Origin of the sequence: Mesorhizobium sp. M1423 (assembly GCF_040317575.1) — a bacterium.
In the GTDB taxonomy this organism is placed as follows: Bacteria; Pseudomonadota; Alphaproteobacteria; order Rhizobiales; family Rhizobiaceae; genus Mesorhizobium.
The window spans coordinates 1-57,671 of sequence record NZ_JAMYKU010000002.1; the positions used below are offsets into that span (position 1 = coordinate 1).

The following is a 57,671-nucleotide window of genomic DNA, read 5'->3' on the forward strand; positions in this document are numbered from 1 at the left end:
CACTCGTCATCTTTCACACAGCCGTCCTCGACTATGTTTCCGACCTTGGTGACAGAGAAGCTTTCGCCGAGCAGGCGATGCGTCTCTCGCCTTATTGGGTATCGAACGAGTTCCCTCGCGTCTTCCCGTCCATCGCCACACGCGCCGGAACAAGCTGGCCGCCAGGCCGCTTCCTCCTATCTGTGAACGGCTCCCCTGTCGCTTGGACCGACCCGCATGGCGCCTCGCTCGAATGGATCGCGGACGAGGCGTAGGCGGCTGGCAATCACAACGTCTCCAAACCGCTCGCCAAAGGTCAGATATAGGTCCGACTCGAGCCGTTGCGCGAAGGGCAGCTTTGAGGAGCGCCATGAAGGTCGCCTTATGGCGCAACTAGGATGTCCAGGGTAATCGCCTGCAGCGTCCGCTATCCGGCAATCGCAAAAATCGCCTCAAGGGCGGACATTGGGCGCAGGCTGACCGGGATTCTATGGGGCCGAGATCGGTCCGGCAGCTTCTGAACTCTAGAAATCGATAGCAGACATCCGATCAGTTTGGATCCAACTGACCCATGGCTGCGGTTCAGTCTCGCGATCTTGAGGGTCCGGAAAGCGTTGCGAGCCGACATTCGCTCAGGCCACCTTGGGTGTGTGTTTGCTCCGAAAGCGAAGACATGAATCGTAGAGTGTTGCTGTCCGGCGCGCGACGATCGTGATAGGCTTCCGGGCAGCGAGGTTAGCATCATGCCGGACATCGCCTCTTGGCTGGCCCGCCTCGGGCTCGACAAGTACATTGAGGCGTTCACCGCGAACGAAGTTGATTTCGATGCGCTTCGGCATCTCACAGAAAATGACCTAAGGGAGCTGGGCCTACCCGTCGGCCCGCGTCGCAAGGTTCTGGCGGCGATTGCCGTATTGGACGACGACACCATGTCGCCCGCGAGTTCCGTGTCCGCTCCGGTGTCAGCCGCGCTTGTACGTGAGGCCGAGCGGCGGCAGCTGACCGTGACATTCATCGACCTCGTGGGGTCGACCGAGCTGTCACAGCGGCTCGATCCGGAGGAAATGCGCGACGTCATCCGTGCCTACCAGAGTGCGGTGTCAGCGGAGATTGCACGCTACGAGGGTTATGTTGCCAAGCTCATGGGCGATGGTGTGCTCACCTATTTCGGTTGGCCCAGGGCGCATGAAGACGATGCCGAACGGGCAGTGCGCGCGAGTCTGGCGGCAGCAGCGGCAACCGCTAGCCTGACGACGCCATCGGGCGAACCCCTTGCTGCCCGTGTTGGCATTGCCACCGGTCTCGTCGTGGTCGGCGACCTGGTTGGCGAAGGATCAGCGCAGGAAGAGGCCGTCGTCGGCGAAACGCCCAACCTTGCGGCTCGCTTGCAGGCCCTGGCCGAGCCGAACACCGTCGTGATTGCCGGCGGCACGCACAGGCTGGTCGTCGGATTGTTTGACATGATCGATCTCGGCCACCAGCAACTTAAAGGCTTCGCAACTCCCGTTCCCGCCTGGCGCATCACCGGCGAGGCAGATGCGGAAGGGCGCTTTGATGCGCTGCATGGCGTTGCAACACCGTTGGTGGGACGATCCGAGGAACTCGAATTCCTGCTTCAACGCTGGCAGCAGGCTCGGGCAGGAAAGGGCCAAGCTATATTGTTGTCGGGTGAGCCGGGGATCGGCAAGTCGCGGCTGACTGCCGCGCTGGAGGAGCGACTGAGCGCCGAGCCGCACGCCCGGTTGCGCTACTTCTGTTCCATCTACTATGCAAACAGTGCACTCTATCCCGTCACGAAGCAACTCGAGCGCGCTGCGGGACTGGGGCACAGCGACACTTCGGATACGAAGCTCGATAAGCTCGAAACTCTGTTGCGACAGGCTGTCTCCGATATTGCCGAAACGGTACCATTGTTGGCGGAGCTGCTGTCAATCGACACCGCTGGCCGCTATGCGCCCCTGAAGCTGACGCCGCAGGCGCAAAAGTCACGAACGCTGAGAGCCCTGATCCAATTGCTCGAAGGATTTGCGGCGCGACAACCTGTCGTGATGATCATTGAAGATGCCCACTGGATCGACCCGACGACCAGCGAATGGCTCGACATGCTGATCGACGGTTTGCAGAACCTGCCTGTGCTTCTGATCATCACCTTCCGCCCTGAGTTCAAGCCACGGTGGACCCTGTTCTCGTATGTCACTGCGTTATCGCTTAGCCGCCTCGATCGTGACCAAGGATCAGCGATCATCGACCGCGTGACTGGCGGCAAGTCGCTGCCAGCCGACGTCAGAAACCAGATCCTCGCCAAGACGGAAGGCGTGCCCCTGTTCGTCGAGGAACTGACGAAGACTGTTCTCGAGTCCGGCCTCCTCATCGATGAAGGCGATCACTATGTCCTGTCGGGCCACTTGCCCTCGCTAGCGATCCCGTCAACGCTGCACGATTCGCTGATGGCCCGCCTCGACCGGCTTGCCCCGGTCAAGGAGGTGGCACAGATCGGCGCCTGCATCGGCCGTGTCTTCCAGCATCGTCTGCTGGCTGCCGTGACCGGTTACGATGATGCCCGGCTGGGGGACCTCCTGCAGCAACTTGAAAAGTCCGAACTCGTTTTTCGGCGCGGCGTCCCGCCCGAGGCGACCTACACGTTCAAGCATGCGCTCGTGCAGGACACCGCGTATCAGAGCCTGCTGAAAAGCCGGCGGCAACACATCCACGCCAGCATCGCGTCAGAGCTGGACGCGCAGTTCCGCGAGATCGTCGAGACCGAACCTGAGACGCTTGCGTACCACTACGCTGCCGGCGGCCTTCCTCAGCAAGCCGTCGACTTTTGGCTAAAGGCTGGCCAACAAGCCCTGAAACGATCGGCCCATCCTGAGGCGATTGCCAACTTAGGCAAGGGAATCGAACTGGTTGCGTCCTTGCCGGACTCAGAGAGTCGCCTGCGACAGGAGATTCATCTCCAGACGGCATTGGGCGTGACCATGATGGCAACCAGGGGCTTTGCAGCGCCGGAGGTCTTGCAGGCCTTCTCCGAAGCCCGTACGCTTTCCGAGAAACTGGGTGACACGGACCAGTTGTTCGTCGCGCTCTGTGGTGAAGCCTCGTACCACATGATTTCCGGCAATTTGCCCGCCGCTGACGAACTCGGCCTTCAGTGTCTGGATCTCGCGCGGGCATCCGGCGACCAGGCCCTACTCCTCGAGGCACATCATCGGCAATGGGCCACCAAATACTACATCGGAGACTACACTGCCGCCGAACACCATTTAGATTATGGTATCGCGACCTACGATCCCGATCGGGATCATTGCTTGACTTACATCTATACCGGACACGACCCGGGCGTCTGCTGTAGGAACTTTTCTGCGCTGATGCTTTGGCTTCGCGGTTATCCTGACCAAGCCCTTGTCCGTTGCCAAGAAGCCGTAACCTTGGCCGAACGAGTATCTCATCCCTTCACGATGGCGATGGCGCAGGCGAACTTCACCGACCTTCATCTCTTGCGGCGCGAACCCGACGAAGGGCGCCGCTGTCTAGACAAATCAATCGCGCTGTCAAAGGAATTCGGCCTGCGGCGCGAGATGTTCGAGGGCAGATTCCAACTCGGCTGGGCGCTCGCTGAAGAGGGGCATTTGGCGGAAGGCATCCGGGAGATGCGCGAGGGACTTGCAGCTATCACAGCGATGGGTGTGGGAGCCGGCTTGCAACACAACCTCTGTGTCCTGGCGCGGGCCTGCGGCGAGTGTGGTGGGGCAAGCGAAGGGCTGCCTCTATTGGATAGGGCGTTGACTATCGTCGCAGAGTTCGGTTCGAAACATCTTGTGCCTGAGCTGTTCCGCACCAAGGGTGAACTCCTGCTGCAACAAAATCCCCCAGATGATACCGCCGAGAGCTGGTTCCGAAAGGCCCTGATCCTGGCTCGCGACCAAGGTACGAAATCGCTGGAGTTGCGGGCGGCTCTTAGCCTCGCGCGGCTGTGCCACGCTCGGGACCGAGACGGAGAGGCTCGCGACCTGCTGACTCCTGTATATGCCTGGTTTACCGAAGGTCTCGATACGCGCGACCTCGTCGAAGCAAAGGAACTACTCGATCAATTTAGATAGATGCACTCTCAGTAGGCCATCAAGATCAAACTGAGCACGCCTCGCTCTTTGTATTGTTTCGACGACAAGTCGGCGTCACCGAGGCCGCCATGTTCGCCACCGCAGTCCGTCGAAAGCTGGTGCGTGAAATCTCCATGAGCATGGGTCAGGTGATCTACGCCGCCTACACCGCGCGTTCAGACCGCAAGGTCGATTGCAACGTGATCGGTCAGTTGCCGGGCCGGTAACGATAGGCGATGGGGGTGACCGCGATGTGGAGGGGGCTTGCGGACCCCAAGGAGCCATTGCACGAGGCGGACCTGGCCCGCAGGTGGGTGATCCTTCTTGCGAGGGGCCGAAGAGGCGTTCAGCGTTGTCGTGTTTGCCCATCCTAGTCCTATCGCCGGGACCCTCATTTTCCAACTGTCTCATAATTTAGCCTGAACTCCGAACCGAACTGCTGCCATCGAATCACTGGCTCCGTCACCACAGCTTGCCGCCGCGATGCATGGGGACGCAAATCCATGGCAAGCCAGCGGGTCCGGAGCGCCATCACACGCCCGCGGGCATTCCAGATCTTTCGCGTACGCCGACCTGGCCGATTTCGATAGGCGCAGCTTCGACTGGCCCACCATTGCGACACTGGGGACGTGGGCGATGCATGAGATCCGACCGTAGTTGACAAACGATCGTGAAAACGCTGACGGTCATCCTTGTCTAAGAATGCCTTCGGGGGGCGGCTTTGGTTTTCTTTCGCTGTTTGTGGCGCGCTGCGCTCTTGATCTTGCCTGCGACCTGTTTTGTAGCACTGCAAATGCTGCCAGCACTGGCATGGGCCCCCGATACAGTCATGAGCTTCCAAGTCATCCGGAACTCGGACCCGGCATGTGAACCAATCTGCCCAGAGTGGATCTACGCTGCAGGCTCGATCGAAACCTCCTCGCCGCCAGCTTTGCGTAAGCTGCTGAAGAGCCTCGGCGCAGTTCACCTACCGATTGTGTTGACATCCAACGGTGGTGACCGTCAGTCCGCCCAGGAACTCGGCAGGATCGCCAGAAAGAACAAGCTGACGATCGCTATTGGTACTTCACCCGTGGTTTGCAAGAACAAGCCCTCGGTGTGTCGCACGATGTCAGGGATTGATGGCACAGCCCGATTTGAAGAGGCCAACTGCCTGTCTGCCTGCCCGTTCTTTCTTGCTGGTGGCGTAAAAAGGCTCAATAGCGACCGCAACCTTATTCGGGTCCACAAGGGACAAGCCGTCCTGTACACAAACGGCGACAGGAGCTTCACTGAGATAAAATCGGCCAAAAGGGTCGCCAAGGTTCTAGCCAATGCTCACCTGGAAAAGAAACGATATCTCCGAGAGATGGGTGTAGCCGTCGCTCTGGAGGATGAAGCTTTCAAGTACAGCGGCGACGATTTTTATGAGATTTCGATGGATAAGCAGCGCAGTTGGGGCCTGGTCACCGGCTCAGTCGAAGGGCTGGATTTCTCCGATCCCCGATTCTGCAAAAGACAGCCGCTGCCCGAGAATTGCGTCCGGAAATAAAATAGACTGCCACGACGGGAGAATGGCTGCATGCCGCGCGGCCACTCGACCGGAAGACCGGAAGAGACATCAGCTCACAGAGTCGAGCCCCGCCGTCGCGAAGCGAACCGGCCCTTGAGCCGGTTCGTATAGCCGCACTGCTTACCTCAAGGCGCCGCCCAGGACGACTGCACCGCCGCTGCGATGGTGCCGATCTGGGCTGGATCGCCAAGTCGGGGATCACCGGGCTGGATGCCCGTCCCGCCGGGAGATGTTGCCGGATCGAATCCGGCCATAGCGGCGACGAGTGTTGCCACGTCGGAATGGTTGAGCACCTTTCCGTCGCCCGATTTGATAGTTTCGACGACGTTTCCAGGCCCGGCAAACCAGTTGCTGACCGTCACCTTGTCGGTCGTGCCCAGAACCGAGATGACTAGGTCGTTGCCCTGCTGGCTGAACCAGAGTTCGTTCGCGTCGAGCCCCGTGCCAAAGTCCAGTTCGTCATTGTCGCTATAGGTGCCGGATTCGACGATGGTGTCGGCGCCACCTCCCGCGCTGAAATGATAGCTGTCGTTGCCTGTGCCGCCCGACAGTGTGTCACTGCCGGCACCGCCATAAAGCGCATCGTCACCGGCATTGCCGTTGAGCACCTCGTTGCCGGAAAGGCCGAAGATGATGTCGGCGTCCACGCTGCCGTTCACGGTGGCACCGGCAGCGGTGGCCACGGTAAGGTTCATCGTGCCCATGCCGTCGAGCGTCAGCTTCTCAACGTGACCTGCGAGCCCCTGCTGATAGAGCAGCAGGCTGTCACCGGCCGGCCCACCAGCAATGTTGATCAGCAGATTGTCGTTGCCTGCTCCCGTCCAGGAGAAGGACAGGTCATCGGCAGAAACCCCTTCAAGCGCCAAAGTGTCCGTTCCGGCCTCCTGCCGCTTGAGAAGCTGGTTGGTGCTGGTCTGCCAATAATAGCCGCCAACCCACGTGTTGACGGTTCCTCCGGCATAGACGCCTTTTGCGGTTGCCGCGGTAATATCTGCTGAAGCCGTCGTTACGATCGAGGTATTGTCGTCGATCGCGTCAGCGCCATCGCCTCGGCGATAGACGAAGCGATCGTCGCCGACGGCCCCATTGGAATAATCGGTTCCGGCGCCGCCGTATATGGCGTCGTTGCCGATCCCGCCGTTGATCGTGTCATTGCCGGCACCGCCATAGATGATGTCGTTGCCATCATTGCCATTCAGGGCTTCGTTGCCGGCAAGCCCGAACATGATATCCGCCGCCGTGCTGCCGGTCACCGTCGCCCCTGACGCTGTTGCGACCAGGAAGTTCATCGTGCCGACACCGTCCAGCGTCAGCTTTTCTATGCGCGCTGCCGCGGTTTTCTGCTGGTAGAGCACAATGCTGTCGCCTGCAGGACCACCGGCTATTGTGACGACAAGATTGTCGCTATCGGCGCCAATCCACGAGAACGAAAGATCCTCGGCTTTGATGCCGCTTTCCAGTGCCAGTGTGTCGACATTGCCCTCTGTCGCTTTCTGCAGACCGTTCGTGCTGGTGTTCCAATAGTAACCGCCGACCCAGGTGTTGACGATGCCCGTGGCGGAGACGCCCTTTGCTTGCGCCGCAGTGATGTCGGCGCTTGCGGTGGTGGTGACGATGTTGAAGTCCTTGATGCTGTCGGTGCCGTCGCCGCGACGGAAGACGTACCGGTCATCACCGCCAGCGCCATTCAGGCTATCGTTCCCAATATTACCATAGACCGTGTCGGTGCCAGACCCGCCATAGATGGCATCGTTACCGGCTCCGCCGTAAAAGATGTCGTTGCCGCCATTGCCGTTGATCGTCTCATTGCCGCCGACGCCAAAGAGGATTTCTGGATTTGTCGTGCCATTAAGCGTCGCCCCGGCAGCGCTCGCGACTGCGAAGTTCATCGTCCCGAGGCCATCGAGAGTCAGTTTCTCAATTTTCGCGGCAGCCAAGGCTTGTTGATTGATTGTGATGCTATCCCCGGCCGGGCCACCGGCAATGCTGACAAGGAGATTATCCTGACCGACACCCGTCCACGCAAAGGAGAGATTGTCCGCAGTTATGCCGCCGGTGAGAGTGAGAGAGTCTTTGCCGCCATCTGCCAGCTTCAACAGCGAATTCGTGCTGGTTTGCCAATAATAGCCACCGATCCAGGTATTGACCGTTCCGCTCGCCGAAACGCCCAAAGCTTGCGCGGCGTTGATGTCGGCGGATGCGGTGGTCGTCACCGCTACGACGTCTTCAAGAGTATCGCTACCGTCGCCGCGCTGGAACACGTAGACGTCGTCACTGTCCTGCCCATTCAGGTAGTCGTTGCCGATGCCGCCAACGAGGGTGTCGTTGTCCTTACCGCCCGTGAGCGAGTCGGTGCCGGCGCCGCCGTAAAGACTGTCGCTGCCGCCGCTGCCGCTGAGCGAATTGGCGGCGGAATTGCCGGTCAGAACATTGTCCGAAGAATTGCCTGTCGCATTAATGGCCGAAGTTCCGCTCAGCGTCAGGTTTTCAACATCCACATCGGATATCGTGTAGGTCACGGAACTCAGCACGGTGTCGATGCTATTCCCGCCCCCGATGATCTCCGGGTCCTCGATAACCTGGTCTGCAGCATTGTCGACAATATAGGTATCGTTGCCGGCATTTCCTCTCAGTTCGTCCGCACCGGTGCCGCCGTCGATGACGTCGTCACCGGCACCGCCATTGATCTTGTCGACGCCAGCACCGCCCTGGATGTGATCGTCGCCGGCGCTGCCGGAAATCGTGTCGTTAGTGGTTCCCGTAGCGATGAATTCGACTCCGACGCCGGTTGTGGTGCCGGTGCCAGCCGCGTCTTTTACGATCACCACAGACGTCGATTTGCCATCGGCGCTGACGTCGGTGGTCACGGTTTTTGTCGCCACTCCGCTTGCATCATAATCCGTTACAACCTTCCGGATCGATCCGTCGATCCGGGTGACAGCCGTCTCGGTGTGCTCATAAGTGCCGTTGTTGTCGGCGTCCTTCAGCAAAGTCGTGGTCTGTCCGTCGGCACTGGTCGTCATCGTGCCTTTGGCGACAACAACGCCGCTGTTGTTCTTTTCCGTGAACGTAGTAACGACAGAGCCATCGATCTGGGCTTGAGAAAGCGCGACAACCTCGAAGTTGGTCGTGCTCGGGTTCGAAGTCGGATTGCTGGTCGGATCCGTGGCGTTCCCGTCGAAGTCGAAATATGTCGTCGTCGTCAGGCCGTCCGCGCTGGTTTTTACGATGACGTTTTCCGCAACAAGCCCGTCGGCGCCGGTATTTAGGAAATCGTTTTCCGCAACATCGTTCTTCCAATAAATCAGGCCCGGAATGAGCAGAGCGGCATTATGATAGCCGTTGTGGAAGTTTTCCGTGACCGAGCCATCCGCCGCAACAATGGCCGCACGGATGTTGTCCACACCGCCATTGTCGATGTCCGTCGCGGTATAGACGGTGCGGCCGTCATTGCTGGTGACCGTGTTCCATGCTCTCGCGAAAGACTCGGACGGAAAGCCGAACTGGCTGACCGAGACGTACTTGTCCCTTGCTTGGGTTTCTACCGAACCATCTCCCAGGTACGTTTTCGTCGCCGTGCGTCTTTGATCGACCGTTCCGTCGCCGTCGAGATCCCATTCCGAAATCGTGCTCAGGCCGTCCGCGCTGGTCGTTATGGTGACCTCGGCCGATTTATGGTTGGCCGCGCTGAAATCGGTGATCACCGTCTTGACCGAGCCATCGACTGCTTTCGTCGTCACTTCGGTCTGATCGACGGTGCCATCGCCGTCGACATCGCGGACAATCGAAACTGTCCGCCTGTCGCCGCTCGTCGTAACGGTCGCGCTGTCCAGCAGCACACCACCCGTGGTCGATTTCTTGATGGTTTCAACGGTCGCGCCATCGGCCAAAGTAAGTACGTTGTCACTCGTGGTCCGGTCGAAACCGACGACGCCATCGATGTCTTCCTGAGTGGTCGTCGTCCTGCCGTCGGCGCTTGTCACCGTGACGAACTTCGACAGTTGCGAGCCATCGGCCTTCAGGTTGGTGACGGTTTGCGTCGATGACCCGTCGGCATTGATCGTCGTTACATCGGTCGTGTCCTGGCTGAAGGGGATGGTTCCAAAGACATCCCAGTTCGTCGTGATCGACAGGCCGTTGGCGCTGGTTGTCGTGACAAAAGTGCTTTTCAGGACGGCGCCTTCGAATTTGCTGATGGTGCGCACCGTCGAGCCATTGGCATTCAGCACCGTTACGTCGGTTTCCTTGCTGTCGTAGCTCCCATCACCATTCACGTCCCATTCTTTGGTGGTGGAAAAACCGTCGCCGGCTTTGGTGATCCTGATCTGATCGGCCAGGAAAAGTGTCGGAGTCGACGTCGTCGTCAGTTGGTAATCTTTGACGATTGTCACGGTCGAACCGTCGACGCCGATCGTTGTGTCGCTGGTCGTCTTGGCGGTCATCGTCGGCATTTTCGTGATCGACGTCGGCCCGTACAGCGTTACGCTGTGCAGGCCGTCGGCACTGACCGTCGTCGTTTTTGTGGTAGTCGAAGCCGATGACCAATTGTCGCTGTTGGCCCCAGACATAGTCGAGGTCACGCTGCCGTCGGCGTTTTTCACATTGGTAGTAGTGATATCGACCGAACCGTTGCCGTCGACGTCCCTGGTGGTCGTGGTGGTGAGCTTATCGGCGCTGATCGTCGTGACGATCTTGCTCTCCAGCGAGCCGTCCGAATTCTTATAGCTAACAGTCTCGGTCGTGCTGCCATTGGCGTTGAGCACGACGGTGTCGGTCATCGAGCGGCTGGTGGTCGTGCCAACCGCGGCCCAGGTCACCGTTTTGGTCAGGCCGTTGGCACTGGTGACGATCGTCGTCTTGTCCTTGACCGCGCCGGCAGCATCGAGATCGGTGATGGTCGCGGTCTTGCTGCCATCGGCGTTGAGCACGATCACGTCGGTGGTCGACTGATCGACAGTGCCGTTGCCGTCCAGATCGGTGGCAAGCGTGTCCGACAGGCCGTTCGCGCTGATGGTATGCGTTGCCTTCGAGGTCAGCGCGCCTCCGGCACCATAGGTGCTGGCCGTTTCGGTGGTCGTGCCATCGCTTTTCAGAACGGTTGTCACGTTTTCGTCGGTGGTTCCGTTGCCGTCCAGGTCATTTGTGGTCGTGACATTATGTCCGTCGCTGCTGGCGACCGTCTGCGTACGGAAGATCTGGACGTTGCTGCCATTCTTCACCGTGATCGTGTCAGTCTTGGAACCGTCGGCCGCCAGAACCGTCGTTGCGGTCGTGGTCCGGTCGATGGTTCCGTTGCCGTCGACATCGGCCTGAAGCGTCGACGTCAGGCCGTTGGCGCTTGTCGTGGCAATCGTTTTGCCGACCAGAGCGCCGGTGCCGGCGAGCACCGAAACCGTTCTGGTTGTGGACCCGTCAGCATTGAGGACGGTACCATCGCTGGATTTCGCCTCGATAACACCGTCGCCAACCGCATCGAACTGGGCCTCAATGGTCAATCCGTTGGCCGACACCGCAGCAATCGTTTTTGACAGCAGCGTGCCGTTGCTCGATGTCTGCGAGGTGGTCGTGGTGCGGACGCCGGTGGCGGCAATGACCGTCACCGCCTGCGTGGTTACATCGTAGACGCCGTCGCCATTCACGTCCTGCTTGTCGGTTCTGGTCAGGCCGTTGGCGGACAGCGTGGTTTCCGATTTGGCGTGCAGCGTGCCATTGATGTCGGTGTCCGATACTGTGACGACCTGACTGCCATCTGCATTGACGACAGCGACCTGCGTCCGATCGATCTTGGTGTCGCCGTTGGCGTCGATCGTAGTGGTGGTCGTCTTGCGATCGCCGCTGGTCTTGACTTCCGTCATGGCCAGCACCGCGCCGCTGGTGCTGGTCGTCGTCGTGGTTACGGTGCGGCTGCCGTCGCCGCCGAGCACTGTCGCCTGGACCGTCGTCCGGTCCACGATGCCGTCCGCGTTGATGTCGTCCTTTACGGTCTGGATCAGGCTGTCCGCGCTTGTGGTGATGGCGCTGCTGCCGATCAGCGCACCACTGGCGCTGGTGGTCGTCACCGTACGCGTGCGGTTGCTGGAGGCATCCGTGGTCGTCACGTCGGTGACGACGGCGTCGTAGATGCCATCGCTGTTCAGATCGGCCTTGCTCGTCACCGACAGGCCGTTCGCGGAGGTCTGGTCGAAGGTTTTGCCCACGATCGAACCATCGGGATTGTACAGAATCCCGGTCGTGGTCGTCACGCCGGCGCCGTCGACGATGATCGCCTTGACGGCATCGGTATGGCCGTCGCCATCGGCATCCGTCGAAATCGAGATAGTCTTGCGGTCGCCGCTGGTGTTGGTTGTGGAGCTGCCCAGCAGCGAACCATCTCGGCTTTTTAGCTGCTGGGTCTCAGTCAGGCTGCCGCCGGTGCCGACCACCGTCACATCAGAGGAAATGACGTCGAACAGTCCGTCCCCGTCCAGGTCGGTGGAAGTTGTCTTCGTCAAGCCATCGTCGCTGGTGGTGGCGACAGTTTTGCCGATGAGTGCGTTGGTAGAGCTGTAGGAGGACACAGTGGTGACCGAAACACCATTGGCGCCATTGGTGATGGCGGTTACATCGCGTGTTTCGTAGGTGCCATTACCGTCCTGATCATGCGAGACGGTGCGGGTGCGGCCATCAGCGCTGGTGACGGTCTGTTCCTTTTCGATCAAGGTGCCGCCGCTGCTGGTTTCGGCCACCGTCTTGGTGCGGGTGCCATCGCCGGCGACAGCCGTGGTTTCGGTGCTGGTCAGGTCGTAGAGGCCGCTGCCGGTCGAGTCGACCTGCACGGTCTTCGACAGGCCGTTGGCCAATGCTGTGGTCGCAATTTTCCGAAGCAACGTGCCGCTGACGCTGGTTTCTGAAACCGTGGTCGTGGTCGAACCGTCGGCATTCCTAGCGAACACCTGCGTCTGATCCACTGCGCCGTCGCCATCCTGGTCAAGCGTGGTCGTCACGGTGTTCTTGTCGGCGCTGGTCGTTGTAGTGGTGCGCTCGGCGAGCGAGCCGTCGGTGTTAAAATCGCTGACCACGCGCTTGCGCACGCCGGCGGTGATCGTCGTCACGTCGCTCTGCGAGCGTTCATAGGTGCCGTTGCCGTCATCGTCGAACTGCGTCGTCGTGGACAGGCCGTCGGCGCTGACAGTGATGCGGTTCTGGAACGCCAACGTTCCATCCTTGCCATAGCCGGCAAGACCTGTGGTCTTGGAGCCGTCGCCATTTGTGACCGTAGTGCTCTTGATGATGTAGCCATTGGCGTCAGAGACAAGCACGGCATCGCCGACTGTGCCGGCGGTGCCGTCGGTCCGGGTGAACTGCGATGTCGCGGTAATCGCCGAACCATCGGTGAAATTCTGGCCGCTGCCGGTTGGCGTCAGGCCGATGGAGGCGATGCCAAGCGAAGCCAGCGAAACAAGCTGGCCGTCGACCATCACCTTGAATTCGGACCAGCGTTCGTCGCCGGCGTCGAGCAGGCCGTTGTGATTGGTATCGAATACGCTCTTGAGCGCCTCGAGATCGCCCGTCGCCGTCTGGTCCCATTCCGTGAAGACGAATTCGCTGGAGCGACTGATCTTGCCGTCGCCATCGGCATCGAGAACCAGCACGCCAGTGCCGGCGTCCGCCCATGCGGTGCGATGCTGATAACCGTCGCCGTCAAGATCGAGGAATTGCGAGGACGAGGAGAGGGGATTGATGGAAAGCCCGTTGCCGGACAGGTCGAGCAGAACAGGGTGCCCATTCCAGCCATTGTCTTTGTTGCCCGATACGCCATTGGGATGGCCGGCGTGATCGCCTACTGGCGTCGAAATGAGGCCTCCGTTCCCAAATGGACTCGATCCCGAACCAGCGCGGTCGCCGCCACTGCCGCTGTTCATAAAGTGACCGATGTCCATAAAGTGACCGACCTCTGGCAGATTTATCTTAACCCCATAGTTTGGCTCCAATGCCGGATCTCCATACCAGCTCCAGAATCCAGATGAATTGACATAGTATCCTGGTGGACGGGGCTGGGACGCCGTCGGAGCCGCAAGGGGCGCCCTAGTCACCGCACCTGGGGCATAATTACTCTCATTGGACACGTCTGGGCGAGAAGTTGGCGTTGGCGCCGTTGATGGAGTGGAGATATCACCGGCCCGCGACGGACCGACCTTGCCGGGCGTTGAGCTACGGTCTGGAGCCCGAGCGTCAGTCGGCGATTGTGAGGGGCTGGCAGCTGGGGATGATCTGGGACCGGTGCTTGGGCTGCCACGAACATTACCACCCCGCTCGCTACCTCCAGGTTGCGAACCTCCTCCAGGTTGCGAACTTCCTCCAAATTCGCTGCCTCCGCGGCCGGCGACACCGCCTGCCGAGGATCGATTTACAGATCCGGCTCCGGATGCGGCTGGTCCGGTAGGCCTCGGGGTCGGTACTGGCACAGTTGTGGCGAATGGTATAATCGCTTCGTATGGGCCCGTTGGCAGCCCTAACTGAGTTGCTTTATAAAAATCCTCCACAATCCTTGCTTGCTGCTCAAGATTAAGCTTATTAAAATTCGCGTTGTTGATGTCATAATTATAGGCTTGATTGTAATTAGTGCCATACTCCGCTATTAACCCAACTATCTTAGATCTAAAAGAAAATTTACCCATCGTTTGAACCTGAAGGACATGCATCATTTCATGAACAAAGTTGGCTCTCTTGTCGATATTTTGGTCGATAGAGAAGTCATCCGCATAGTATCCTGGATCAAAATATGAATTATTACTTGGGGTAAAGGCAGCGGGATTGGCAAAAGTCCGCGCATACGCAGGGATTGCCGAAAAGACTCTAACCTTCGAGGTGTCAATAAGGCCACGATAGACACTATTTACCAAAGAAACTTCGCCTGGCGTTAACTGTCTACCGCCGGAATTGCCAAATAGTCCAGACATGACGACACTCTCCTTATTCCTGTTGCTTGGTTGCGGCGCATTCAATACGTAGATCAGTTGGAAGCTTTCCAGTGATGTCCGAATTGATACCGACGTTAGGCATTCTCTCAATCATACGCCCAAAGCATATACCAAACTTATCCTCGGCTTCCGAACCGACCGACTGCATGCAGGTCGCAAAAGAAGGGTCGTAGTACTTTCCCCCTTTCGTACCTGAGAGGCGCCTAACAAGACCCTCAACTATCGAAAGTGGCAGAAACAGCGAGTCACTCTTGTAGTCATCTAACTTATCTAAGCTCGTTATCTGACTATTTTGAATCGCGGAAATTGCAAAGGCAAAGGCGATTTGATCGTTTTTTTCATTTGTTTTCGGCAACCAAGGATGCTCTCCCACCGCAGCAAGAGCCGACAGCATCAAATAACCATATACTCCTGGTGCGTTGCGGTTTTCCCACAACAACATCCACGCACTCTTACAATCTCCGTTGTCATTATATTCTGAAAGTTTGTCATTTATGGTGTCCCATGTCTCATCTGCTCGAGCTTCATGAAGTGGCCAAAATACCATAAAAAATACTGCAAATGAGATTGAGGTGAATTTTGACATATCTATCCCAATGTTTTGCGACAGGTGAACGCGATCTTTAGCGCTCCGCAGGAGTGCAGAAGAATAGTATACAGCGTAACTTCTTTTGTCTCATCTTTCATGAAAAGCCTCATCCGTCATCTCCATCAGCGGATCAAGCAGGAACTCGATCACCCGCCGGTTCCCGGTCCTGATCTCCGCCGTTACCGACATGCCTGGCGTCAGAACAACGTCATTGCCCTCCACCCGGATCGACGTCTCATTGAGCGCGATCCTGACCGGGAACACCAGCGGCCCGGCGGCGTCCCGCGCGGTTTCCCCCTTCGCCGGAGCACCCGGCTGCGGCGCGCCGGCCGGGATGGCGTCGTTGGAGACAGTGAGCACCTTGCCGTTCAGCGTGCCGTAGCGGGTGAATGGAAAGGCCTCGAGCTTGACACGCGCCTCCTGCCCTTCATGCACAAAACCCTTGTCGCGGTTGAGCAGCATCGCCTCGATCTCGAGCGCCGTGCCATCCGGCACGATGACCATCAGCTTTTGTCCAGTCTGCACCACTTCGCCCAGCGTGTTGACCTCCAGCTGCTGCACGCGGCCGGCGACGGGCGACTTCAGCAGGCTGGCGCGCTCGAACAGTTCGGCCTTGGCCAGGTCCTGCCGCAAGACGCCGATCGAACGGTCGACCTCGATCAGTTCTGTCGCGACCTTGTCGAGATAGGCTTCGCGGCGCGCGCGTTTCTGCGCGGCAAGCGTCCGTGTCGTCGCTTCGAGCTCGGCGATGTGGCCCTCGTCGGACACCGCCGCCATCAACTGGTCCTGCTCGCTCTGGCGCGCGTCGATGGTGCTGGTCTTGATGCCGACTTGCCGCTTCTCCAGCTCCTCGAAGACATCGAGCCTGTCGCCGGCCAGGCTGACCAGCTTGCGGCGTTCGACCAGTGTCCTGTTGCCGCGCTCGATCTCTATGCGCTTCTGGGCGATCTCGGCTTCGAGGCTCTCCTGTTCAGCCAGGTATGCGGCAAGAGACTGGCGCATCTGCAGGCGCTGCAGCTCGACCAGCGGCGCCGGCGCGTCGGCCGGAACCACGAATCTTGCCTCGGCCGACGGCGTGCCTTCAGCGACCGCATCGACCAGCGCCTCGAGCCGGGCTTTCGACACCTCGGCGGCGGCAAGGTTGCCGGCGTTCTTCCGCCGCTCGGCGGCGTATTCGGCCGGCTCCAGCTCAACGAGCACGTCGCCAGCCGCGATATGGTCGCCGGCCCTGACGTGAAGCGCCTTGACCGTGCCGGTGATCAGCGGCTCGATGACCTGCACCTTGCCGATCGGGATCAGCTTGCCCTGGATGGTGGCATAGGTGTCGATGCGGCCGAACCACGACCAGGCCAGCGTGCCGACGGCAAACAGCATGATCAGCGCCGAGAAAATGCGGGCGGCCGGCGAGGCCGGCGTCTCGAGGATCTCGATGGCGGCGGCCTGGAAGGCGCGCTCGTCGCGGTTGAGCGTCGGGCGCTTGCTGCCGGTCTCGCGCGCCACGCCTTCCCTGATTGCTTGCCAATAGCGCCCCATCGCCTACTCCGCCGCCTCGGCTGGCATTGGTGGGGCGGTCGGGCGTTGTTGTGCCTGCAGCCGGTAGAGCTGGGCGTAGCGGCCGTTGAGCTTAAGTAGCTCGTCATGCGAGCCCTGTTCGGTGATGCGGCCGGCCTCGATGGTGATGATGCGGGTGGCGTCGCGAAGCGCGGCCAGCCGGTGCGCGATGATGAACACGGTACGGCCCTTGGCCATCAGCCGCATGTTCTGCTGGATGACATATTCCGATTCGTAATCGAGCGCGCTGGTCGCCTCGTCGAAGATCAGGATGCGCGGATTGGTGACCAGCGCCCGGGCGATGGCGATGCGCTGGCGCTGGCCGCCGGAGAGGTTTGAGCCGCGCTCCTCCAGCACCGTGTCGTAGCCGGATTTGAGCTGCAGGATGAACTCGTGCGCGCCCGACAGCTTGGCCGCCTCGATCACCCGTTCCAGCGGCAGCGCCGGGTCGGCCAGCGCAATGTTTTCGCGCACAGTGCGACGAAACAGGATGTTCTCCTGCAAGACGACGCCGATCTGGCGGCGTAGGCTTCGCGGGTCGATCAGCGCCAGGTCGACACCATCGACCAGCACCCGGCCGCGCTCCGGCACGTGCAACCGCTGCAACAGCTTGGCGACGGTGCTCTTGCCGGAACCGGAAGGCCCGACAATACCGACGATCTCGCCAGGCTCGGTCTTGAACGACACGTCGCTCAGGATCTCGCGCTCGCCCGGCCGGTAGCGGAAGGTGACGTGATCGAAGGCGGCATGGCCCGATATCTTGCGCAGCGAGCCCTGCCCGCCCCCGCCCGATATTTCGATCGGCGCATTGAGGATGTCGCCCAGCCGGTCGACGGAAATACGCACCTGCTGCAGATCCTGCCAGAGCTGCGCCAGCCGCAGCACCGGCCCGGAGACGCGCCCGGCCATGATGTTGAAGGCAACCAGCTGGCCAACGGTCATGTCGCCGGCGACCACCGCCTTGGCGCCGAACCACATGGTGGCGACGATCACTGCCTTGGAGATGAACTGGGCGGTGTTGCTGGCGAAGTTGGCGAGCCTGGCGGTGCGGAAACCGGCAGCGACATAGCCGGCGAGCTGGTCCTCCCAGCGCCGCTGCATCTGCGGCTCGACCGCCATCGCCTTCAAGGTTTCGACGCCGACGATGGATTCGACCAGAAATGTCTGGTTCTCGGCGCCACGGTTGAACTTCTCCTCGATGCGGCGCCGGAACTCCGGCGTCACCGCCATCGACAGTATGACATAGGCCGGGATCGACAAGATGACGATCAGGGTCAACCAGGGGCTGTAGAGATACATGACCGCCAGGAAGACGAAGAGGAACAGCACGTCGAGCAGTACGGTCAGCGCCGAGCCGGTCAGGAAGGCACGTATATTCTCGAGCTCGTGCACGCGCGCCACGGTCTGACCGGTCTGTCTCGCTTCGAAATAGGCGATTGGCAGGCCGAGCAGATGGTGGAACAGCTTGGCGCCAAGCGCCACGTCGATGCGGCTGGTGGTGTGGATGGTGGTGTAGGTGCGCAGGCCAGTGAGCAGCACCTCGAACATCGAAACAGCCGACAGGCCGATCACCAGCACTTCGAGCGTGGTCAGACCGTTGTGGACGAGGACCTTGTCGATCACCAGCTGGAAGAAGATCGGCGAAATCAGGCCAAGCAGTTGCACGAAGAACGACGCGAGCAGCACTTCGGCGAAAATCCAGCGGTAACGGATGATCTCGGGAATGAACCAGGAGAAATCGAATCGCCGCGAAAAGCCCTGCGAGAAGGCGCGGCTGGTGACCAGCACGACGTAGCCGCCCCACAGCAGGTCGAAATCGGCGCGAGAAAACTCCTGCGGCGCGCCCGATTGCGGGTCCTGCAAGAGCACCTTGCCCGCGGACAATGCCGCCAGCACGGCGAAGCTGCCGTCTGCCTTCTCGATTATCACCGGCAGCGGCAGCCGGTCCAGCCGCTTGGGCGAAGGTTTGGCAATCTTGGCCTTGAGCTTCAGCCTTTTCGCCGCCCGCACGATGTCAACGCGATCTGCGACCCGCTCACCCAGCCCAAGGTCATGGCGAATGGCGTCGGGGTCCGCCGGCTGGCGTAAATACTGCGTCATCAGCGTCAAACAGACGACGCCGCTGTCCAGCCTGACTATCGGCGTAGCCGCGCCCACATGCGTTCCCGCAAACCCAAATTGCCCTGTCTGCCTGTATCCGCCGTCAGACGCCGACAAAGCAATGCGTTAAGAAGAGAAAAGAAGAAGTGTTGCAGAAATGTCGAATTTGGGGGTCGATTACTATATTATCACAATTGAATATAAGATACCATGCATATAGCGCAGAATTCACGCTAACCTTTAAAGGTCGGCCCTCAGTGCTAGGTAGGGCGCCAGTGTGAGCGATGGCTGGCGGTCAATTAATGATGGTCGCTTATGGCATCGGTCGTATCGATGAAGAGCGCATTCTGCGACTGCGCGGCCAATGCAAGCTCAGTTTGATGATCCCAGGGAGCACATTGACGGATAACGGAACCCAGTTTTCAGCCATCATAGAATCCAATACCTCCGTGGCCATTGTATCGATCGGCCCGCCGTTCGATTAGCCAACACGCTCCGAACCACTTGGCTTCAGTCACTCACTTGCCGGCGCGCGATACGCAGCTTTCCGGCAACGGCCTGATTTTGCAAAACTGGGGCTTGGTGAAATCTTGATCCTCAATCGTACCTGTCGTGAGGTTCCATAGCTTCTGCTCTGCGAATGGCACAACATACAAACCTTCGTGGGCATAGGCTGCATCTTCCAACTCTGCCTTAACGCCCATCTCGACGAGGTAACTCTCAACTGCGATCCTCGCCGAGCGCAGGATCTTGTCTGCCCGTTTCCCGTTCAAGGCTTGGAATTTTCTATCCTTGTCTGTGTAGATCACCGCCGTGCCAATATGCACGGCCACCACGTTCCTCGCGCTGTTCAGCCGAGTCAGCCCGCCGGCAAACAACAGCGGACAAGCTGAGATGCAAGTGGCCAGTACAAAACGGGCCTTCCCTGCGAGATATGGTTGCTTCTGGCAGGCCAATCGCTCTGTGCATTTTTCAAAGCTTGTCAGCCCGATCCCGGTAGTCAGTCTTCGCTTGCGGAGCATCCGACCCATTTCTTCTGCTGCCCTGCGATCGCCTCCATTCGATTCAATCAGAATTGGCAGGCGACGAGATCCCAATGAATCGAAAAGCTTGCGTAGCTCTGGCGGCGAGTATGGCTCGATAGAACCATGTGCATAAATCCATTCCGGACATACGGGCTCGCAAGTTGGATCAGAATTTCGAACTAACTGGAACGTCATGGCGGGGTCGGGAGAAATCGAAGCAATAGCCAAGGTCGCTGCAGCCAATAGACCAACGACCATCCCTCCTACCGAAACTGCGGCAGCTATCGCGCGTTGAATGAACCTAATGCGACAGAACATAAACTGTGCCCTCCAAAATCGCTCTGGACCATGGCTTAAACATGTAGTGGACGACACGTGCCATTCCGCTTCATGGCGAATGGCGTCGGGATCGGCGGGCTGACGCAATACTGCGTCATCAGCGTCAAACAGACGACGCCACTGTCCAGCCTGACTATCGGCGTAGCCGCGCCCACATGCGTTCCCGCAAACCCAAATTGCCCTGTCTGCCTGTATCCGCCGTCGGATGGCGACAAAGCAATGCATTAAGAAGAGAAAGAAGAAGTGTTGCAGAAATGTCGACGACACGCTTTCCTCCAAATTAGGATTCTTGAATGTAAGTTCAAGCTAATGTTCTCGAGCATCCGCATCTGTCAGACGCTTCCTTTTGCATATTGCCCCTGCGCGCTCGCTTGTTTCGATCGCACGCTTCTTACATTCTGGGATTGTTCAGCCAGCTTTGAGCTTTGTTGCTCAAATCGCGGGCGCACCTTGGAATGGTGCTTTGGCACAATGCCGTCTGGCTGGATTCCGCTTCGGATTGGATCCAGTTGATGCGAGCTGGACGCGGAGGTGGCCGCCAGCCCGCCACGTGATGGGCTTGGGACCCCGCTAGTCGTCGGCCGCCTGCCGGGCGATGAGAACCAGATCGCCGAGCGCCGAGCGGATTTGCGGCCAGGGGAACTCGGAGCATTCTTCCCAGGCCTCGCCCTCTCGCAACACCGCATCGAGCTTGCCCACCACACCGGCGAGAGTCGTGGCGCCCGTCGATGAGAACGCTTCCAGCAGATCCTCCACGCGGTCGCCGGCCTCGCGCTCGGCCCTGAGCGCGGCGGTGTAACCGGTCTCCTCGGCTGCCGCGTCCCACCTAGCCTGATGCGCAGCGAATTCGGCTTCAGCCTTTTCACGCAGAGCGGCCGCGTCCGGCCATTTGCCGAGCACTTCGTTGAGCTCCTCGAGCGAGCGGACCGTCACGTCCCCACTTTCGGGCAGGCGAACGTTCACACAAGGAAAGCCGACGCTGTGAACAAGCTGCGTCTCGAGGCGCTGTTGCCGCTGACAAAGCTGCTCTGTCAGCTTGTGGGCTTTCTCCCATTCTCGCCAAAGCGTCAGAGCAGGATCAGAATACACGTTCGTCCTTCCGGCCTCCCGTGCAGACTGCTTACGTTCTAGCGTCCACGCTGTAGTAGCTGCCGCTGTCCCGGTAAGCACTTGCCTGCGAGTGACGGGAAGCAGAGTCGTGGTATTGTCGGAATCATCCATGATCCGAGCTCCAAATCAGCTTGGGTTGTGGTCAGGCTGGGCACGGTGCGCCAACACTATGTCTAGCCACACCTCGGACCCTCGGCCCAAGGGTATCACTGATACCTTTGGATCATACAGGAATGATCTAAAGGGATCAACAGACTTTGGTTACACCAGGACAGATGCGGGCAGCCCGCGCGTTGATCGGTATCGCCCAGGCGGAGCTTGCCCGCCGCGCGGGCGTTTCCGTTCCCACAATCAAGCGCTGCGAAAGCGACAGTAAGAACGGTCCGATTGTATCTGCCGAAACTCAAGAGAAGATTCGTGCCGTTCTTGAGGGCGAAGGCGTGGAGTTTACCAACGGCAATCATCCAGGTGTCAGATTGCGGCGATCATAGTCGGTTGCTGATCGGTTGAGCGCGGGATTCAGTACAATCTTAACAACGGCCGACCAGAGGCGACAGTCGCAGCCAGGTCAGTGGCGATCAGCGTCACCCGGGGACGTCTCGATGAACCACAGGCTTCCGCCCAACTCAGGATGAGATAACGATCTGCTCGCCATATGCGGCGTTTGACCAACCCTCACAGACCGAGTCCCAGGCCGGGCTTCCTGCCGAAACTCCAGTCGATGCCACCGCTGGTTTGCACGACGCCAGTGATGTGTTGGCCGATGCGCTTCTCGAATATCGGCTGCCACGGCACCAGTTGAAACCCGAGCCCGTCGTCCAGCATGGCGAAGCGCCCGCTGGCAAGACGGATGGAGCCAAGAAGCGTGCCGCCGACACTATTGCCAAGCTGAACGGGCGCGTAGGTAAGGCCGCGGGCAGCTGCCATTTCCTTGCCGACGCGCGTGACCTCCTGGCGCTCCAGCGTGGCAACAAGGTTGCGCGCGAAGGTGATAGTCCCGCTGGTTGGATCGCGTTCGGCATGGCCCATCGTGACGAGCTGGGCGGCCCGTTTGTCGAGTGCGGTGTCCACGTCGAGACCAAAGCCTGACCTCACCAGCGGCACCGGGTTCCTGGCCGTAAGCTGCCGGTCGAGCCAGGTGGCGCCATCGCTGCCGACCTGCGCGTCAAGATCGAACGTCGAGAGCACACGCACGGAGAAGTCCTTGCCGGCGTTGCGGCTATCGTAGGCGATACCGCGCTCGGACAGGTCTTCTGGAATACGCCAGTGGTCTTCATCGATGCGTTCGACATGGCCGGCCCGGCGCAGCGCTTCGAGACGGCGGACATGGAAACGGACGAAGGCGTCCGGGTCCTTGCCCTGCTCCAAAAATGTCTCGCGGATTGCCTCCAGGTGTCCGCTCGGGCGATAGAAGCCACCCTCGCCCGCTGCGCTGCTGATGTTGCGGTCGGCCGCACGCGGCTCCTCCTTTGGCAGCATCGGAGCAAGCGCCACGATATGGCCGCGCTGAATGTCGTCGAGCTTTGCCGCATCCGCGGTCTCGACATAGTGCGTTCGCCCGTCGACGCCGTCGATGACGAGCGACAGGCGGTCGCTCATCTCATCGCCAGCAAGGCCCTTGGCGAGCACACGGCCCACGATCGGTTCGGTGATGGTCTTCCGGTGCATGCCATATTGCGCAGCACCCCGCTCGTCGGCGAGGCCGTGTTCCTCCAGCGCCCTATGCATAGTCTTGATGATGTCATTGCGCTCGCCAAGCGCCTGCAGCGTGCTTTCGGTCCTGTCGGAGATCAACCACCGGCCGGGCTCGATCTCGTTCGCCAGGCCGAAGTGCTGCAGTGTCTTTGCCCGATCGATCAGCAGGTAGCGGTTGCTGCGAATTGTGTAGCTGTCGCGGGCATTGGGCCGCAGGTCGACACGATCATGCTCCTGCTGTTCGGTAATCAGCATGCGGTCGAGCCTTGTCAGCCGTTCGGCGTCCACCTCGTTGGCCAGCTTGCGGGCGACTTCGACCTCGCTTTGCAGCCCGAGTTCCCGTTCGACCAGCTCGCCTGCCCGGTGGCGGATGCCATGGGCGATGTAGTCGCCGGCGATGTTCAGGATCTTGCCGTCGTCGGTGACACCGCGCACCAGGATGTGGGTGTGCGGATGGCCAGTGTTGTGGTGGTCGACGGCGATCCAGTCGAGGCGGGTGTTGAGGTCGGCTTCCATCTGCCGCATGAGATCGCGGGTGAAGGAGCGCAGGTCTTCCATCTCCACGGCATCCTCGGGCGCGACGATGAAGCGGAACTGATGCCGGTCGCCGCGCCCGCGCTCGACGAAGGCCTTGCCGTCGGCCTCGTCGTCGACGGCCGAGTACACCCTGCCCTTCTCGCCGTCCCTGGTCACGCCGTCGCGCTGGAGATAGCGCAGATGCGCATCGACAGCCTTGCTCGTCGTCACGAATTTTTGGGCGCGCCGGGTGGTCCCCTTGCCTCGTCCCGGCAGCTTGACGACGCGCGCCTTCATCACGACGCGACGCGAACGAAAGCGAATGCCGTTGCCATCCTGCTTCCAACCGCCGCCGTCCTTCGGCAAGTCTGCCGCCACCTTGCCGCCGCGGCCGCGCGCGTTGAAGCGGCCACTCCTCTTCCCGGCGCCGCTGCCTGCGCCGAGGCGATTGGGATTGCCGCCCTGCTTGCGGATGGCAATCTCGACCTGACGCACGAAAGGCAGCGTGCGCGAATTGACCGGCGTGCTGCCGCGGCGCGTTCGGCCGGTGCGAACCTGGAATCTTTCGCTGTCACGATTTGCCATGGCGAGAGCATCGGGAGTCAGATTCCCTGCTTCAAGATGGCTGGAGCACCGAGCCTGCTACGGCGCGCAAAAACTTGTTGTGGCGTAGAAGCGCCGATCGCACATCGCTACGGCACCACAGTTTTGCGTTTCACATCAACAGCATAACCGTAGCCCGTCAGCCCCGCACCTCACGTCATTCTGCGTTGCGTCGGCGTCCGCCCGAAAAAACAATGTGCAGACAGATACTTACGAGCGAAGCGAAGGCGAGCGCCAGCTCGCTTTATCTTGCTGTCCTAATCGACCCTCGCTGTCCTAATCCACCCTCGGTAAGCGTCCGGTCCCTGCACCTATTCGGCTAGTGCAAATGAGCTTCATGTGGAGTTCCTTCATCATGTGGAGGATCTCCGATGGCGGCTCGCCGCTCCTGGGCCAAGGCCAACAGTCCTTACTGGTCGTCGCATGTTGCGAGCTGGTATCGCGGCAACCAGGATGCACTGGAATACTGTCGCCGACGCGATCTCTCGATCACCACATTCGAGCTGTGGATGCGCCATCTGGTGAGCGCGGATGATCTGCGCAAACGTGCGGAAAGGCTGCAGAATTTGCACCGGAAGAAGGCAGCACGTTCGCGCAAGAAGGTGCCGCCGAAGCGGCCCAAAAAGCCTCCGTGCTATCGCTACGGCAGGCGCACCGACAACGGCCCGGTCGCTCTGCGCGCGTTCTGGAGCATGCATGTGGAGGCGATGAACTGGAGCGGCATGGGGCATGCGGAGTATGCCGCTGCACTTGGTCTGTCGCCGCATGCGTTGCGGATCTGGCGCAATCGCCTGGAAGAATCCGGCGACGAAATGGACTGGCGATCCCTGCTTCATCCGAGTGCCCGAGCCCAATTAAGCAGCGCTGCTAATTGCGCGCGACGCAAATATCGCTTGACGCCGGACGCGGTGGATGGGCGATCGAACCGGCGCCACTTCAGCGACGAGCAGAAGCGGGCGATCGTGCAGGAGACGGAGAAGCTCGGCGTCGCCGTTGCGCAGGTCTGTCGCCGCCATGGCGTCGCCGCCACCCGCATGGTGTTCCGCTGGCGGGTCGAGTTCGGCCTGACCGCTCGCAAGGCGCCGCAACTGGCAACGGTGGTGCTTGCCGACGGCGCAGCAAATGAGCCGCCCGCGCTCGCGGCCTTGCGCGATCTGGTGCAGCCGCCCGACGCCATGGCGGCGATTGAGCTGGCTGATGGACGGCGCGTGTTTGCGCCCGGCGGACGCCAACCCGGCTGGGGTGAAGCAGCAGCTCGCCGGCAAGAAGAAGACGTCATGACCGTCGCCATCCGAGCATCCGCTCAGCCGCGCTCATCGCGGTTCGACAGCCGGGTCCAGTGCAAGGTCCAGACACTTGTCTCGGCAACGGACTGGAACAGGTCGGCGCGGACAGGCTGTGGATGGTCGATCGAGATGGAGAGATACCACCGGCCTTGTCGCCGGTGCGATCCTACGCCGCGCCGATCTCCTGCCTTCGCAGAAGACGCGACAGTGTGAGGCCTTTCTGCGTCGGCTTCTCGGTCAGCACGACAGCAAGCTTTCCGTCGAGCGTCAGAGTTGAGATGTCACCGAGATGCGGGTGTCGTCGCGAAAGGTGCCGATTGCCCGCTGCTTTTGTACTTTCGTAAGCCTTTGACGATGACTGTCCGCGCGTTCACGGCTCGCCGCGCAGCGATCGTTGGAAAAACCCGACGCCGGAGAGGTGTTGGTGACCCAGACGGCATTGCGCTGGACGATTGATGTGGGCGAGAGCGGGCCGAAATAGCGGCGGTCAGACTGTCCCAGTTCGTCAGAAAGAGAGGGATCTCGTAGCCGGCGACCACACCGCACCCTGGCAGGCAGGCAGTGCTCGGCCGCGTGGTCCTGTTCGCGCCCATGTCCAAGGCTGGCACCCCGAGCGACGACAGCGATGCCGCGTCGGCAAACCGGTTGTCGGCTGTAAGCTGGCAAGCGCTTCTGAGGCGGGACGCCAGAGCAATTCGCTGAGCCAGTAGGTTGGCCTGCCGTTCAAAAGCATTTCAACGCGCGCCATTAGACAAGAGGAAAACTCGATGACCGTTTCTGCAGACCAAAACGACCAGGCTGATCTCGTAGCAATTACCGCCGACATCGTTTCCGCCTATGTCTCGAACAATCCCCTGCCGGTCGGCGAGTTGTCGAAGCTGATTGGGGACACCTATGTTGCTTTGCAAGGGATCGGCACACCTGTGGCTCCAGCCGCAGTCAAACTGGAGCCCGCGGTGTCGATCAAGAAATCAGTGTCACCTGATTTCATCATCTGCCTGGAAGACGGAAAGAAATTCAAATCCCTGAAGCGTCATATCGGCACGCATTACAATCTGAGCCCTGACCAATACCGCCACAAATGGAACCTGCCCTCCGACTATCCGATGGTGGCACCGAACTACGCCGCAACCCGCTCGGCCCTTGCGAAATCAATCGGGCTCGGGCGCAGGGCGGCAGCACCAGCGACAGCTGCGGCGGAAAAACCAAAACGAGCTGCTCGGGCGGCAGCAGCGACAACGACTGCAACCGCAGTCAAGTCGCCGGTGAAGAAGGCGCAAAGCACCCGTCAAAGCGTAGCGTGCTGCACCAGACAGTGGTGCAGTGGCGAACATGAACATGGCGAAGCGGCCCAATCACTCAGCGGCGCGGCGGGACTAACTCCCCTCGGTATCGGTCTCAACCAGCTCGCATAAATCGGGCGGGGAAGCTCGGATCGTCGAGCTTGACCGAGTGATAGTCGCGTCCCTCGCGCGAAGTCTTCTTCCATGCTGCGCCGAACTCAGTGGCTCCGGCGAAGATGCGGAAGTTTCTCGTTGCCGCCTTCTGCAGGGACAAACGTCACGGTCTTCACGTTGAGGTTCAGGGTCTTAACCGAGCCGGAGAAGCCGTTCGCGGTGCGGGAGAAAGTGCCGATCGTAGCCATTGTGGTCGTTCCTTCTGTTTTCTCGGGCCGGAGGATGTCGCGACCTCACATGAGGGATCACTCGTCAAGCTGTGGTTCTGAGCTGGTGAGTGGCTAGGGTTTTGGGAACGACGCCCCGTCCGATACGGGGCGTCGTGTCGAAGGTGCTCAGTCGCCGTTGCGGCGGCTCGGTCGTGACCAGATGAGGCTGTAGCCATGGTCGTTCTCGTCCTCGACGAGGTTGGCGTAGATCGGAGCGGTGAAGCTGGGATCGTCGAGCTTGAGACCAAGATAGTTGCGGCCCTCATTGGACTGCTTGGACCAGGCGGCGCCGATTTCGATGCGGCCGACAAAGACCCGGTGGCTGGGAGCGTTTTCGCCGCTGGAGCGCGTATCGGGTACGATACGGACCTTCTTGGCCTGGAGGGAGAGGGTGACGATCTCGCCGTTGAACTCGTTGTCGCTGGACTGCTGGAAGTTGCCGATGGTAGCCATAGTCGTTCTCCTGACTGGTTGACGAAGCCGCCCTGTGCGGCCTCGATAGCGGTCGTGAGGCGACGGTTTGGCCGACTGCATCCTGTGGACCGCAGCGTCAGCGGAGGACGGCGGCAGCCGAGCTTGTTGTCCCGCAAGGAATGCGGCAAAGCCGCAGGGGAAGAAGGTCGGAGAAGCCGTTGCAGGTAGAGGCCGACCGGCGCTAGACCAGCCTGACGAGAGGCCGTACAGGGCGGATTTCAGCATCAGTCTCACGAGAACGACGCTAACCATCGGCCTTTCAATCATGCGTTCGGCACAAGGGGTGCGATCCGTCCCGCTCCATGAACCTCAGGTCGGAGCACGAGACCAGTCTCGATGACGGCGGCTAACCCTGCCGCAATGCGGTCGCCCACTTGTTCCGGCGGGGCTGATCAGGCCCGGGCCGAACTGTGATTCACCAAGGTCGTCATGGCCGACGACGGCTCCCTCTATCACCACGCCGGCCCTGACGTACTTCCATAAGCCACGACCAGCTTGCGGGCCAGCGCGGTGACCATCACCTTCTTAAAGCGGACGCCATTCTGGGCAACGCGCTCGTTGAACCATCGACGGAGCAACGAACCCGGTTGGTATCGCAGCCAAAGCCAGGCCATTTCCAATAGCGTCGATCGCAACCGCGGATTTCCGGACTTTACCGATCCCTGTTCCCGGTCGATCCGCTCTGCGAAGGCGTCGGCGCTAGACCGGCCCTTGAGGGGGCCAAAATCTGCGATGCGCATTCATGCAGCCTCGATTATAAATTCTCTGGGGTGTTCGTTTTGAGGATCGGTTACATGAAAGTTACACGAGCGAGACTGAAGCTGAGCGTTATCATTTAACGTGTTGAAGTAATTGGCGCGCCCGAAGAGATTCGAACTCCTGACCCCCAGATCGTAGTCTAAAGAATCGCTCCCTCGACCGATGTGCGCTTCAGGTTTGAGGTTTCGCCAACGCGGGGCCTAAGGCTGCGGCCCTTCGAGCCCGCGAGCCTTGCGCCAAGGCGAGGGTTGCCGGCCTCTTTAGGCGATGGCATCGTAACATCGGCGTTACGCAACACTGGGACTTGAGGCAGTACACCTTTCGCTCGGATAGACTCCTGACCCGACCGTCCATACAATCCAGTCTGGCCTCCAGGAACAGAGGCATCACATGGTAGGAGAAAGCGTCCAACGCCGGCTTGCAGCGATTCTGAGCGCCGATGTGGTCGGCTACAGCCGACTGATGGAGCTTGATGAAGCAGGAACCCTTGAGCGCTTGCGAAGCAATCGCAGCACGCTTGTCCTGCCCGAGATCCAGAAACATGGGGGGCGGGTCGTCAAGCTCATGGGCGACGGTTTGCTCGTAGAGTTCGCGAGCGTCGTTGCGGCTGTGAGTTGCGCCCTGGGTATCCAGCGGGCAACCGCCGAGTGCCAGTCCGATCTGGAGGAATCCCAGCGGATACGCTTCCGGATCGGGGTCAATCTGGGCGATCTGATCGTCGACGGGGACGACCTTTACGGCGAGGGTGTCAACGTGGCTGCCCGGCTCCAGACGTTGGCCAGCCCTGGAAGCGTCGTCGTTTCCCAGACTGTCCGCGACCACATAGCGGGAAGGCTCGCCGTGACGTTCGGGGATTTCGGAGAGCACGTCGTCAAGGACGGCGAACGCCCCATCCGGGTTTTCGGGGTGAGCCTTGTTGAGGCGAGTGGAGCACAAAATCCCAGAGCGGAGCGTTCGAGCGCCAGACCGGTGCGGCCTGCGATTTGCGTCCTGCCTTTCATCAACATGAGCGGCGATGCCGAGCAGGAGTATTTCAGCGATGGCATTACGGAGGACATCATCATCGACCTGTCCAAGGTTTCCACGCTCTCCGTCACTGCCCGCAATACCGCTTTCACTTTCAAGGGCAAAGCCGTCGATGTGGGGCAACTTGCCAGGCAGTTGGAGGTTACTCACGTTGTCGAGGGCAGCGTCCGCAAGGCCGGTGGGCGGGTGCGCATTGCCGCGCAGCTGATTGATGGAGCCAGAGGCGATCATATCTGGGCAGAGCGATACGACCGCGATCTGAACGACATCTTCGCGTTGCAGGATCAGATTGCGCACGCCATTGTTGCCGCATTGAAGGTTAAGCTGTTGCCGGCCGAGAGGCGGGCGATCGAACACCGCGCGACCAATGATCCCCGCGCCTACCAGTTCTATCTGCTGGGCCGGCATTACCTGCAGCATGGGCCGCGGCAGGTGGAAATAGCTCTCCGATTCTGTCGGCGTGCCGTGGAAATCGACCCCAACTACGCCCAGGCCTGGGCCATGCTCGCGCTTTACCAAGCGGATCGGTATCTCGCTGGAATGTCGCAGGACTCGGGCATGTCAGCCGCTGAGAGGGCCCTTTCGCTGGATCCGACATTAGCCGAGGCCCACGCCGCCAAGGGGCGGATCCTGGGCGAGCTCGGCCGCTACGAGGAGGCTATCGCGGAGCACGAGGAGTCGCTGCGGCTCGATCCGGATTCCTATGACGTCCGCTACTGTTTCGGCCGCACTAACATACGATTCGGTGACCATGAAGCGGCGATTAGGCATTTCGAGCGAGCTGCTGAGCTTCTAGATACGGACTATGTTTCCCCCGGCTTTGTAGCCCAGAGCTGCCGGGCGCTCGGCCGGCACAACGAAAGCCTCACTGCGGCGCGGCAGTCGGTGGAACGCGCCGAAATGGAGATCGCGGTACGCCCCGACAACGCTCATGCGGTGGGGAGCGGCGCTCTCGCATTGGCTTACCTGGGGGAGGTCGAGCGTGCCCAGGAATGGATTTCGCGCGCGCTCATCGTCGTCGATCCCGACGACACGCTGGAACAGTACAACGTAGCCTGCGCCATGGCTCAAGTCGGGGAGTTGGACGAGGCTTTCGATCTATTGGAATCCTGCATCGGTAGGATACCCGCCCAATTCGTGAATTGGGTCAAGAATGACAACGACCTCGACCCCCTGCACCGTCATCCACGGTATCAGTCCCTGATCGCAACTGCTGAGGAGAGGTTGAGGGCCGCCGAGGCCGCGCGCAGTTGAGCGCCGACTGGACCGAGAACCGCAGGGCGCTGAGTATTCTTACTTCGTAACAAGCAAATCCGTCGCACCAGTTTAGCCGTCGTCTTGACAGCCACCGGGGGTCGTGCAATGTTTATTAGATTCTTCTGATATACTGGCCCTAATTGCAGGAGGATTGGATGGTCAAGAAGAGCCGCCGGATCAGCAGGGTAAATATATCAGTAAAAGTGACGATCATCCCGGCGGACGAGGCAACCGACGAAGAAAAGAATGATCCTTCCGTTGCTAAGATAGAAATTGGTGGAGAGGATTTTATTATAGTTGCCGGTCGTGCGGACGTTAAGCCGGCCCCCAAGAAGAAATGAGCGAACGGCCGTGCCGAAACGCTCCGCGAACGAACTGAGATCGCTGCGTTGGCATCTGGCCTCCGATGCCTACTGGCGCCGAGAAGAGGAAGACATCGTCATCGCAACGAAAGGCACGATATTGAGATTGAATTCGGCGAGCGCCCGTATGCTCGAGGCGCTTGTCGGCATATCGAAGGCCGGCCGCCTTTTGAAGAGCGGTACGTTCCAAGACAATGAGGTCGAATCGCTGCTGAGGCTTTTGGTGAGCGAGAACATTGTCGTGCCGGGTGAAGACAGAAAAGCGTCGCGCTTGCAGGAAGTTACGTGCATCGATGCGCAAATAACTCCCGGATGGTAGCGCAGCATTGTGGGGAATTCGGGTTGGCTCGCCGGGAGAAAGCCACGGAAATCGCGCTGGTGAATGTGCCGTATGGTTCGGCTGACGGCGAGCGCAGCATGCGGCCACTCGGGCTGAGCTACCTCGGAGCGTTCCTCGCCGACCGGGGCGTACGCGCCAAAGGTTTCGACTTCTCCGATTCTTCAATGAATCCGACCGAGATCGTCGAGCGGTATCGGCTTGCGGACTATCCCGTGGTCGGTCTCTCGTTCTACAACATAAACGCCAAGGCCGCTTATCGGCTGGCCGAAGCCGTTAAGGCTCGAAACCCGCACTGCGTGGTCGTGGGCGGCGGTCCGCACGCGAGCGCGGCCCATGCCACGCTTTTCGAAAGGCATCCAGAAATCGACCTCGTCGTGAGAAACGAGGGCGAGGAGAGCTTACTGGAAGTCATCGAGGCACTCCGCTGCAAGCTGCCGCTGAGCGGAATCAGCGGCATTTCCTACATGAGCGGTGGCCGCAGCGTCGTAGCGCCCGACAGAAGCCGCCTGGAAAACCTGGATGACCTGCCGGCCCCTGCCTTCGATTTCCAGTCCGAAACCGAAGAGAACCCGCTGTTCTACTTCGACAGGGCAAGCGGAACGCGAAAGCGTGCGGTGGGACTGGTCTCGAGCAGGAGTTGCCCATATAGCTGCTCGTTCTGCGCGATCATCCTGATCGGCCGGCAATGGCGAAAAGCGAGCGCGGCCAAGGTCGTGTCCGACCTGAAGGAGCTGGAAGCCAGGAATGGGCTCGAATACGGACACATCTACTTTCTGGACGCCAACTTCTTCGTGAGCGCCAAGCGGTCGCTGGAAGTGGCGGAAGCGCTTCACTGCTATCGAGCGGACATCACCTTCAGCTTTTCCACGAGGGTGAACCAGCTGATCAAGGGCAAGAGCCTGCTTTCCGAGCTGCAGAGGCTTGGATTGAGAGCTGTCGAACTGGGTATCGAAAGTGGCAGCGGGGACGCGTTGAAGCGGTTTGCGAAAGACACCACGCCCGAGCAAAACGACGAGGCGCTGCATCTTCTGAAGAGTTATGGAATACAGCTGATTTTTGATTTCATCATGTTCGATGCGGAAGCAAATCTGAATGACATCAGGCGCAACGTCGACATGATCGAGAGGAACAATCTCGACTACCATGTGCCGTGGGAGCATATCTTTTCACATATGACGCCGTATCTCGGAACCGACATTCGGCTGCACTATGAAAAGATGATGGGTCATGCTTTCGACGAGGACGAGCTGCCCCATCCGAGCGATCTGTTTCAGGATCCGCAGGTAAAGGCCGTCTTTGACGAGCTGAGCAAGTTTCAGGCTCACGTCCCGAATATCGCGCAGGCGCTGTTCCGCACCGAAGCGCGGGTCAGGGGCTCCGCAAGCTGGGGACGCGACGAGGCGCGGGAAAAGCTGAACGCGGTCACGCTCCGGCGCCTTCCGTTCCTGGTGCTTAGAAATCTTCTCAGCCAGGCCAGACGAGGCGAAACTGTTTCGCTTGCCCGGGCGATACCGCCGTTCACCGACGAAGCTGGCAGTTCATACGATCTCGACGAGTTCCTGCACTGGGCTGCGACTTGAATTCATACCAACGGGCCTGGAGATAGGCCGGAACCGCGCTTACCCGCTCGTCGATCCGGCCAGGAACGAAATCGATCAATCCTGGCCAAGGATGGTTCGATTGCCGCTGAGCCGGCCCGATCGACCCACAAGCTCTCGGTCAACGCGATCGTCCCGATGCGGCAAAGCGATCTGACTGTCGAGGAGGAGACGGTGCGCGCCGCACGCGTGCTCGCCAAGCAGTATGCCGGGCCGTTCGCCGTTCTCGATGATTGTGGAGCGGAGGAGACCGAGGTTGTCGACCCGCAAGCGCGGTTCGACGACGTGATCAACGCCACCGATAGCGAACGCGCCTACGCAGCCAAGACCTACATTGCGGACGCGATCGCGGGCAGGCAGCCGGAGCCGGGCGGTCCGCAAGTAACGAAGGCGCCGCGGCGCGAGATCGTTCCCCACCCTACGAACTCGTCGTCGCTCCGCCGGTGATCAACAAGCATCCGAGCGAGGCGGAGAAGGCGCATAATGTGCGCCGTGCGACCCAGGATTACGGCGCATGGCCCCAGCGTCGACTTGCGTACACCGGGAAAACGCAGAAAGCGGCGAATGGAAAAGAGAGGGTGACGAAGCCGGCCGTTCCGGACCTGCCGAAATACGATGATGCGCAGGAAGAGGCCTTCCAGACGATCCGCGGCGTGTTCTTCGCGCTGCAGGGCGATCCGATCCTGTCCCGCCTTTTCTGCCTTGCTCTCGATTTCGAGGCCGATGCGAAAGCGTTCCTAGTGGGTCACTATCATCTGGCCGTCGGGTTCGAGGGTGGCGGCTGCGCCCGGGCCACAATATTGTCGGCAGAAGAGTGTTCGAAAAAGGCTGTTGGCGGCTCAATTGTGGGAACGAAAAAGAAGAGAAGCAGAACTTTCGTGTGCGAATTTTGCACACAACGTCTGTAACTGGCTGATTTATTTATGTATCTGGCCTATCCATCATCGTCCCGACTCGCAATTCGAGTTCGTGGCAATCGATCGATTTCGATTTGCCGTCAGGTCGCTTGCCCACAGTAGCAAAAGAACGCCTCGTCAATAAAAAAGGGCGCACAAGCGCAGTCGATGAAATGTCCATTAGTCTAAGGGGGATTCATTTCGTCGACGTAGCAGTTCGTGACCTCGAGACCGGTTAACCGGGTGCCGAAGGAGCGTCAGCATAGCGGCGCCACAGGCGAGACGCGGGACCGCCACCCCCGGCGAGAGGTGCCTTACCGCGACTGATCTGCAGTCGCGTCCCACAGATGGTGAGCTCGGCGGCAGCAACGCCGCTCGCGAGCAGGACCTCGCAACGGCCTGGAGCGAGCGGCTTTGCGTGTTGATCGCCAGTTCGCCGGCTGACACTCACCGGGACCTTGGCGCGCTCGTGGAGTGGGTTCCGGATTCCGATCTCCGGCGGATGAAGGCCTAACGCCGATCGGTTTCAGAGTTGCTGCCGCAGGCGCGTTTTTCCGATTTCTAGGTCGAAAGCCGCCGCCGCACTATGCCAGAGGCAAAGCGCTTTTCTCACCTGCGCCTGCTGCCATTATCTCGTCTGTGTCATCACAGAACAGAAAACAGAGATGGGAACTGCGGATGAGCTGTGCTCTGCCACAGGTCAGCACGGTTCCTGAGTCTGTGACCTTAGAGCGAATTGACCGCGCTCTGGATACGCTCGCCCTTGCTATTCACAAGGCCGGCAAGAAAGGACAAGCGTATCTTCCTATTTACGAGCGTCTTGAAAGCGAAAAGAAGAAACTTATTGCAGAGACGGGCACAATGCTGCGCGTCCAGGAACGGCTCAAACGATCTCGGGATCGAAAGGCAAAGCAATTTTTTTGAGCTCGTCGCGTCGCCATTGCAGTGATCCGCCCGAACCATACTCTACCCGCTCTATCGTATGGCCCATCAAGATTTTGCGAAGCTCGCTGTCGATTCCTGCCTCCTTCATACGATCCTCGAAACTGTGCCGGAGCGAGTAAATCTTGTGCTTCGGTGTCGGGAAAAGTTTGTGTATTTTGAAAAACTTATTCAGGTTTGCAGAGAGCGCCTCTTCACGATTGCGGTAGCGCGGAAATCCCTGTGGACTTTTCTTAAAGACTTCCAAGGCGACGCCTACCAGCGGCACATCTCGCACGGACCATTCGGTCTTGATTTCGCGCGGATCATCAGGGTCCTCCCGTGGGGTGATGCGAATGTAGGGAACCGGTGTGTCAAGGAAGATCACGGTCTCATCGAGATTGCATATCTCGCTTGGCCGTGCGCCTGTCTCGATCAGCGCCAGAACGCATCGGCGCGCTTGAGCATCCAGGGATACTAAAGCGCCTGGCCTCATGATCTGATCGGATATCCATTTGGGTTCGAATGACGGGCGTTTACGACGGCGCTTGCCACGCTCCGAAAAGCGGAGGTCATCGAACGGGGTGCCTTTTTGTTCGTCACCCAGATGAGCGAAATAGCGCCTGTAGAGATCCCGCATGTTGCCGAGATCTCGATTGCCGGCCGAGGCGGAATGTGTTGCGGGTCCGACATCAGGCGACGGCGCAACGCGCTTGAGCCAAAATCGGTAGAAAGCCAGTCCATCCTCGCGCGTGATTTCACCGATGGGCTTGTCGCCGACCAGGGCGATAAAATTGCTGACGGCCCTCTGCTTTACTTTCCTCCACATCCGGCGCTGCGACTGGCTCTTGCCCACAACTTCATGCGCCATGATCTCATCGGCATAGAGATCAAAAGCTTCTGAGATTTTGACCGGCGGCACCGGCACACCGCCGAGGAGAGCGTCGGCCACGGCGGGGGACGCTTGGACGCGCTCCAACGCCTCGACACGCTTCAAGATCGCATCGACATTGTGAAAGCCTGCCACTTGTCCATTTGAAAGGTAGGAAACCCCCATGGCTTCAGCGCGGCGAACGGCGTCGCGATACTGATCAAGTGCTGATCTTGTCTCGCCGCCGCAAAGAAGCACGGCCCAAAGGGTCTTATCCGCGTCTTCAAGCCTGTCGCGCATTGCACGTGCAAGGCGCCGCTCGTCCGTTCCCAAAGACTTGCGAATGAAGGTGCCTCGATCGTCGATGCCGGCCAGCTTGGCAGGCACTCGCCGATGGTAATAGAAAATCCCGTCGCGCTGGATGAGGTAGCGATCCGGGTCCCTGGCGGGCTCTGCGACGGCCTCTTTTCGCATGGGCCAATCTCGCGATGTATCTCAGTTTGTATCGCAGACTGTATCGCATTACAGCAAGAATTCCAAGTTCCCCCGAAAGAGGGGGATTTGTTGGAATGATATTTCAAAGAGTTAGGAGAGTCAGTTCACTAATTTGATGGTGCGGTCGAGAAGACTCGAACTTCCACGGGTTGCCCCACAGCGACCTCAACGCTGCGCGTCTACCAATTCCGCCACGACCGCACGTGGTAGGAGCCAGAACGAACCGGCCCGCGGCGTGTAGCAAATCGTTTCCGGTGAAACAAGTGCGCGGCCAGCAATAATCGGCCGGATATCGGCTTAACTCTGCAAAGCGCCGAACGTGCCCGGAACTGGACGTTTGTACCGATTGCCGCCATATGAGGGGCGAGACGAGATATCATGACAGAACGCAGCCAGATCGCCACGTCGTTCCTGCCCTCGCCCGGCTCGGCGCCGGTCGAATGGCGCATTGAGCCCGGGCTCACCGCCTATCCCGATGCGCTCGCCGTGATGGAGGCGCGCGCCGAAGCAATCCGCAGCGGCGCGGCTGGCGAGATGGTCTGGCTGGTCGAGCATCCGCCGCTCTATACCGCCGGCACCAGCGCCCGTTTCGAGGACCTGATCGAGCCGGACCGCTTCCCGGTCTTTGCCGCCGGGCGCGGCGGCGAATACACCTATCATGGGCCGGGCCAGCGCGTCGCCTATGTCATGCTCGACCTCAAGCGGCGGCGCGAGGATGTCCGCGCCTTCGTCGCGGCACTCGAACAATGGATCATCGGCACGCTGGCCGCCTTCAACGTACGCGGCGAACGCCGCGAGGACCGCGTCGGCGTCTGGGTGGTGCGGCCGGATCGCCCCGCTTTGCCCGACGGCTCGGTCGCCGAGGACAAGATCGCTGCCATCGGCATCAGGCTGAGGCGCTGGGTGAGCTTCCACGGCATTGCCATCAATGTCGAACCGGACCTCAGCCATTTCAGCGGCATCGTGCCGTGCGGCGTCCAGGATCACGGCGTCACCAGCCTCATCGATCTCGGCCTTCCCGTAACAATGGCCGATCTCGACCTGGCGCTGAAATCAGCCTTCGAAGATGTCTTCGGCCCGGCAGCGCCTTTGCAGGTCGAGGCGGCCCGCAAAGTCGGCTGACAGGACCTCACTGAAGACCGAATTCCTACGCTGCGCCCCTCTCCTCCGCGAAGAACGGCTCGTCAGCGTTCTAGCCATGTCTTTCAGCGCATCCTCACATCGCGCCGATCCAGATTGCCATGGAAATGAGGAACGTGCTCATGCACACCAGCGAGACGACATCCTGAACAAGATCGGTCATAGCTCTCTCCTGTTGTTAGTATGTTCGTATTTTGTTCTAATTTTGTTCGAATGTCAACGACCGTCAGGCGCGTAGATAGGTGGAATTTGGCACGGTTAGTGAAGGGTTAACCGAGCGCTATCTCTTCCTAGGTCATTCTCAACGTTGACAGGTGGCGATGGTGTTACAATACAAAGGGGCCATTTTAGCTGCGGGGAAATCTATGACAGAGTTATACGGTTTCGTATGGATGGGAGTGTTGCTTGTAGTCTTCGGCGGCCTCTATTGGGCCGCGACGTCCCGAGGAAGAAGGCGATATCATGACTTCACCGAGAGATGGGCTAAGGCGAGGGAGGAATCGGTTGCCAACACCAAGGCGGTCGAGGAGAACACAGTTGCGATCCGCGAGCTGATCCGTAAGTGGGATGAGCAGAAAAAGTAGCCTCACGAAGTCTATATCAAACCAAGTTCACCCTATCGCAGTACGGAAGCGCAGGAGCTGCCATCCGCAGGCAGGCATCACCTGAATATCAATACACCCTAAAGCGGCACGACCTTGCCGTCGGCAAGCGTCACGCGGCGATCCATGCGCGAGGCAAGCTCGTGATTATGGGTGGCGATCAGCGCCGCCAGGCCCGATTGCCGGACCAGCGCTGCCAGCGCCTCGAACACGTAGGAAGCGGTCACCGGGTCGAGATTGCCGGTCGGCTCGTCGGCCAAAAGCACCAGCGGTGCGTTGGCGACGGCGCGCGCAATGGCGACGCGCTGCTGCTCGCCGCCGGAGAGCTCGGAAGGGCGATGCTGCGCCCGCTTGCCGATCTGCATGTAGTCGAGCAATTGCGCCGCCCGCTCGGCCGCCTCCTTGCGCGCCAGCCCTTTTATCAGCTGCGGCATCATGATGTTTTCCAGCGCCGAGAATTCAGGCAGCAAATGATGGAACTGGTAGACGAAGCCGACATCGTTGCGGCGGATCGCCGTGCGCTCGTCGTCGGAAAGCCGGCCGCAGGCGCGCCCCGCCAGGATCACGTCGCCGGCGTCCGGCCGCTCCAGCAGCCCGGCGGTGTGGAGCAGCGTCGACTTGCCGGTGCCCGACGGCGCCACCAGCGCCACCATCTCGCCACGCTTAAGCGAAAAATCGGCGCCGTTCAGGATGGTCAGCTTGCGCGGCCCCTGCACATAGTGCCGTTCGACGCTCTTCAGCTCGATAATGGCCTCGGCCATCATTCGTACCTCAGCGCTTCGACCGGATCGAGCCTGGCCGCCCGCCACGCCGGAAACAGTGTCGCCAGGAACGACAGCGCCAAAGCCATGAGAACGACCGAGATCGTCTCGCTGGCATCCATGCGGGCCGGCAGCTGGCTTAGGAAATAAAGCTCGGGATTGAACAGCCGCTCGTCGGCCAGCCAGGAGAAGAACTGGCGGATGCGCTCGACGTTGAGGCAGATCAAGATACCGAGCAGCACGCCGGCGATGGTGCCGACAACGCCGATCGCAGCGCCTGTCATCAGGAAGATGCGCAGGATCGCGCCGCGCGTCGCTCCCATGGTGCGCAGGATGGCGATGTCGTGGCCCTTGTCCTTCACCAGCATGATCAGGCCCGAAATGATGTTGAGGGCCGCCACCAGCACGATCAGCGTCAGGATCATGAACATGACGTTGCGCTCGACCTGCAGCGCGTCGAAGAACGTCTTGTTGCGTTGCCGCCAATCGACAAGGCTGATCGGCCGCTGCGCCGCCTCTTCGACCTTCGGCTTCAGCGCGTCGATATTGTCGGGATTGTCGGTGTAGATCTCGATCGTCTGCGCCCGGCCGTCCATGTTGAAATAAAGCTGCGATTCCGAGAACGGCATGTAAACGATGGAGCTGTCATATTCCGACATGCCGACCTCGAAGATCGCGGTGACCGGATAGCCCTTCATGCGCGGCGTCGTGCCGAGCGGCGTGACGTCGCCCTCGGGCGAGATCAGCGTGATCGTATCGCCAAGCACAAGGCCGAGATTCTCGGCCATGCGGCTGCCGATGGCGACGCCCTCGCCGGTGTCGAAGCCGACGATCGAGCCCTCCTTGATGTTGTTGGCGACGATGGTGATCTTGCCGAGGTCCTCGCCGCGTATGCCGCGCACCAGCGCGCCGGTGCCGCCGCCGACATTGCCTTGCGCCAGCACCTGCCCGTCGATCAGCGGAATGGCGTATTTGACGCCGGGCACGCCGTTGATGCGGCCGGCGACCTGGGCATAGTCCTCCAGCGGCATGTCGAGCGGCTGCACGATCAGGTGCCCGTTGACGCCGAGGATGCGCGTCAGCAGTTCGGCGCGAAAGCCGTTCATGACCGCCATGACGACGATCAGCGTGGCAACGCCCAGCATGATGCCGAGGAAGGAGATCGAGGCGATGACCGAGATCACCGTCTCCTTGCGGCGCGAGCGCAGATAGCGCCACGCAACCATACGCTCAAAGCCGGAAAAGGGTCCTGCCCCCGAAGGTTTGGCTGCTGCCGCTTCGTTCATGCGGCGGCACCGAAACGCTTTTTCACGTCGCCGATCGGCAGCGTCTCGCGCTCGCCGGTCCTGCGGTTCTTGATCTCGACCTCGCCGGCTGCGACGCCGCGCGGCCCCACGATCACCTGCCACGGAAGTCCGATCAGGTCGGCGGTAGCGAACTTGCCTCCCGGCCGCTGGTCGGTGTCATCGTAGAGCACCTCCTTGCCGGCGGCGGCAAAGGCGGCATGCATCTCACCGCAGACGCGGTCGCATTCGGCATCGCCAGCCTTCATGTTGATCAGGCCGATGTCGAACGGCGCCACCGCTTCCGGCCAGATGATGCCGTTATCGTCATGGCTGGCCTCGATAATCGCCGCGACCAGCCGCGACGGACCGATGCCGTAGGAACCGCCAGAGACGAAATGATCCTTGCCGTCCGGCCCGGTCACCTTGGCGCCCATCGGCTTGGAATATTTGTCGCCGAAATGGAAGATATGGCCAACCTCGATGCCGCGCGCCGAGACCTTGTCGGCTTCGGAGAGCTTTTCCCATGCCGCCTCGTCATGCATTTCGTCGGTGGCGGCATAGGGCGTCGTCCATGTCTTGACGATCTCGGCGATCTCGGCGTCATTCGAAAAGTCGGTATTCGCCCCTGGTACATCAAGCGAGAGATAGTCGCGATGGCAAAACACCTGGCTCTCGCCGGTGTCGGCCAGGATGATGAACTCATGGCTGAGGTCGCCGCCGATCGGCCCGGTGTCGGCGCGCATCGGAATCGCCTGCAGCCCCATGCGCGTGAACGTCCTGAGATAGGACACGAACATGCGGTTATAAGCGGCCTTGGCGCCTTCATAATCGAGGTCGAAGGAATAGGCGTCCTTCATTAGGAATTCGCGCGAACGCATGACGCCAAAGCGCGGGCGCACCTCATCGCGAAACTTCCACTGGATATGATAGAGGTTGAGCGGCAGGTCCTTGTAGGACTTGACGTAGGAGCGGAAGATCTCGGTGACCATCTCCTCATTCGTCGGGCCGTAGAGCATGTCGCGATCTTGCCGGTCCTTGATGCGCAGCATCTCCTTGCCGTAGTCTTCATAGCGGCCGCTTTCGCGCCACAGCTCGGCCGATTGGATGGTCGGCATCAGGATTTCGAGCGCGCCGGCGCGATTCTGCTCCTCGCGAATGATCCGGCAGACCTTGTCCAGCACCCGCTTGCCGAGCGGCAGCCAGGAAAAGCTGCCTTGCCCCTGCTGGCGGATCATGCCGGCGCGCAGCATCAGCCGATGCGAGACGATTTCGGCCTCGCGCGGATTTTCTTTGAGGATGGGCAGGAAATAGCGCGACAAACGCATGAACTGGTCCGTGAGAGAGAATGGCGGCGCCGGAATCGGCGCAGCGCAGGCTTGCTTGCCCCGGCTTCATAGCCATTTCATGGCGGAATGGAAACCCGGCCCAGGCGCTGCACAGACGCCGCAATTGCCGCACACGGCTTGCTGGGCGTTTCGCAAGCAACGCCTGCCGTACTATTGTGCACTGCAGCACGAGATTGCCTGTTTCCGGGCAAAATTCTTCGTGACATTTTCACCCGCCTTAGGCTAGTGTGCCCCGATAACCGAGAGGGCGGAGAAAAATCTGCCCTCCTACGCGGTCAAAGTCTTGGGAGGATGCGATCTAGGCGCGGTAACTCGCTGCCGCCGGACACCGGAAACAGATCGGACGCGTTTAAATTGCAAGGCCTCGCGCCTTGCATTTTTTTTGTGCAATCATTTGGTTAGCAAGACAGATTGCCAAACTACATGACGTCGCGTCAGCCCAAATCCGGCCCACGGCTTTACTTGGGTTGACCTTGCTGGCTGAGCTTGATTTCAGGGCGTCGGCATAGGTCTTGGATAGCCGGACATTGGGTAGCCGGCTAATGCGCTGGGCTCTGGTTGAAATCCGGCACGATGTGCGGGATGTCGTCGATGCCGAGACCAAGCCCTCTCGTGATGCCGTAGAAGATGCCCATCAGGACCAGTGTGGCGATCGTCGTGCGCAGTGCGGCGCGCAGCATATGCGGTCCGCGCGGCGCGCTCGGAACCGTACCCAGCGTCACATCCTGGTCCTCGTCCTGCGTCCGCATGCTGAACGGCAAGACGGCGAACAACACCACCCACCATGTGGCGAAGAACAGGGCGATGAAAGAGACCCAGCTCATGCTTGCTCCAGTTCGACCAGCGTGCCGAAAAAGTCCTTGGGGTGCAGAAACAATACCGGTTTGCCATGCGCGCCGGTCTTCGGATTGCCATCGCCCAGCACGCGCGCGCCGCTGGCCTTGAGACGGTCGCGCGCCGCAACAATGTCGTCAACCTCGTAGCAGACATGGTGCATTCCGCCGGACGGATTCTTCTCGAGGAATGCCGCGATCGGCGAGCCTTCGCCGAGCGGCTCCAGCAACTCGATCCTGGTATTGCCGACGTCGACGAACACCACCGTCACGCCATGCTCCGGCAGCGCCTGCGGCGCGGTCACGCGGGCGCCAAGCGTATCCCGATAGGCCGCCGCCGCCGCAGCCAGATCCGGCACGGCAAGCGCGACATGGTTGAGGCGTCCGAGCATTGACTGCGTCCTTAGGGCAGTAAGGCAATAGGGCAGTATGGGAGTAGGGAAAACTACTTTCTCCCCTACTGCCGTACTGCCCTACTCCCCTATTCCCTTACCGCGTGACGAACACCGTCACCAGCGGCTTCTTGCCCCAGGCTTCGTTGGCCGCGCCGCGCACCGCGCGCCGCACCGCCTCCTGGACCAGGTCGAGGTCTTTTCGGCGCTGGCGGGGGATGGAGTCCACGGCGCCGATTGCCGCATCGATCATCAGGTCTTCCAGGCTCTCGCCGCTGCCATCGGCCTCGGCGACGCCGATGGCGACTAGATCGGGATCGCCGGCGAGTTCGTATTTGTCGTCGAGCACGACATTGACGGCGACGTGGCCGGCGAAGGACAGCTTGCGCCGGTCGCGAATGCCCATCGCCTGGTCGGTGCCGACCAGCCTTCCGTCCTTGTAGATGCGGCCGAACGGCACCTGGTCGATGATCGCAGCCGCACCCGGATAGAGCCTGAGCATGTCGCCGTCGCGCACCTGCGCCACCTGGCCGATGCCGGACGTCGACATCAGCGAGCCCTGCGCCACCAGATGCGCCGCCTCGCCATGCACGGGAACGCCGATCTGCGGCCGCACCCATTCATACATCTTGCGCAATTCGCTGCGGCGCGGATGACCGGAGACATGCACCAGCGCATCGCCGTCCTCAATGATCTTGATGCCGAGATCGATCAGGCGGTTCTTGATCTCGAGGATCGCCTTCTCATTGCCGGGAATGGTGCGCGAGGAAAACACCACCGTGTCGCCGGCAGTCAGCGCCACCGACTTCATCTCGTCGCGCGACAGCTTGGCGAGTGCGGCAAGCGGCTCGCCCTGGCTGCCGGTACAGATGATGACGAGGTTTTCGCGCGGGATGAAGCCGTAATCTTCCTCGGCGATGAATTCCGGCAAGCCGTCCATATAGCCGAGTTCATCAGCCACATCGATGACGCGCTTCATCGAGCGGCCAAGCACCAGGCACTGGCGGCCGGCATCCCGCGCTGCCTTGGCGATGGAGACGATGCGCCCGACATTGGAGGAGAAGCTGGTGACGGCGACACGGCCCTTGGCGTTCTGGATGACGCTCTTGATGCCCTCGCCCACCGCCACTTCGGACGGCGATTCCCCTTCCCGCAACGCATTGGTGGAATCGCAGATCAGCGCCAGCACGCCCTTGTCGCCATAGGCGCGGAAGCGTGACTCGTCGGTCATCGGCCCCACCGTCGGCGCCGGATCGATCTTCCAGTCGCCGGTATGGATGACGACGCCGGCCGGAGTGGTGATCGCCAGCGACATCGGCTCGGGAATGGAGTGCGCGACGGGGATGGCCTCGATCTCGAACGGACCGACGGTGAATTTCTCGCCGGCCCGGTAGATCGTCACCGGAATTTTCGGCGCCCCTTGCTCGCCCTGCCGCTTGGCTTCCAGCAGGCCGGCGCTGAACGGCGTCATCCACACCGGCGCCTTGAGCTTCGGCCAGATGTCGTGCAGCGCACCGTAGTGGTCCTCATGCGCATGGGTGATGACGATCCCGCGCAGATTGGCGACATTCTCCTCGATGAAGCGCGTGTCGGGCAGCACCAGGTCGACGCCGGGCAGGGTTGCATCGGGAAAGGTGACGCCGACATCGACGACGATCCATTCGCGCGCATTGGCCGGGCCATAGCCGTAGAGGGCGAAGTTCATGCCGATCTCACCGACACCGCCGAGCGGCACGAAGACAAGTTCGGCGTTTTCCGCTTTCGCCATGATCTTTCCTTCCTTGCCCGTCAAACTCTTGGGCCGGTCAAATTCAAGCTGGTCAAATACAGGCCAGTCAAACGTATTGGCCAGTCAACCGCCGGCCGAGGCAACCGCGCCGAAATGCACGTCGCCGGCGGCGATCGTCAGAACCGAACCTTCATCGTCGCGGATCACGAAACGGCAGTCCTCGTCAATGGTCTCGAAGGTGCCGCGCACCACATTACCGTCAATTCTGACAGCAACCTGCCCGCCAAGCCCCGCCGCACGCGCCAGCCACCGCTGCCTGACGGCGGCAAGCCCACGCCCTTCGTTCCACAGCCGGGCATTCTCGCTCCATGCATCCGACAGCGCCAGAAACAGCGTCTCGGCATCGCAAGCAGACCCCAGCGCGTTGAGCGACGTCGCTGGATAGGGCAAATCCCTGGGATAAGCCACCACATTGACGCCGATGCCGACAGCCACTGCGGAACGGCCCCCCTCCAGCATCGCCGATTCCAGTAGGATGCCGGCGAGCTTGGCGCCCGAGGCAAGCACATCGTTCGGCCATTTCAGCTCGAAACGGTTCTTGCCTTGGCTCGCACCATCGAGGCCGATCGCGATCCTGCCCTTCGGCACGACAGCGTCGAGCGCGTCGGCCAGCGCCAGTCCGGCAACGAAGCCGAGCGTCGCGGCAAGCCGAAGCTCGGTGTTGGTGATCACCAGCAGCGTCGCTGCCAGATTGCCTTCGGGCGTCGCCCAGGCGCGGCCACGGCGGCCACGCCCGGCTTCCTGCTTTTTTGAGACGACCCAGAGCTTGCCCGGATCGCCGGCCCGCGCGTGCTCCAGCGCCAGCGCATTGGTGGAGCCGACCGTGTCGTGCGCCTCGAGCCGGAACCCTTCCGAAGCCGCGGTTGGAGCCAGCCTGAATGTCATTCCGTCAGAAGAAGGTCTTGGCTGCGGCAGCGGCGTAGGTTCCGATCGGGCCGCCGATCAGCACATAGAACAGCACGAAGGCGCCGCAGACGCCGAGCACGACGCGCAGTTCGGTCGCCATCGGAACGAAGCCGCCGACCGGTTCGTCGAACCACATGATCTTGATGATGCGCAGATAATAATAGGCGCCCACCACCGAGGCCAGCACGCCGATGATCGCCAGCGCGTAGAGATTGGCATTGATGGCGGCAAGGAACACGTACCATTTTCCCCAGAAGCCGGCGAGCGGCGGGATACCGGCCAGCGAGAACATCAGGATGGTGAGGATCGTCGCCATGATCGGGTTGGTCGCCGACAGGCCGGCGAGATCGCTGATCTGCTCGACATTGCCCTCCTTGCGCCGCATGGCGAGGATGAAGGCGAAGGTGCCGAGCGTCATCACCAGGTAGATCAGCATGTAGATGGCGACGCCGCGCACGCCGTCCTGGCTGTTGGCGGCAAGGCCGACCAGCGCATAGCCCATATGGCCGATGGAGGAATAGGCCATCAGCCGCTTGATGTTGGTCTGGCCGATCGCCGCAAAGGCGCCGAGCGCCATCGACGCGATCGAGATGAAGACGATGATCTGCTGCCAGTCGGCGGCGATCGGCTTGAAGGCGCCCATGGTGACGCGCACCATCAGCGCCATCGCCGCCATTTTGGGTGCCGCCGCCAGAAAAGCCGTCACCGGCGTCGGCGCACCTTCATAGACGTCGGGCGTCCACATATGGAACGGCACCGCCGAGATCTTGAAGGCAAGGCCGGCCAGCACGAAAACCAGGCCGAAGACGAGGCCGAGCTGGCGCTCGCCGCCGCTCAGCGCCGCGGCGATCTCCTGGAAGCCGGTGTTGCCGGTGTAGCCGTAGACCAGCGAGATGCCGTAAAGCAGCATGCCCGAAGACAGCGCGCCAAGGACGAAATACTTCAGACCGGCCTCGGTCGAACGCAGATTGTCGCGGTTGATCGCCGCCAGCACGTAGATCGCCAGCGACTGCAGCTCGAGGCCGAGATAGAGCCCGATCATGCCGTTGGCCGAGATCATCAGCATCATGCCGAGCGTGCAGAGCAGGATCAGCACCGGATATTCGAACTTGTCGAAATGCTCCGCCTGGGCAAAGCGGACCGACATGACCAGCGTCACCGCCGAGCCGATTAGCGCCAACACCTTCATGAAGCGGGCGAACGGATCCTGGATGAAGGCTTCGCCATAGGCGTTGCCCTGCCCCGGGGAAAAGATCAGCCAGGCGCCGGCGATCACCAGCACGGCGACGGCAAGGCCGCTCACTGTGACGGTGGTGTTGGCGCGCGAATAGGCGCCGAGCATCAACAGCGCCAAGGCGCCGATGGCGAGGATCAGCTCTGGCGTCGAGAGCGACAGGCTGGAGAGAAGGTCCGGCGTCATGGTTCGCAAAACCCCAGTCAGTTCGCCGCCGCGGTCTGCGCGGCGCCGATGGATGCAGTGACATTGGTGACGAGCGCCTTGACCGATTCGGCCGTCGCGTCGAAGATCGGCGCCGGATAGACGCCGAAGAAGATGACCAGCGCGACCAGCGGATAGATGATCACCTTCTCGCGTGTCGACAGGTCCAGCAGGCCTTTCAGGCTTTCCTTGGTCAATGCGCCGAAGATCACCTTGCGGTAGAGCCAGAGCGCATAGGCCGCCGACAGGATGACGCCGGTGGCGGCGAAGAACGCCACCCAGGTGTTGACCCGGAACACGCCGAGCATGGTCAGGAACTCGCCGACGAAGCCGCTGGTGCCGGGCAGACCGATATTGGCCATGGTGAAGATCATGAACACGGTTGCATATTTCGGCATGTTGTTGACCAACCCGCCATAGGCGTCGATGTCACGCGTGTGCATGCGGTCGTAGACGACGCCGACGCAGAGGAACAGCGCGCCTGAGACCAGGCCGTGCGAAAGCATCTGGAAGATCGAGCCCTGGACGCCTTCCTGGTTCATCGCGAAGATGCCCATGGTAACGAAGCCCATGTGAGCGACCGACGAATAGGCGATCAGCTTCTTCATGTCCTCCTGCATCAGCGCCACCAGCGAGGTGTAGATGATGGCGTCGACGGAGAGCGTGAAGATCAGCGGCGCGAACATTTCGGATGCGATCGGAAACATCGGCAGCGAAAAACGCAGGAAGCCGTAGCCGCCCATCTTGAGCAGGATGGCGGCCAGGATCACCGAGCCGGCCGTCGGCGCTTCGACATGGGCGTCCGGCAGCCAGGTATGCACCGGCCACATCGGCATCTTCACCGCAAAGGAAGCGAAGAAGGCGAGCCATAGCCAGGTCTGCATATTGGCCGGGAAGTTGTGGGTCAGAAGCGTCGGGATGTCGGTGGTGCCGGACTGGAAGAACATCGCCATGATGGCGAGCAGCATCAGCACCGAGCCGGCCAGCGTATAGAGGAAGAACTTGAACGAGGCATAGACGCGCCGCTTGCCGCCCCACACGCCTATGATGATGAACATCGGGATCAGGCCGGCTTCGAAGAAGACGTAGAACAAGACGATGTCGAGCGCACAGAACACGCCGATCATCAGCGTCTCGAGCAGCAGGAAGGCGATCATGTAAGCCTTGACGCGCTTCTCGATCGATTCCCAAGAAGCGAGGATGCAGAGCGGCATCAGGAAGGTGGTCAGGATGACGAACAGCATGGAGATGCCGTCTACGCCCATATGGTAGGAGATGCCGGAATCCAGCCAGGCAAACTTCTCGACGAACTGGAAGCCGGGCTGCGAATTGTCGAAGCCGGTCCAGATGAACAGCGAAACCACGAAGGTGAAGGCGGTCGTGAACAGCGCAATGGCGCGGATGTTGCGGCGCGCATTGTCGCTGTCGTCACGCACGAAAAGGATGAGCAACACACCAACCAGCGGCAGGAAGGTGACCAGCGATAGGATCGGCCAGGCAGTCATCAGAGCATCATCCAGGTGACGAGTGCGGCAACGCCGATCAGCATGGCGAAGGCATAGTGATAGAGATAGCCGGTCTGCAGCTTGACGACGCGGTTGGTGACGTCGACGACGCGCGCCGAGATGCCGTCCGGCCCGAGCCCGTCGATGATAGTGCCGTCGCCGGTCTTCCACAGGAAGCTGCCGAGGCGCTTTGCCGGCCGCACGAACAGGAAGTCGTAGAGCTCGTCGAAATACCATTTGTTGAGCAGGAAGGCGTAGAGCAGGCGATGGTTGGCCGCGACGCTCCGAGGCATTTCCGGCGCGCGAATGTAGAATTGCCAGGCTATCGCAAAGCCGATCAGCATGGCGATGAACGGCGCGAGCTCGACCCAAAGCGGCAGTTCGTGGATCTCGTGCAGGATGTGGTTGTCAGGCAGCGTGAACAGCGACACCTTCCAGAATTCGGCATAGCCCTCGCCGATGAAGGCGCCGTGGAAGATCACGCCGGCGAACAGGGCGCCTGCCGCCAGGATGAACAGCGGCACCAGCATGACCGGCGGCGATTCATGGACATGGTGCATCACCTCATGGCTGGCCCGCGGCTCGCCATGGAAGGTCATGAAGATCAGCCGCCAGGAATAGAAGGAGGTGAAGCAGGCGGCAACGACCAGCAATATGAAGGCAAACCCGGCGACCGCATTGTGGCTGGCAAAAGCGGCTTCGATGATGGCGTCCTTGGAGAAGAAACCGGCCGTGCCGATGATCGTCACCGGGATGCCGACGCCGGTCAGCGCCAACGTGCCGATCACCATCATCCAGTAGGTCGTCGGGATGAGCGTCCTCAGGCCGCCCATCTTGCGCATGTCCTGCTCGTCGGAGACGGCGTGGATGACCGAACCCGAGCCGAGGAACAGTAGCGCCTTGAAGAAGGCGTGCGTGAACAGATGGAAGATCGCCGCGCCATAGGCGCCGACGCCGAGCGCCACGAACATGTAGCCGAGCTGCGAACAGGTCGAATAGGCGATGACACGCTTGATGTCGTTCTGGACGAGGCCAACTGTCGCCGCGAAGAAGGCGGTGAAGGCGCCGATGAAGGTGACCACGGTCAGCGCCGAATGCGACAGCTCGAACAGCGGCGACAGCCGCGCCAGCATGAACACGCCTGCCGTCACCATGGTAGCGGCATGGATCAGCGCCGAGACCGGCGTCGGGCCTTCCATGGCATCCGGCAGCCAGGTGTGCAGCGGCACCTGCGCCGACTTGCCCATGGCGCCCATGAACAGGAGCAGGCAGACGACTGTCATCGCGGCTTGCTTATCAAGCGCATAGCCGAGGAAGGTCAGTACGGCCGGACCCTGCTGCGCGCCTTCGGCCGGAATGAACGTCGCCGCATTGGCGAAGATGGTGCCGAGATTGACCGAGCCGAAAAGCACGAACACGCCGAATATGCCAAGCGCGAAGCCGAAATCGCCGACGCGGTTGACGACGAAGGCCTTGATCGCAGCCGCATTGGCCGACGGCTTCTTGTACCAGAAGCCGATCAGCAGATAGGAGGCCAGACCGACACCTTCCCAGCCGAAGAACATCTGCACGAGGTTGTCGGCCGTCACCAGCATCAGCATGGCGAAGGTGAACAGCGACAGATAAGCGAAGAAGCGGGGCCGGTCCGGGTCGTGATGCATGTAGCCGATCGAGTAGATATGGACCAGCGCCGACACCGTATTGACGACGACCAGCATCACTACGGTCAGTGTGTCGATCCGCAGCGCCCACGACGCTTCGAGGCCGCCCGACTGGATCCAGCGCATCACCGGCACGGTGAACACCTCGCCGCCGCCGAAGCCGACCGAGAAGAAGGCAACCCACGACAGCACAGCCGCGATCACCAGGAAGCCTGAGGTGATGTATTCGGAAGCCTTGGCGCCGAGCGAGGTGCCGAACAGGCCGACGATCAGGAAGCCGAGCAGCGGAAGGAAGACGATGGCCTGATACATGGTGGTTCCGTCAACCCTTCATCATGTTCACGTCTTCGACCGCGATCGAGCCGCGGTTGCGGAAGAAGACGACGAGAATGGCAAGGCCGATCGCCGCCTCGGCCGCCGCGACGGTCAGCACGAACAGTGCGAACACCTGGCCGACCAGATCGCCGAGCGCCGCCGAAAAGGCGACGAAATTGATGTTGACCGCAAGCAGGATCAGCTCGATCGACATCAGGATGACGATGACGTTCCTACGGTTCAGGAAGATGCCGAACACGCCGAGCGTGAACAGGATCGCCGATACGGTCAGGTAGTGCGCGATGCCGACGACCATCTCAGACTCCTTCGCCCGTCTTGACCTTGCGGATTTCCACTCCGGTTGCCGGCGTGCGGCCGACCTGGGCGGCGATCGACTGCCGCTTGACGCCCGGCTTGTGGCGCAGCGTCAGCACGATGGCGCCGATCATGGCGACCAGCAGCACCAGCCCCGCCACCTGGAAGTAATAGAGGTAATCCGTATAGAGGATGTCGCCGAGCGCCGCCGTGTTGGAGCGCGCGGCCAGGTCCGGAATGGGCTTGGCGACCGTCGCCGCCAGTTTCGGCGCGAATGTATAGCCGCCGAGCACGACGATCAGCTCCGCCGCCAGGATCAGCCCGACCAGCGCGCCGATCGGTGCATATTGCAGCGCGCCTTCCTTCATTTCAGCGAAATCGACGTCGAGCATCATGACGACGAACAGGAACAGCACCATGACCGCGCCGACATAGACGACGAGCAGGATCATCGCCAGGAACTCGGCGCCGGTCAGCATGAACAGGCCGGCGGCGTTGAAGAAGGTCAGGATCAGGAACAGCACCGAATGCACGGGATTGCGCGCCGAAACGACCATGAACGCCGACGCCACCGCGACAAAGGCGAAGAGGTAGAAAAAGGCCGCCTCTAGTCCACTCAGCATGGGTTCCCCCGGGTTTCCTGTCCGAACAGGACGTTCGTCCTGTTTTTTGCCACCGCCTCCGGTCGGCAAGTTGCGTGTTCCTTAAACGAGGCCCCTCGCCCCGTCCATGCGTCAAATATCAGCGGTAAGGCGCATCCAGCGAGATGTTGCGCGCCAGCTCACGCTCCCAGCGGTCGCCATTGGCCAGAAGCCTGTCCTTGTCGTAATAAAGCTCCTCGCGCGTCTCCGTCGCGAATTCGAAATTCGGCCCCTCGACGATAGCGTCGACCGGGCAGGCTTCCTGGCAGAAGCCGCAATAAATGCATTTCACCATGTCGATGTCGTAGCGCACGGTGCGCCGCGTGCCGTCATTGCGGCGCGGGCCGGCTTCGATGGTAATGGCCTGCGCCGGGCAGATCGCCTCGCACAATTTGCAGGCGATGCAACGTTCCTCGCCGTTCGGATAGCGGCGCAGCGCATGTTCGCCACGGAAGCGCGGGCTGACCGGCCCCTTCTCATGCGGATAATTGATCGTCTCCTTCGGCGCGAAGAACTGGCGCATCGACAGGAAGAAAGCACTGACGAAATCCTGCAATAGCAGTGACTTGGCGGCCTGGGACAATGCTGACATCAGGCAAACCCCGTGATCTTGAGGAAGGCGGCGGTGGCGACCACCATGAACAGCGAGATCGGCAGGAAGACCTTCCAGCCGAGCCGCATCAGCTGGTCGTAGCGATAGCGCGGCACGAACGCCTTCACCATCGAGAACATGAAGAACACCAGGCAGACCTTGAGCACGAACCAGATCAGCCCCGGCACCCAGGTGAACGGCGCGAAATTGAAGGGCGGCAGCCAGCCGCCAAGGAACAGGATGGTGGCCAGTGCGCACATCAGGACGACGGCGACATATTCGCCCAGGAAGAACAACAGGAACGGCGTCGAGGAATATTCGACCATATGGCCGGCGACGAGTTCCGATTCGGCTTCCACGAGGTCGAAGGGCGGACGGTTGGTTTCCGCCAGCGCCGAGATGAAGAAGACGATGAACATCGGAAACAGGGACAGCCAATGCCAGTCGAGGAAGGTATTGGGCAGGCCGATCCTCGTGCCCAGCCCATCCTGCTGCGACAAAACGATATCGGTCAGGTTGAGCGAGCCGACGCAAAGCAGCACGGTGACGATGACGAAACCGATGGAGACTTCGTAGGACACCATCTGCGCCGCCGAGCGCAGCGCACCGAGGAACGGGTATTTCGAATTGGACGCCCAGCCGCCCATGATCACGCCATAGACCTCGAGCGAGGAGATGGCGAAGACATAGAGGATGCCGACATTGACGTTGGCGATCGCCCAGCCCTCATTGACCGGGATGACCGCCCAGGCTGAGATCGCAAGCACCGCCGACACCAGCGGCGCCAGCAGGAAGACGCCCTTGTTGGCGCCGGACGGAATCACCGGCTCCTTGAAAACGAATTTCAGCAGATCGGCGAAGGCCTGCAGCGTGCCCCACGGGCCGACGACGTTCGGGCCGCGACGCAGCTGCACCGCCGCCCAGATCTTGCGGTCGGCGTAAAGCACATAGGCGACGAAGATCAACAGAACGACGATCAGCACGACCGACTTCAAAAGGATCAGCAGCGCCGGCAGCACGTAGAAGGAGAAGAAGGTGTCCATGTCTACTCCGCCGCCTGCCTGAAGCCGTTCTTCGCCAAAGCCGAGCACTCGGCCATCACCGCGGAAGCCCGCGCGATCGGGTTGGTCAGGTAGAAATCCTTGACCGGCGAGGTGAAGGTGCCCTTGTTCAGCCGCCCGCCGAGCTTGGCCACCCTGGCGATGTCGGCCGGGTCGCCGGCCGCGACATGGTCGATGCGGGCAAGATGCGGGTATTCCGCATAGAGCTTTGCGCGCAATTGCGGCAGCGAATCGAACGGCAGCTTCTTGCCGAGCACATCCGACAGTGCCCGAAGGATCGCCCAGTCCTCGCGTGCTTCGCCGGGCGCAAAGCCGGCCCGGTTGGTCTGCTGCACGCGGCCTTCGGTGTTGACGAAGGTGCCCGACTTTTCGGTATAGGCGGCACCCGGCAGGATGACGTTGGCGCGGTGCGCGCCCTTGTCGCCATGCGTGCCGATATAGACGACGAAAGCGCCGCCGGTCTTGGCCATATCGATCTCGTCGGCGCCGAGCAGGAACAGCACGTCGGTCTCGCCCAGCATGCCGGCGACGTTCCTGCCGCCCTCGCCCGGCACAAAGCCGACATCGAGGCCGCCGACCCGGGCCGCCGCGGTGTGCAGCACGGCAAAACCGTTCCAGTCGGCCCTTGCGGCGTTGACGGCGACGGCGAGCTTCGCCGCCTGGCCAAGCACGGCCGCGCCGTCCGCACGCGCCAGCGCACCCTGGCCGACGATGATCAGCGGATGCGTCGCCTTCTTCAGCAGTTGGAAGAACTTGCCGTTGCCGTCGGCAAGATCCTTCAGCGATTCCGGCCCGGCGCCGAGCTGCTCGTAATCATAGCGCGTATCGCCGACATCGCCGATGACGCCGACCGGCAGATTGCCGGCCCGCCAGCGCTTGCGGATGCGGGCGTTGAGCAAGGACGCCTCGAAGCGCGGATTGGCGCCGATGATCAGCACCGCATCGGCCTGTTCGATGCCTTCGATGGTCGGGTTGAAGACATAGCTCGCCCGGCCGAGCGACGGATCGAGTGCGGCACCGTCTTGGCGGCAGTCGGTGTTCTTCGAGCCGAGCGAAGCCATCAGAAGCTTCAGCGCGTAGATCTCCTCGACGGCGGCAAGATCGCCGGCAATGGCACCGATCTTTTCGGGTGCCGCATTCGACACCGCTTCCTTGATCGCGGCAAAAGCCTCGGCCCAGCTTGCCGGCGCCAGTCTGCCATCCTTGCGCACATAGGGCCGGTCGAGGCGCTGCGTGCGCAAGCCGTCCCAGATGAAGCGGGTCTTGTCGGAAATCCATTCCTCATTCACCGCCTCGTTGGTACGCGGCAGGATGCGCATCACTTCGCGGCCTCGGCTATCGACGCGGATCGCCGAACCAACGGCGTCCATCACGTCGATGGATTCTGTCTTGGTCAGTTCCCACGGCCGTGCCTGGAAGGCGTAGGGTTTGGAAGTCAGCGCACCGACCGGGCAAAGGTCGATGACATTGCCCTGCAGTTCCGAAGTCATCGCGCTTTCGAGATAGGTGGTGATCTCGGCATCCTCGCCGCGGCCGATCAGACCGAGTTCCGATATGCCGGCAATCTCGGTGGTGAAGCGGACGCAGCGCGTGCAATGGATGCAGCGGTTCATGATCGTCTTGACCAGCGGCCCGATATACTTGTCTTCGACCGCCCGCTTGTTCTCGTGGTAGCGCGAGGAATCGACGCCGAACGCCATCGCCTGGTCCTGCAGGTCGCACTCGCCGCCCTGATCGCAGATCGGGCAATCCAGCGGATGGTTGATCAGCAGGAATTCCATCACGCCTTCGCGCGCCTTCTTGACCATCGGCGTGTTGGTGAAGATTTCCGGCGGCTCGCCATTCGGGCCGGGGCGCAGGTCGCGCACGCCCATGGCGCACGACGCCTGCGGCTTGGGCGGGCCGCCCTTCACCTCGATCAGGCACATGCGGCAATTGCCGGCGATCGACAGCCGCTCATGGAAGCAGAAGCGCGGCACTTCGGCGCCGGCGTCCTCGGCCGCCTGCAGCAGCGTGTAGTGGTCGGGTACAGTGATCTCTTTCCCGTCGACCTTGAGCTTTGCCATTTCGCCTCAAACCCCTGCGGACGTTCCGCAATCTTTCCTTCCGGACGCAGCCGAGACCGCGCACGATATTGAATTCACTTTTTGACCCCGGCCAACGCGGCCGCCTGACCGATCCAGCCGTCACGGCCGATACGGCCCTTCAACGACAGGTAGTCTTCGACCCAGGCGATCTCTTGCGGCGTCCACGCGGCAATCTGGGCGTATGTCCAGATGCCAAGGCCGTTCAGCACCTTTTCCAGTTTCGGCCCGATGCCCGATATCGCCTTGAGATCGGCCGGCTCGGCTGGCCGGTCCATCGGCTTGGGCTGCTTGAAATCTTCCGGCATCAGCCCGGCCGAGGCATCCGCTGCAACGGTGCTCGCATTCGCCAAGCTCCGCGCCGCGGTGCTCGTCGCAATGTCGGTCACGTCATTGGCGAAGGACTGCGCCTCGGCAATCAGGGTTTTGGTCGCTGCGCGCGCCTTTGTCGAGGAGCTTTTGCCGGTCGCGGAAAAGCGTTCCGTCCTGGCCTCGAAATCCTCGGCGACCGGCTGCCAAAGCCGCTGCGAAGTTTCGGCCGCGCCCGAAAGCACGCCCATCCAGATGCCAAAGGCTTGGTTCGCAAGCCCAATGCCTAGTGCCGTCATCGCCGCCGCGCCCGCGACAGGATGCGCCAGGAGATTGACGGCATTGGCCATCTCCTTCGGCATCATCCTGGTCAGATCCTGGTTCATCTTCAACAACGGGTCCATATCGGGCGTAAAATCGTCGGGTGTCGAAAACAGCGACATAGGTGGTCTCCTGGTCGTTTCCGTCTGCCCCGCGCTCGTTTCCTCGTCTCGGACATTCGCCCGCATTTTTGAATTCTTCTATTCTGCCGCCGCCAGCACCGGTTCGGCGCGGTGTGCGTTGCGCGAAAACTCGTCGATGCGCCGCTCCACCTCGCCGCGGAAATGTCGCATCAGGCCCTGGATCGGCCATGCCGCCGCGTCGCCAAGCGCACAGATCGTGTGGCCCTCGACCTGCTTGGTCACATCGAGCAGCATGTCGATCTCGCGCTTCTGCGCCTCGCCGCGCACCAGCCGTTCCATCACCCGCCACATCCAGCCGGTGCCCTCACGGCAGGGCGTGCACTGGCCGCAGCTTTCGTGCTTGTAGAAATAGGAAAGCCGCGCGATCGCTTTCACGATATCGGTCGATTTGTCCATGACGATGACAGCTGCCGTGCCGAGGCCCGATTTCAGGTCGCGCAGCGCGTCGAAATCCATCGGCGCGTCGATGATCTGCTCGGCCGGCACCAGCGGCACCGACGCTCCGCCCGGAATGACCGCCAGCAGATTATCCCAGCCGCCACGAATGCCGCCGCAATGCGTCTCGATCAGCTCGCGGAACGGGATCGACATCGCCTCTTCGACGGTGCACGGATTGTTGACGTGGCCGGAGATGCAGAACAGCTTGGTGCCGACATTGTTGGGCCGGCCGAAGGACGAGAACCAGGCGGCACCGCGGCGCAGGATGGTCGGCGCGACAGCGATGGACTCGACATTGTTGACCGTCGTCGGGCAGCCATAGAGGCCGACATTGGCCGGAAATGGCGGCTTAAGCCGTGGCTGGCCCTTCTTGCCCTCGAGGCTTTCGAGCAGCGCCGTTTCCTCGCCACAGATATAGGCGCCGGCGCCATGATGCATGTAGATGTCGAAATCATAGCCGGAGGTGTTGTTCTTGCCGATCAGCTTGGCCGCATAGGCCTCGTCGATGGCGCGTTGCAGCGCCTCGCGCTCGCGGATGAACTCGCCGCGCACATAGATGTAGGCGGCGACCGCGCCCATGGCGAAGCCCGCAAGCAGGCAGCCTTCGACCAGCGTGTGCGGGTCGTGGCGCAGTATGTCGCGGTCCTTGCAGGTGCCGGGCTCGGACTCGTCGGCATTGACGACGAGATAGCTCGGCCGGCCGTCGCTTTGCTTGGGCATGAACGACCATTTCAGCCCGGTCGGGAAGCCCGCGCCGCCACGTCCGCGCAGGCCGCTGGCCTTCATCTCGTTGACGATCCACTCGCGCCCCTTGGCGATGATGCCGGGCGTGTTGTCCCAGGCACCGCGCGCCATGGCGCCGGCCAGCGACTTGTCGAAGCGGCCGTAGATATTGTTGAAGATGCGGTCTCTGTCCTGAAGCATTGCTCGTTCCTCAGACCGGCTTCTTGCCGGTCGGCCGGCTTTTGTTTCCGGGCGACGGCGTGGCCGCCTTGGCGGCAGTCTTCGCCGGTTTAACCTTGGCCTCCGGCGCTTTGAAAGCAGACGCCGGCTCGGCCTTGTTCTTGGGGCCTTTGCGCTGTTTCGAGACGTCCTCGACCTGCGGCTCGGCCTTGTTGGCATTGGCGGCCGAATGCAGCGGCGCTGCAACGCTCGCCGCCTTTTCCGCCGCGGGCGCGACTTTTGTCGCCGATGGCGATTTCAGCGCCGGACTGGTCTCGACAGCGTCGGTCTTCGGCTTGCTGGCATTCGAGGGCGCAACCGGCGCCGGCGCGGCAGAAGCGGCTGGCGGGGCCGGCGCCGCGGGTGCTGCGGCGGCAGCCGCCGGCGCCGCTTCCTTGGCGGCCTTGGTCGCCGCCTTGGTTTCCCGGTCGCGGGTTACCTTGAGGATCGCCTTTTCACTCTTGAGGGTCGTCAGGCCACTGGCCGGCTCTGAGGTGACGCGGCCGTTTTGCGGTCCTGGCGTCACCGAAGCACCCTTGCCGGCGTCATAGAGGTCGATGATCTCGGCAAGCCGCTCCGGCGTCAAATCCTCGTATGTGTCCTTGAAGACCATAACCATCGGTGCGTTGACGCAGGCGCCGAGGCATTCGACCTCCTCCCACGACAGCGTGCCCTTGTCGTTGGTGTGGAACTGGTCGTGATGGATCTTCGAGCGGCACACATCCATCAGCGATTCCGAGCCGCGCAGCATGCAGGGCGTGGTGCCGCAGACCTGGATGTG

At 61.0% G+C, this 57,671-nt stretch carries 42 protein-coding genes, 1 tRNA gene and 4 pseudogenes (1 of these 47 running past the window's edge); 16 read left to right on the forward strand and 31 right to left on the reverse strand.

The window, feature by feature from the left end; all coding sequences use genetic code 11:
• From NKG95_RS02875 to NKG95_RS02890, 4 genes and pseudogenes are all read left to right on the forward strand, one after another.
• Positions 1-254: pseudogene (locus NKG95_RS02875) on the forward strand (DUF2332 domain-containing protein); the annotation flags it as partial.
• 468 nt (positions 255-722) lie between these two features.
• On the forward strand, positions 723-4,079 hold the full coding sequence (locus NKG95_RS02880) for an AAA family ATPase (protein ID WP_353039915.1): 3,357 nt from the start codon (positions 723-725) through the stop codon (positions 4,077-4,079).
• An 89-nt stretch (positions 4,080-4,168) separates the two neighbouring features.
• Positions 4,169-4,306 (forward strand): hypothetical protein, encoded by a 138-nt coding sequence (locus NKG95_RS02885; RefSeq protein WP_353039916.1) that lies wholly within the window; start codon positions 4,169-4,171, stop codon positions 4,304-4,306.
• A 602-nt stretch (positions 4,307-4,908) separates the two neighbouring features.
• Positions 4,909-5,610 carry a COG3904 family protein gene (locus tag NKG95_RS02890; protein WP_353039917.1) on the forward strand — a complete coding sequence of 234 codons (702 nt, stop codon included), beginning with the start codon at positions 4,909-4,911 and terminating at the stop codon, positions 5,608-5,610.
• A gap of 146 nt (positions 5,611-5,756) precedes the next feature.
• Here NKG95_RS02890 and NKG95_RS02895 read toward each other — a convergent pair whose 3' ends face one another.
• The 4 genes from NKG95_RS02895 to NKG95_RS02910 form a co-directional block, all read right to left on the reverse strand.
• A complete protein-coding gene (locus tag NKG95_RS02895; protein ID WP_353039918.1) occupies positions 5,757-14,570 on the reverse strand; it encodes an SPM autocatalytic domain-containing protein in 8,814 nt (2,937 codons plus the stop codon).
• Between the two features lie 13 nt (positions 14,571-14,583).
• On the reverse strand, positions 14,584-15,177 hold the full coding sequence (locus NKG95_RS02900) for a hypothetical protein (RefSeq protein ID WP_353039919.1): 594 nt from the start codon (positions 15,175-15,177) through the stop codon (positions 14,584-14,586).
• Between the two features lie 90 nt (positions 15,178-15,267).
• Positions 15,268-16,713, reverse strand: coding sequence for an HlyD family type I secretion periplasmic adaptor subunit (locus NKG95_RS02905; RefSeq protein WP_353039920.1), 1,446 nt, complete (start codon positions 16,711-16,713; stop codon positions 15,268-15,270).
• A 3-nt stretch (positions 16,714-16,716) separates the two neighbouring features.
• A complete protein-coding gene (locus NKG95_RS02910) occupies positions 16,717-18,888 on the reverse strand; it encodes a type I secretion system permease/ATPase (RefSeq protein WP_353039921.1) in 2,172 nt (723 codons plus the stop codon).
• A gap of 227 nt (positions 18,889-19,115) precedes the next feature.
• Between NKG95_RS02910 and NKG95_RS02915 the strand changes: the two genes are divergently transcribed.
• Complete coding sequence (locus NKG95_RS02915; RefSeq protein ID WP_353039922.1) at positions 19,116-19,316, forward strand: hypothetical protein; 201 nt, start codon at positions 19,116-19,118, stop codon at positions 19,314-19,316.
• A 33-nt stretch (positions 19,317-19,349) separates the two neighbouring features.
• Here the strand turns inward: NKG95_RS02915 and NKG95_RS02920 are convergent, their stop codons facing one another.
• Entirely contained in the window at positions 19,350-20,462 is a 1,113-nt protein-coding gene (locus NKG95_RS02920; RefSeq protein WP_353039923.1) for a hypothetical protein, read from the reverse strand.
• A gap of 303 nt (positions 20,463-20,765) precedes the next feature.
• A complete protein-coding gene (locus NKG95_RS02925; RefSeq protein WP_353039924.1) occupies positions 20,766-21,416 on the reverse strand; it encodes a hypothetical protein in 651 nt (216 codons plus the stop codon).
• A 164-nt stretch (positions 21,417-21,580) separates the two neighbouring features.
• Here NKG95_RS02925 and NKG95_RS02930 point away from each other — a divergent pair, with 164 nt between their 5' ends.
• Positions 21,581-21,796: a helix-turn-helix domain-containing protein gene (locus NKG95_RS02930; RefSeq protein ID WP_353039925.1), complete on the forward strand. Its 216-nt coding sequence runs from the start codon at positions 21,581-21,583 to the stop codon at positions 21,794-21,796.
• 184 nt (positions 21,797-21,980) lie between these two features.
• Here NKG95_RS02930 and NKG95_RS02935 read toward each other — a convergent pair whose 3' ends face one another.
• Complete coding sequence (locus NKG95_RS02935; RefSeq protein WP_353039926.1) at positions 21,981-24,101, reverse strand: DUF3363 domain-containing protein; 2,121 nt, start codon at positions 24,099-24,101, stop codon at positions 21,981-21,983.
• Positions 24,102-24,931: 830 nt separating this feature from the next.
• On the opposite strand from NKG95_RS02935, the pseudogene NKG95_RS34235 reads away from it, so the two are divergent.
• Positions 24,932-25,192: pseudogene (locus NKG95_RS34235) on the forward strand (transposase); the annotation flags it as partial.
• A gap of 230 nt (positions 25,193-25,422) precedes the next feature.
• Here NKG95_RS34235 and NKG95_RS34240 read toward each other — a convergent pair.
• On the reverse strand, positions 25,423-25,536 hold the full coding sequence (locus NKG95_RS34240; RefSeq protein ID WP_502913918.1) for a hypothetical protein: 114 nt from the start codon (positions 25,534-25,536) through the stop codon (positions 25,423-25,425).
• Between the two features lie 636 nt (positions 25,537-26,172).
• Here NKG95_RS34240 and NKG95_RS34245 point away from each other — a divergent pair.
• On the forward strand, positions 26,173-26,820 hold the full coding sequence (locus tag NKG95_RS34245; protein WP_502913916.1) for a Ros/MucR family transcriptional regulator: 648 nt from the start codon (positions 26,173-26,175) through the stop codon (positions 26,818-26,820).
• A gap of 4 nt (positions 26,821-26,824) precedes the next feature.
• Here NKG95_RS34245 and NKG95_RS02950 read toward each other — a convergent pair.
• The 3 genes and pseudogenes from NKG95_RS02950 to NKG95_RS02960 all read right to left on the reverse strand — a co-directional run.
• Positions 26,825-27,050, reverse strand: a pseudogene (locus tag NKG95_RS02950) (DUF736 domain-containing protein); the annotation flags it as partial.
• Between the two features lie 147 nt (positions 27,051-27,197).
• Positions 27,198-27,524 carry a DUF736 domain-containing protein gene (locus tag NKG95_RS02955; protein WP_353039928.1) on the reverse strand — a complete coding sequence of 109 codons (327 nt, stop codon included), beginning with the start codon at positions 27,522-27,524 and terminating at the stop codon, positions 27,198-27,200.
• A gap of 456 nt (positions 27,525-27,980) precedes the next feature.
• Positions 27,981-28,254: pseudogene (locus tag NKG95_RS02960) on the reverse strand (transposase); the annotation flags it as partial.
• Between the two features lie 440 nt (positions 28,255-28,694).
• Here NKG95_RS02960 and NKG95_RS02965 point away from each other — a divergent pair.
• The 7 genes from NKG95_RS02965 to NKG95_RS02995 all read left to right on the forward strand — a co-directional run bounded on the left by NKG95_RS02965 (position 28,695) and on the right by NKG95_RS02995 (position 34,707).
• Positions 28,695-30,584, forward strand: coding sequence for an adenylate/guanylate cyclase domain-containing protein (locus tag NKG95_RS02965; RefSeq protein WP_353039929.1), 1,890 nt, complete (start codon positions 28,695-28,697; stop codon positions 30,582-30,584).
• 158 nt (positions 30,585-30,742) lie between these two features.
• Entirely contained in the window at positions 30,743-30,928 is a 186-nt protein-coding gene (locus NKG95_RS02970) for a hypothetical protein (RefSeq protein WP_353039930.1), read from the forward strand.
• A 10-nt stretch (positions 30,929-30,938) separates the two neighbouring features.
• Positions 30,939-31,268 (forward strand): hypothetical protein, encoded by a 330-nt coding sequence (locus tag NKG95_RS02975; protein WP_353039931.1) that lies wholly within the window; start codon positions 30,939-30,941, stop codon positions 31,266-31,268.
• A 23-nt stretch (positions 31,269-31,291) separates the two neighbouring features.
• The gene (locus NKG95_RS02980) at positions 31,292-32,869 is read left to right on the forward strand and encodes a B12-binding domain-containing radical SAM protein (RefSeq protein ID WP_353039932.1); all 1,578 of its coding nucleotides are present in this window, start codon (positions 31,292-31,294) and stop codon (positions 32,867-32,869) included.
• Between the two features lie 156 nt (positions 32,870-33,025).
• Positions 33,026-33,334, forward strand: coding sequence for a hypothetical protein (locus tag NKG95_RS02985; protein WP_353039933.1), 309 nt, complete (start codon positions 33,026-33,028; stop codon positions 33,332-33,334).
• Positions 33,331-33,795 (forward strand): hypothetical protein, encoded by a 465-nt coding sequence (locus NKG95_RS02990; protein ID WP_353039934.1) that lies wholly within the window; start codon positions 33,331-33,333, stop codon positions 33,793-33,795. The genes NKG95_RS02985 and NKG95_RS02990 overlap by 4 nt, the downstream gene beginning before the upstream one ends.
• Positions 33,796-34,461: 666 nt before the next feature.
• On the forward strand, positions 34,462-34,707 hold the full coding sequence (locus NKG95_RS02995; RefSeq protein WP_353039935.1) for a hypothetical protein: 246 nt from the start codon (positions 34,462-34,464) through the stop codon (positions 34,705-34,707).
• Here the strand turns inward: NKG95_RS02995 and NKG95_RS03000 are convergent.
• Both NKG95_RS03000 and NKG95_RS03005 read right to left on the reverse strand, forming a co-directional pair.
• A complete protein-coding gene (locus tag NKG95_RS03000; protein WP_353039936.1) occupies positions 34,667-36,049 on the reverse strand; it encodes a DUF6538 domain-containing protein in 1,383 nt (460 codons plus the stop codon). The genes NKG95_RS02995 and NKG95_RS03000 overlap by 41 nt on opposite strands.
• A gap of 137 nt (positions 36,050-36,186) precedes the next feature.
• Positions 36,187-36,271, reverse strand: a tRNA-Leu gene (locus tag NKG95_RS03005).
• Between the two features lie 177 nt (positions 36,272-36,448).
• On the opposite strand from NKG95_RS03005, the gene lipB reads away from it, so the two are divergent.
• Positions 36,449-37,192 (forward strand): lipoyl(octanoyl) transferase LipB, encoded by a 744-nt coding sequence (gene lipB, locus NKG95_RS03010; protein ID WP_352814647.1) that lies wholly within the window; start codon positions 36,449-36,451, stop codon positions 37,190-37,192.
• A 700-nt stretch (positions 37,193-37,892) separates the two neighbouring features.
• Here the strand turns inward: lipB and NKG95_RS03015 are convergent.
• The 18 genes from NKG95_RS03015 to nuoE form a co-directional block, all read right to left on the reverse strand.
• Entirely contained in the window at positions 37,893-38,576 is a 684-nt protein-coding gene (locus tag NKG95_RS03015) for an ABC transporter ATP-binding protein (protein WP_023720730.1), read from the reverse strand.
• Complete coding sequence (locus NKG95_RS03020) at positions 38,573-39,859, reverse strand: lipoprotein-releasing ABC transporter permease subunit (RefSeq protein WP_352791256.1); 1,287 nt, start codon at positions 39,857-39,859, stop codon at positions 38,573-38,575. The genes NKG95_RS03015 and NKG95_RS03020 overlap by 4 nt, the downstream gene beginning before the upstream one ends.
• On the reverse strand, positions 39,856-41,184 hold the full coding sequence (proS, locus tag NKG95_RS03025) for a proline--tRNA ligase (protein ID WP_352483058.1): 1,329 nt from the start codon (positions 41,182-41,184) through the stop codon (positions 39,856-39,858). Before proS ends, NKG95_RS03020 begins: the two co-directional genes overlap by 4 nt.
• A 560-nt stretch (positions 41,185-41,744) precedes the next feature.
• Positions 41,745-42,029 carry a DUF1467 family protein gene (locus tag NKG95_RS03030; RefSeq protein ID WP_352590101.1) on the reverse strand — a complete coding sequence of 95 codons (285 nt, stop codon included), beginning with the start codon at positions 42,027-42,029 and terminating at the stop codon, positions 41,745-41,747.
• The gene (mce, locus tag NKG95_RS03035) at positions 42,026-42,430 is read right to left on the reverse strand and encodes a methylmalonyl-CoA epimerase (RefSeq protein ID WP_352483057.1); all 405 of its coding nucleotides are present in this window, start codon (positions 42,428-42,430) and stop codon (positions 42,026-42,028) included. Before mce ends, NKG95_RS03030 begins: the two co-directional genes overlap by 4 nt.
• A 97-nt stretch (positions 42,431-42,527) precedes the next feature.
• Complete coding sequence (locus NKG95_RS03040; protein WP_023720735.1) at positions 42,528-44,198, reverse strand: ribonuclease J; 1,671 nt, start codon at positions 44,196-44,198, stop codon at positions 42,528-42,530.
• An 84-nt stretch (positions 44,199-44,282) separates the two neighbouring features.
• Entirely contained in the window at positions 44,283-45,104 is an 822-nt protein-coding gene (locus tag NKG95_RS03045) for a biotin--[acetyl-CoA-carboxylase] ligase (RefSeq protein WP_023720736.1), read from the reverse strand.
• Between the two features lie 4 nt (positions 45,105-45,108).
• Positions 45,109-46,545 carry an NADH-quinone oxidoreductase subunit NuoN gene (gene nuoN / locus NKG95_RS03050; RefSeq protein WP_352998845.1) on the reverse strand — a complete coding sequence of 479 codons (1,437 nt, stop codon included), beginning with the start codon at positions 46,543-46,545 and terminating at the stop codon, positions 45,109-45,111.
• 17 nt (positions 46,546-46,562) lie between these two features.
• Positions 46,563-48,068, reverse strand: a complete 1,506-nt coding sequence (locus NKG95_RS03055; RefSeq protein ID WP_353039937.1) for an NADH-quinone oxidoreductase subunit M — start codon at positions 48,066-48,068, stop codon at positions 46,563-46,565.
• Positions 48,068-50,041 carry an NADH-quinone oxidoreductase subunit L gene (gene nuoL, locus NKG95_RS03060; protein WP_023720739.1) on the reverse strand — a complete coding sequence of 658 codons (1,974 nt, stop codon included), beginning with the start codon at positions 50,039-50,041 and terminating at the stop codon, positions 48,068-48,070. The genes NKG95_RS03055 and nuoL overlap by 1 nt, the downstream gene beginning before the upstream one ends.
• Positions 50,042-50,051: 10 nt before the next feature.
• Positions 50,052-50,360 (reverse strand): NADH-quinone oxidoreductase subunit NuoK, encoded by a 309-nt coding sequence (gene nuoK, locus NKG95_RS03065; RefSeq protein WP_023676620.1) that lies wholly within the window; start codon positions 50,358-50,360, stop codon positions 50,052-50,054.
• 1 nt (position 50,361) lies between these two features.
• Entirely contained in the window at positions 50,362-50,982 is a 621-nt protein-coding gene (locus NKG95_RS03070) for an NADH-quinone oxidoreductase subunit J (protein WP_353003308.1), read from the reverse strand.
• Positions 50,983-51,100: 118 nt separating this feature from the next.
• A complete protein-coding gene (gene nuoI, locus NKG95_RS03075; protein ID WP_023676622.1) occupies positions 51,101-51,592 on the reverse strand; it encodes an NADH-quinone oxidoreductase subunit NuoI in 492 nt (163 codons plus the stop codon).
• The gene (nuoH, locus tag NKG95_RS03080; protein ID WP_352483051.1) at positions 51,592-52,635 is read right to left on the reverse strand and encodes an NADH-quinone oxidoreductase subunit NuoH; all 1,044 of its coding nucleotides are present in this window, start codon (positions 52,633-52,635) and stop codon (positions 51,592-51,594) included. The genes nuoI and nuoH overlap by 1 nt, the downstream gene beginning before the upstream one ends.
• A 2-nt stretch (positions 52,636-52,637) precedes the next feature.
• Entirely contained in the window at positions 52,638-54,719 is a 2,082-nt protein-coding gene (nuoG, locus tag NKG95_RS03085) for an NADH-quinone oxidoreductase subunit NuoG (protein ID WP_352961736.1), read from the reverse strand.
• A gap of 74 nt (positions 54,720-54,793) precedes the next feature.
• Positions 54,794-55,489, reverse strand: a complete 696-nt coding sequence (locus NKG95_RS03090; protein ID WP_353039938.1) for a helix-hairpin-helix domain-containing protein — start codon at positions 55,487-55,489, stop codon at positions 54,794-54,796.
• A gap of 78 nt (positions 55,490-55,567) precedes the next feature.
• Positions 55,568-56,872: an NADH-quinone oxidoreductase subunit NuoF gene (gene nuoF, locus NKG95_RS03095; protein ID WP_352483047.1), complete on the reverse strand. Its 1,305-nt coding sequence runs from the start codon at positions 56,870-56,872 to the stop codon at positions 55,568-55,570.
• 10 nt (positions 56,873-56,882) lie between these two features.
• A protein-coding gene (gene nuoE / locus NKG95_RS03100) for an NADH-quinone oxidoreductase subunit NuoE (RefSeq protein WP_353039939.1) crosses the window boundary here: on the reverse strand, positions 56,883-57,671 show its 3' portion. It continues 282 nt past the right edge of the window; only the last 789 of its 1,071 coding nucleotides appear in the window; its start codon lies off the right edge, out of view; its stop codon occupies positions 56,883-56,885.

Bases quoted from the DNA above. Each gene is read 5' to 3' on its own strand.
- NKG95_RS02880 (WP_353039915.1), top strand. From the start codon at position 723: ATGCCGGACATCGCCTCTTGGCTGGCCCGCCTCGGGCTCGACAAGTAC.
- NKG95_RS02885 (WP_353039916.1), top strand. From the start codon at position 4,169: ATGTTCGCCACCGCAGTCCGTCGAAAGCTGGTGCGTGAAATCTCCATG.
- NKG95_RS02890 (WP_353039917.1), top strand. From the start codon at position 4,909: ATGAGCTTCCAAGTCATCCGGAACTCGGACCCGGCATGTGAACCAATC.
- NKG95_RS02895 (WP_353039918.1), bottom strand. From the start codon at position 14,570: ATGTCTGGACTATTTGGCAATTCCGGCGGTAGACAGTTAACGCCAGGC.
- NKG95_RS02900 (WP_353039919.1), bottom strand. From the start codon at position 15,177: ATGTCAAAATTCACCTCAATCTCATTTGCAGTATTTTTTATGGTATTT.
- NKG95_RS02905 (WP_353039920.1), bottom strand. From the start codon at position 16,713: ATGGGGCGCTATTGGCAAGCAATCAGGGAAGGCGTGGCGCGCGAGACC.
- NKG95_RS02915 (WP_353039922.1), top strand. From the start codon at position 19,116: ATGGCTGGCGGTCAATTAATGATGGTCGCTTATGGCATCGGTCGTATC.
- NKG95_RS02925 (WP_353039924.1), bottom strand. From the start codon at position 21,416: ATGGATGATTCCGACAATACCACGACTCTGCTTCCCGTCACTCGCAGG.
- NKG95_RS02930 (WP_353039925.1), top strand. From the start codon at position 21,581: ATGCGGGCAGCCCGCGCGTTGATCGGTATCGCCCAGGCGGAGCTTGCC.
- NKG95_RS02935 (WP_353039926.1), bottom strand. From the start codon at position 24,101: ATGGCAAATCGTGACAGCGAAAGATTCCAGGTTCGCACCGGCCGAACG.
- NKG95_RS34245 (WP_502913916.1), top strand. From the start codon at position 26,173: ATGACCGTTTCTGCAGACCAAAACGACCAGGCTGATCTCGTAGCAATT.
- NKG95_RS02955 (WP_353039928.1), bottom strand. From the start codon at position 27,524: ATGGCTACCATCGGCAACTTCCAGCAGTCCAGCGACAACGAGTTCAAC.
- NKG95_RS02965 (WP_353039929.1), top strand. From the start codon at position 28,695: ATGGTAGGAGAAAGCGTCCAACGCCGGCTTGCAGCGATTCTGAGCGCC.
- NKG95_RS02970 (WP_353039930.1), top strand. From the start codon at position 30,743: ATGGTCAAGAAGAGCCGCCGGATCAGCAGGGTAAATATATCAGTAAAA.
- NKG95_RS02985 (WP_353039933.1), top strand. From the start codon at position 33,026: ATGCGGCAAAGCGATCTGACTGTCGAGGAGGAGACGGTGCGCGCCGCA.
- NKG95_RS02995 (WP_353039935.1), top strand. From the start codon at position 34,462: ATGAGCTGTGCTCTGCCACAGGTCAGCACGGTTCCTGAGTCTGTGACC.
- NKG95_RS03000 (WP_353039936.1), bottom strand. From the start codon at position 36,049: ATGCGAAAAGAGGCCGTCGCAGAGCCCGCCAGGGACCCGGATCGCTAC.
- lipB (WP_352814647.1), top strand. From the start codon at position 36,449: ATGACAGAACGCAGCCAGATCGCCACGTCGTTCCTGCCCTCGCCCGGC.
- NKG95_RS03015 (WP_023720730.1), bottom strand. From the start codon at position 38,576: ATGATGGCCGAGGCCATTATCGAGCTGAAGAGCGTCGAACGGCACTAT.
- NKG95_RS03020 (WP_352791256.1), bottom strand. From the start codon at position 39,859: ATGAACGAAGCGGCAGCAGCCAAACCTTCGGGGGCAGGACCCTTTTCC.
- proS (WP_352483058.1), bottom strand. From the start codon at position 41,184: ATGCGTTTGTCGCGCTATTTCCTGCCCATCCTCAAAGAAAATCCGCGC.
- NKG95_RS03030 (WP_352590101.1), bottom strand. From the start codon at position 42,029: ATGAGCTGGGTCTCTTTCATCGCCCTGTTCTTCGCCACATGGTGGGTG.
- mce (WP_352483057.1), bottom strand. From the start codon at position 42,430: ATGCTCGGACGCCTCAACCATGTCGCGCTTGCCGTGCCGGATCTGGCT.
- NKG95_RS03040 (WP_023720735.1), bottom strand. From the start codon at position 44,198: ATGGCGAAAGCGGAAAACGCCGAACTTGTCTTCGTGCCGCTCGGCGGT.
- NKG95_RS03045 (WP_023720736.1), bottom strand. From the start codon at position 45,104: ATGACATTCAGGCTGGCTCCAACCGCGGCTTCGGAAGGGTTCCGGCTC.
- nuoN (WP_352998845.1), bottom strand. From the start codon at position 46,545: ATGACGCCGGACCTTCTCTCCAGCCTGTCGCTCTCGACGCCAGAGCTG.
- NKG95_RS03055 (WP_353039937.1), bottom strand. From the start codon at position 48,068: ATGACTGCCTGGCCGATCCTATCGCTGGTCACCTTCCTGCCGCTGGTT.
- nuoL (WP_023720739.1), bottom strand. From the start codon at position 50,041: ATGTATCAGGCCATCGTCTTCCTTCCGCTGCTCGGCTTCCTGATCGTC.
- nuoK (WP_023676620.1), bottom strand. From the start codon at position 50,360: ATGGTCGTCGGCATCGCGCACTACCTGACCGTATCGGCGATCCTGTTC.
- NKG95_RS03070 (WP_353003308.1), bottom strand. From the start codon at position 50,982: ATGCTGAGTGGACTAGAGGCGGCCTTTTTCTACCTCTTCGCCTTTGTC.
- nuoI (WP_023676622.1), bottom strand. From the start codon at position 51,592: ATGTCAGCATTGTCCCAGGCCGCCAAGTCACTGCTATTGCAGGATTTC.
- nuoH (WP_352483051.1), bottom strand. From the start codon at position 52,635: ATGGACACCTTCTTCTCCTTCTACGTGCTGCCGGCGCTGCTGATCCTT.
- nuoG (WP_352961736.1), bottom strand. From the start codon at position 54,719: ATGGCAAAGCTCAAGGTCGACGGGAAAGAGATCACTGTACCCGACCAC.
- NKG95_RS03090 (WP_353039938.1), bottom strand. From the start codon at position 55,489: ATGTCGCTGTTTTCGACACCCGACGATTTTACGCCCGATATGGACCCG.
- nuoF (WP_352483047.1), bottom strand. From the start codon at position 56,872: ATGCTTCAGGACAGAGACCGCATCTTCAACAATATCTACGGCCGCTTC.